52 protein-coding genes (2 of these 52 cut by a window edge) are annotated in these 57,671 nt (G+C 41.3%); 38 read left to right on the top strand and 14 right to left on the bottom strand.

What is annotated here, in order from left to right:
• The 4 genes in view from WA352_RS15150 to WA352_RS15165 are tightly spaced (at most 60 nt apart) and all read right to left on the bottom strand, a layout consistent with a single transcriptional unit that may run on beyond the window.
• Positions 1-1,387: the 5' portion of an aminotransferase-like domain-containing protein gene (locus WA352_RS15150; RefSeq protein WP_033134072.1), read on the bottom strand. Its footprint begins 44 nt before the window's first position; only the first 1,387 of its 1,431 coding nucleotides appear in the window; the start codon lies at positions 1,385-1,387; its stop codon lies off the left edge, out of view.
• A gap of 60 nt (positions 1,388-1,447) precedes the next feature.
• The gene (locus WA352_RS15155; RefSeq protein WP_004654187.1) at positions 1,448-1,570 is read right to left on the bottom strand and encodes a hypothetical protein; all 123 of its coding nucleotides are present in this window, start codon (positions 1,568-1,570) and stop codon (positions 1,448-1,450) included.
• 13 nt (positions 1,571-1,583) lie between these two features.
• Entirely contained in the window at positions 1,584-2,588 is a 1,005-nt protein-coding gene (gene cydB / locus WA352_RS15160) for a cytochrome d ubiquinol oxidase subunit II (RefSeq protein WP_004806263.1), read from the bottom strand.
• Complete coding sequence (locus tag WA352_RS15165; RefSeq protein ID WP_033134057.1) at positions 2,581-4,029, bottom strand: cytochrome ubiquinol oxidase subunit I; 1,449 nt, start codon at positions 4,027-4,029, stop codon at positions 2,581-2,583. Before WA352_RS15165 ends, cydB begins: the two co-directional genes overlap by 8 nt.
• Before the next feature lie 363 nt (positions 4,030-4,392).
• On the opposite strand from WA352_RS15165, the gene WA352_RS15170 reads away from it, so the two are divergent.
• The 5 genes from WA352_RS15170 (at position 4,393) to WA352_RS15190 (ending at position 9,927) form a co-directional block, all read left to right on the top strand.
• Complete coding sequence (locus WA352_RS15170; protein ID WP_201772400.1) at positions 4,393-5,211, top strand: hypothetical protein; 819 nt, start codon at positions 4,393-4,395, stop codon at positions 5,209-5,211.
• 43 nt (positions 5,212-5,254) lie between these two features.
• Positions 5,255-5,428: a cbb3-type cytochrome oxidase assembly protein gene (locus WA352_RS15175; protein WP_016164067.1), complete on the top strand. Its 174-nt coding sequence runs from the start codon at positions 5,255-5,257 to the stop codon at positions 5,426-5,428.
• Between the two features lie 228 nt (positions 5,429-5,656).
• On the top strand, positions 5,657-8,065 hold the full coding sequence (locus tag WA352_RS15180) for an FdhF/YdeP family oxidoreductase (protein ID WP_162180592.1): 2,409 nt from the start codon (positions 5,657-5,659) through the stop codon (positions 8,063-8,065).
• A 48-nt stretch (positions 8,066-8,113) separates the two neighbouring features.
• Positions 8,114-8,902, top strand: coding sequence for a formate dehydrogenase accessory sulfurtransferase FdhD (gene fdhD, locus WA352_RS15185; RefSeq protein ID WP_033134055.1), 789 nt, complete (start codon positions 8,114-8,116; stop codon positions 8,900-8,902).
• 83 nt (positions 8,903-8,985) lie between these two features.
• Positions 8,986-9,927 carry a Dyp-type peroxidase gene (locus WA352_RS15190; RefSeq protein WP_033134054.1) on the top strand — a complete coding sequence of 314 codons (942 nt, stop codon included), beginning with the start codon at positions 8,986-8,988 and terminating at the stop codon, positions 9,925-9,927.
• A gap of 45 nt (positions 9,928-9,972) precedes the next feature.
• Here WA352_RS15190 and WA352_RS15195 read toward each other — a convergent pair whose 3' ends face one another.
• The 4 genes from WA352_RS15195 to WA352_RS15210 all read right to left on the bottom strand — a co-directional run bounded on the left by WA352_RS15195 (position 9,973) and on the right by WA352_RS15210 (position 16,188).
• On the bottom strand, positions 9,973-10,368 hold the full coding sequence (locus WA352_RS15195; protein WP_033134053.1) for an acyl-CoA thioesterase: 396 nt from the start codon (positions 10,366-10,368) through the stop codon (positions 9,973-9,975).
• A gap of 84 nt (positions 10,369-10,452) precedes the next feature.
• A complete protein-coding gene (gene adeC / locus WA352_RS15200) occupies positions 10,453-11,853 on the bottom strand; it encodes an AdeC/AdeK/OprM family multidrug efflux complex outer membrane factor (RefSeq protein WP_033134052.1) in 1,401 nt (466 codons plus the stop codon).
• Between the two features lie 79 nt (positions 11,854-11,932).
• Entirely contained in the window at positions 11,933-15,043 is a 3,111-nt protein-coding gene (locus WA352_RS15205; protein WP_033134051.1) for an efflux RND transporter permease subunit, read from the bottom strand.
• Complete coding sequence (locus WA352_RS15210; protein WP_033134070.1) at positions 15,043-16,188, bottom strand: efflux RND transporter periplasmic adaptor subunit; 1,146 nt, start codon at positions 16,186-16,188, stop codon at positions 15,043-15,045. Before WA352_RS15210 ends, WA352_RS15205 begins: the two co-directional genes overlap by 1 nt.
• 143 nt (positions 16,189-16,331) lie before the next feature.
• Here WA352_RS15210 and adeR point away from each other — a divergent pair, with 143 nt between their 5' ends.
• On the top strand, positions 16,332-17,060 hold the full coding sequence (adeR, locus tag WA352_RS15215) for an efflux system response regulator transcription factor AdeR (RefSeq protein ID WP_033134050.1): 729 nt from the start codon (positions 16,332-16,334) through the stop codon (positions 17,058-17,060).
• A 29-nt stretch (positions 17,061-17,089) separates the two neighbouring features.
• Here the strand turns inward: adeR and WA352_RS15220 are convergent, their stop codons facing one another.
• The gene (locus WA352_RS15220) at positions 17,090-17,356 is read right to left on the bottom strand and encodes a transporter suffix domain-containing protein (RefSeq protein ID WP_033134049.1); all 267 of its coding nucleotides are present in this window, start codon (positions 17,354-17,356) and stop codon (positions 17,090-17,092) included.
• A 146-nt stretch (positions 17,357-17,502) separates the two neighbouring features.
• On the opposite strand from WA352_RS15220, the gene adeS reads away from it, so the two are divergent.
• The 16 genes from adeS to WA352_RS15300 all read left to right on the top strand — a co-directional run bounded on the left by adeS (position 17,503) and on the right by WA352_RS15300 (position 34,871).
• The gene (adeS, locus tag WA352_RS15225; protein WP_033134048.1) at positions 17,503-18,573 is read left to right on the top strand and encodes a two-component sensor histidine kinase AdeS; all 1,071 of its coding nucleotides are present in this window, start codon (positions 17,503-17,505) and stop codon (positions 18,571-18,573) included.
• Between the two features lie 236 nt (positions 18,574-18,809).
• Complete coding sequence (locus WA352_RS15230) at positions 18,810-20,165, top strand: LLM class flavin-dependent oxidoreductase (RefSeq protein ID WP_033134047.1); 1,356 nt, start codon at positions 18,810-18,812, stop codon at positions 20,163-20,165.
• A gap of 89 nt (positions 20,166-20,254) precedes the next feature.
• A complete protein-coding gene (locus WA352_RS15235; protein ID WP_033134046.1) occupies positions 20,255-21,304 on the top strand; it encodes an NADP(H)-dependent aldo-keto reductase in 1,050 nt (349 codons plus the stop codon).
• 432 nt (positions 21,305-21,736) lie between these two features.
• Complete coding sequence (locus WA352_RS15240) at positions 21,737-23,260, top strand: hypothetical protein (protein WP_050511477.1); 1,524 nt, start codon at positions 21,737-21,739, stop codon at positions 23,258-23,260.
• Between the two features lie 24 nt (positions 23,261-23,284).
• On the top strand, positions 23,285-24,352 hold the full coding sequence (locus WA352_RS15245; protein WP_033134045.1) for an ABC transporter substrate-binding protein: 1,068 nt from the start codon (positions 23,285-23,287) through the stop codon (positions 24,350-24,352).
• A gap of 77 nt (positions 24,353-24,429) precedes the next feature.
• Positions 24,430-25,683, top strand: a complete 1,254-nt coding sequence (locus WA352_RS15250) for an MFS transporter (protein WP_033134044.1) — start codon at positions 24,430-24,432, stop codon at positions 25,681-25,683.
• A gap of 1 nt (position 25,684) precedes the next feature.
• Entirely contained in the window at positions 25,685-26,524 is an 840-nt protein-coding gene (locus tag WA352_RS15255; protein ID WP_033134043.1) for an ABC transporter permease, read from the top strand.
• Positions 26,525-26,537: 13 nt separating this feature from the next.
• Entirely contained in the window at positions 26,538-27,326 is a 789-nt protein-coding gene (locus tag WA352_RS15260; protein ID WP_336143091.1) for an ABC transporter permease, read from the top strand.
• Between the two features lie 12 nt (positions 27,327-27,338).
• A complete protein-coding gene (locus WA352_RS15265) occupies positions 27,339-28,424 on the top strand; it encodes an ABC transporter substrate-binding protein (protein ID WP_033134041.1) in 1,086 nt (361 codons plus the stop codon).
• Positions 28,421-29,251 (top strand): ABC transporter ATP-binding protein, encoded by an 831-nt coding sequence (locus WA352_RS15270; RefSeq protein ID WP_033134040.1) that lies wholly within the window; start codon positions 28,421-28,423, stop codon positions 29,249-29,251. Before WA352_RS15265 ends, WA352_RS15270 begins: the two co-directional genes overlap by 4 nt.
• Positions 29,252-29,292: 41 nt before the next feature.
• Positions 29,293-30,150, top strand: a complete 858-nt coding sequence (locus WA352_RS15275) for an ABC transporter permease (protein WP_005204470.1) — start codon at positions 29,293-29,295, stop codon at positions 30,148-30,150.
• A 16-nt stretch (positions 30,151-30,166) separates the two neighbouring features.
• Positions 30,167-31,189, top strand: coding sequence for an ABC transporter substrate-binding protein (locus WA352_RS15280; protein WP_033134039.1), 1,023 nt, complete (start codon positions 30,167-30,169; stop codon positions 31,187-31,189).
• Between the two features lie 138 nt (positions 31,190-31,327).
• Positions 31,328-32,455 carry a sigma-54 interaction domain-containing protein gene (locus WA352_RS15285; protein WP_005187522.1) on the top strand — a complete coding sequence of 376 codons (1,128 nt, stop codon included), beginning with the start codon at positions 31,328-31,330 and terminating at the stop codon, positions 32,453-32,455.
• A 197-nt stretch (positions 32,456-32,652) separates the two neighbouring features.
• The gene (locus tag WA352_RS15290; RefSeq protein WP_004654121.1) at positions 32,653-32,868 is read left to right on the top strand and encodes a TOBE domain-containing protein; all 216 of its coding nucleotides are present in this window, start codon (positions 32,653-32,655) and stop codon (positions 32,866-32,868) included.
• Between the two features lie 70 nt (positions 32,869-32,938).
• A complete protein-coding gene (locus tag WA352_RS15295) occupies positions 32,939-33,763 on the top strand; it encodes an ABC transporter ATP-binding protein (protein WP_033134038.1) in 825 nt (274 codons plus the stop codon).
• A gap of 175 nt (positions 33,764-33,938) precedes the next feature.
• Positions 33,939-34,871 (top strand): TauD/TfdA dioxygenase family protein, encoded by a 933-nt coding sequence (locus WA352_RS15300; protein WP_336143096.1) that lies wholly within the window; start codon positions 33,939-33,941, stop codon positions 34,869-34,871.
• A gap of 29 nt (positions 34,872-34,900) precedes the next feature.
• Here WA352_RS15300 and WA352_RS15305 read toward each other — a convergent pair whose 3' ends face one another.
• Positions 34,901-35,518, bottom strand: coding sequence for a TetR/AcrR family transcriptional regulator (locus WA352_RS15305; protein ID WP_004806319.1), 618 nt, complete (start codon positions 35,516-35,518; stop codon positions 34,901-34,903).
• Between the two features lie 487 nt (positions 35,519-36,005).
• Between WA352_RS15305 and WA352_RS15310 the strand changes: the two genes are divergently transcribed.
• The 5 genes from WA352_RS15310 to WA352_RS15330 all read left to right on the top strand — a co-directional run bounded on the left by WA352_RS15310 (position 36,006) and on the right by WA352_RS15330 (position 41,589).
• Complete coding sequence (locus WA352_RS15310) at positions 36,006-36,965, top strand: metal-dependent hydrolase (protein WP_005187540.1); 960 nt, start codon at positions 36,006-36,008, stop codon at positions 36,963-36,965.
• A gap of 204 nt (positions 36,966-37,169) precedes the next feature.
• Positions 37,170-38,144: a metal-dependent hydrolase gene (locus WA352_RS15315; protein ID WP_004806323.1), complete on the top strand. Its 975-nt coding sequence runs from the start codon at positions 37,170-37,172 to the stop codon at positions 38,142-38,144.
• A gap of 38 nt (positions 38,145-38,182) precedes the next feature.
• Positions 38,183-39,007, top strand: a complete 825-nt coding sequence (locus tag WA352_RS15320) for an SDR family NAD(P)-dependent oxidoreductase (RefSeq protein WP_004806324.1) — start codon at positions 38,183-38,185, stop codon at positions 39,005-39,007.
• A 93-nt stretch (positions 39,008-39,100) separates the two neighbouring features.
• On the top strand, positions 39,101-40,621 hold the full coding sequence (locus WA352_RS15325; protein ID WP_033134036.1) for a flavin-containing monooxygenase: 1,521 nt from the start codon (positions 39,101-39,103) through the stop codon (positions 40,619-40,621).
• A gap of 95 nt (positions 40,622-40,716) precedes the next feature.
• Positions 40,717-41,589 (top strand): class I SAM-dependent methyltransferase, encoded by an 873-nt coding sequence (locus tag WA352_RS15330; protein WP_033134035.1) that lies wholly within the window; start codon positions 40,717-40,719, stop codon positions 41,587-41,589.
• 74 nt (positions 41,590-41,663) lie between these two features.
• On the opposite strand, the gene WA352_RS15335 is transcribed toward WA352_RS15330, so the two are convergent.
• Positions 41,664-42,440 (bottom strand): M48 family metallopeptidase, encoded by a 777-nt coding sequence (locus tag WA352_RS15335; RefSeq protein WP_004806331.1) that lies wholly within the window; start codon positions 42,438-42,440, stop codon positions 41,664-41,666.
• A 200-nt stretch (positions 42,441-42,640) separates the two neighbouring features.
• Positions 42,641-43,348, bottom strand: coding sequence for a cAMP-activated global transcriptional regulator CRP (crp, locus tag WA352_RS15340; protein WP_033134034.1), 708 nt, complete (start codon positions 43,346-43,348; stop codon positions 42,641-42,643).
• Between the two features lie 148 nt (positions 43,349-43,496).
• Between crp and WA352_RS15345 the strand changes: the two genes are divergently transcribed.
• Positions 43,497-43,919 (top strand): OsmC family protein, encoded by a 423-nt coding sequence (locus WA352_RS15345; RefSeq protein WP_005313099.1) that lies wholly within the window; start codon positions 43,497-43,499, stop codon positions 43,917-43,919.
• Positions 43,920-43,991: 72 nt separating this feature from the next.
• On the opposite strand, the gene WA352_RS15350 is transcribed toward WA352_RS15345, so the two are convergent.
• On the bottom strand, positions 43,992-44,792 hold the full coding sequence (locus WA352_RS15350) for a M23 family metallopeptidase (RefSeq protein WP_033134068.1): 801 nt from the start codon (positions 44,790-44,792) through the stop codon (positions 43,992-43,994).
• Positions 44,793-45,055: 263 nt separating this feature from the next.
• On the opposite strand from WA352_RS15350, the gene clpB reads away from it, so the two are divergent.
• From clpB to WA352_RS15365, 3 genes are read left to right on the top strand one after another with little or no spacing between them, the layout of a single operon-like run.
• A complete protein-coding gene (clpB, locus tag WA352_RS15355; protein WP_004806339.1) occupies positions 45,056-47,635 on the top strand; it encodes an ATP-dependent chaperone ClpB in 2,580 nt (859 codons plus the stop codon).
• A complete protein-coding gene (locus WA352_RS15360) occupies positions 47,636-47,842 on the top strand; it encodes a hypothetical protein (protein WP_033134033.1) in 207 nt (68 codons plus the stop codon).
• Positions 47,803-48,243, top strand: a complete 441-nt coding sequence (locus tag WA352_RS15365) for a hypothetical protein (RefSeq protein WP_004806342.1) — start codon at positions 47,803-47,805, stop codon at positions 48,241-48,243. The genes WA352_RS15360 and WA352_RS15365 overlap by 40 nt, the downstream gene beginning before the upstream one ends.
• Here WA352_RS15365 and rlmKL read toward each other — a convergent pair.
• On the bottom strand, positions 48,236-50,440 hold the full coding sequence (rlmKL, locus tag WA352_RS15370; protein ID WP_005204447.1) for a bifunctional 23S rRNA (guanine(2069)-N(7))-methyltransferase RlmK/23S rRNA (guanine(2445)-N(2))-methyltransferase RlmL: 2,205 nt from the start codon (positions 50,438-50,440) through the stop codon (positions 48,236-48,238). The genes WA352_RS15365 and rlmKL overlap by 8 nt on opposite strands.
• Before the next feature lie 252 nt (positions 50,441-50,692).
• Here rlmKL and WA352_RS15375 point away from each other — a divergent pair, with 252 nt between their 5' ends.
• The 7 genes from WA352_RS15375 to WA352_RS15405 form a co-directional block, all read left to right on the top strand.
• Complete coding sequence (locus WA352_RS15375; protein ID WP_004806346.1) at positions 50,693-51,064, top strand: hypothetical protein; 372 nt, start codon at positions 50,693-50,695, stop codon at positions 51,062-51,064.
• A 236-nt stretch (positions 51,065-51,300) separates the two neighbouring features.
• Complete coding sequence (locus tag WA352_RS15380) at positions 51,301-52,317, top strand: aspartate carbamoyltransferase catalytic subunit (protein WP_033134032.1); 1,017 nt, start codon at positions 51,301-51,303, stop codon at positions 52,315-52,317.
• Between the two features lie 12 nt (positions 52,318-52,329).
• Entirely contained in the window at positions 52,330-53,562 is a 1,233-nt protein-coding gene (locus tag WA352_RS15385; RefSeq protein WP_033134031.1) for a dihydroorotase, read from the top strand.
• A gap of 197 nt (positions 53,563-53,759) precedes the next feature.
• Positions 53,760-54,332, top strand: a complete 573-nt coding sequence (locus WA352_RS15390) for a hypothetical protein (RefSeq protein ID WP_004806349.1) — start codon at positions 53,760-53,762, stop codon at positions 54,330-54,332.
• A 247-nt stretch (positions 54,333-54,579) separates the two neighbouring features.
• Positions 54,580-56,004, top strand: a complete 1,425-nt coding sequence (locus WA352_RS15395; protein ID WP_033134030.1) for an OmpA family protein — start codon at positions 54,580-54,582, stop codon at positions 56,002-56,004.
• A gap of 182 nt (positions 56,005-56,186) precedes the next feature.
• A complete protein-coding gene (locus WA352_RS15400; protein ID WP_033134029.1) occupies positions 56,187-57,233 on the top strand; it encodes a hypothetical protein in 1,047 nt (348 codons plus the stop codon).
• Positions 57,234-57,316: 83 nt separating this feature from the next.
• A protein-coding gene (locus tag WA352_RS15405) for a Rossmann-like and DUF2520 domain-containing protein (RefSeq protein ID WP_033134028.1) crosses the window boundary here: on the top strand, positions 57,317-57,671 show its beginning. 419 nt of this gene lie beyond the right edge of the window; only the first 355 of its 774 coding nucleotides appear in the window; the start codon lies at positions 57,317-57,319; its stop codon lies off the right edge, out of view.

Genomic DNA, 57,671 nt, shown 5'->3' on the forward strand with positions numbered 1-57,671 from the left:
TTACAATAAAAAGTTCTAGCGAATGCTGAATCTGTTCTGTCCATTCAAAGGAACAATTCATACGAATAAAATGTTGATGTGAGGGCAACACATTAAATAAAGGGCTTGGCGCAACTCCGATCTGATGTTGAATCAGCTGCTCATAGATTTGCATACTGCTGACTTTGTCTGGTAACTGAATCCAGAGAAAATAGCCACTTGGATAGTTATAGACCTTACAGTCTTTCGGTAGATGTTGTTTGAGATATTGAAAGAATTGTTTTTTATTCTTTTCCAGAGCCCGTCTAAGCGTTCTTAGATGCTTTTCATAATGATGATGGGAGAGAAACTCCACCAGCGCATTCTGGATCAGCGCATTGGCTGAAATGGTGCTCATCAATTGCAAATGCTGAATATGTTCGGAAAATTTGCCAGCATAGACCCATCCCATACGGAACCCCGAACCCAAGGTTTTGGAAAAAGAAGAGCAGTGCAACACCAGATTTTGCTGATCGAAATACTTCATGGGTAACGGCTTTTGATTGCCGTAAAACAGTTCTTCATAAACATCATCTTCGATCAAATGAATTTGATGTTCATGCAACAGCTTGGCAATTTTATATTTGATCTCATCGCTGACGGTAAAGCCAATCGGGTTATGTGCGTTCAACATGAACCAGCAGACTTTGATCGGATAGTTTTTAATGACTTGTTCAAAAGCTTCAATATCAAAGCCATGTTGTGGATGTTCTGGGAGGGTAATCACCTTGAGTCCCAAACGTTCAGCTGCCTGCCATGCGCCATAGAAGATGGTTTGCTGCAATAAAATATAATCGCCTGGTTGAGTAATCGCTTGCAGGGAGAGATTTAAAGCTTCTAAACCACCAGATGTAATGACAATGTCATCTGCATCGGTTGGAATCCCTTGCATACAATAGCGTTGCGCGATGAGTTTTCTGAGGGCTAAATTTCCAGGCGGCAGGTTGGTGGTCTGATCATAACTATGGCGATTGCGGGAAAGTTGCCCCATGATCTGAATCAGTTTGGGTGGATAGAGTAACTGACTATCTGGAAATGCAGAACCTAGTGGGCTGACCTGTTTGGATTGAATCGACTTCAGGTATTTAAACACCAAGGAGTTAATTTCAATTTTGGGGTTTAAAGAGACCACCGAATAAGCTTGTGGAATTTGGATATTATTTTGCTCAGCGACAAAATAACCTGACTTTTCTTTTGAATAAATCAATCCTTGCGCTTCCAGTTCTTGGTAAGCGTTCATTACGGTAATTAAGCTAAACCCTGATCGTTGCACTTGCTCACGTAAAGAAGGAAGTTTGCTGTGCGGTTGCCATGATCCATTTTCAATGAGAAGTTTCAGGTTGTGCGCTAATTGTTCTGATTTATACATAAAGTAAAGTGAATCCATCTTGATGGAACAGCTTGGTATGCAAGCTGCTCCATCTCTTTTTTAATAAGCAAACATCAATAACAGTCTAAATAGGCCTGCAATGATGGCGAGTGCAAAAAATCCAAGTAACCACAGTATTATAAACCATTGAGTTTGGCTTAAATGCAGAGATTTAATTTTCATGCAAAGCTGCTCCTTAGTGATAACCCGTATCTCCAACCCGTACTTTATCTCTAAACACCCAGTACGACAGGATGGTATAGGCGATAATGATTGGGATGAGAATTACTGCACCAACCAGTGCAAATTTCTGGCTAGAATGCGGTGCGGCCGCTTCCCAAATCGTGACCGATGGTGGAATGATATTCGGCCAAAGGCTGATCACAAATCCAGTAAAGGCCAAGAACACGAGTGCCAAGGTATAGATAAAAGGTTTAAAGTCCTGACGCTCTTTACAAGCTTTTAAAATCAAGAATGTAAACAGTAGTACTAAGATGGGCACAGGACTAAAATACAGCAGATTCGGCAAGGCAAACCAACGCGCTGCAATTTCAGGATGGGTCAGTGGGGTATAGAGACTGACACCTGCAAAAACCACAAATAGCAGCATGATCAGTTTAGGCATCAGTGCATACATCTGATCTCGTAGCTCATGGTCGGTTTTCATAATCAACCAGCCACAACCGAGCGCTGCATACATGGCAACTACACCCAACCCGGTAAATAAGGCGAAAGGAGTGAACCAATCTAAACCTGAACCAGAGAAAATACCATTGGTGGTTTGGATGCCTTGAATATAAGCGCCTAAAATCACGCCTTGCAGAAAGCTGGATAGAATTGAACCCCAAATAAAGGCCTGATCCCATAAATGCTTGGTGCGATTGGCCTTAAAACGAAACTCAAAGGCAACACCACGAAAAATCAGTGCAATTACCATCAGGGTAATCGGCATATATAAGGCTGAAAGAACGGTTGAATAGACCAATGGGAAGGCCGCAAACAAACCTGCACCACCAAGCACCATCCATGTTTCATTACCATCCCAGACCGGTGCGACAGTATTCATCATCACATCACGTTCTTCACGGCTTTTGATGAAAGGGAACAGAATGCCAATACCGAGATCAAAACCATCCAAAATGACATAGATCAATACACCAAGACCGATAATGCCGACCCAAATCAGAGATAAATCAATCATGGCGGTTCTCCTCTTTGGTCTGGTCTTGTTGGTCAATGCTTTCATCGACCGCACTTAATGGACGCATTGGGGTCTTGAAGTGACCATGGCCAGCTGGCTCAAGATCAATCGCTTCAATAAATTCAGGACCTTTTTTCAATAGTTTCAGCATGTAGTAAATACCGCTACCAAACACGATGGCATAGACCACCACGAAAATGATCAAACTGATACCGACTTGATCGGCAGTCACGGTATGCGACAAACCATCTTTGGTACGCATCACCCCATAAATTACCCAAGGTTGACGGCCAACTTCGGTCGTCACCCATCCCGCCAGTAAGGCGACATAGCCTGTAGGCCCCATGACAAAAGCGAATTTATGAAACCAAGATGATCCATAAAGCTTGCCTTTTTTACGCAGCCATAAGGCAACGAAAGAGAGCAGTACCATTAACATGCCAAGTCCGACCATGACACGGAAACTCCAAAACACAATGGTTGAGTTTGGTCGGTCTTCTGGGGCGAAGTCTTTTAAGCCTTTGACTGTACCATCCATAGAATGAGTCAAAATCAGACTGCCTAGATTTGGAATCGCAATTGCGTATTTGGTACGTTCTTCTTGCATATCTGGAATGCCAAATAAGTACAGTGGCATTCCTTCATCATAATTGGTCTCCCAATGACCTTCCATTGCGGCCAATTTTGCCGGCTGATGCTTCAAGGTATTTAAGCCATGATTATCACCAATCACCACTTGCAAGCAGGAAGTGACCAGCACCATCCAAAGCCCCATTGAAAATGATTTTTTGATCAGTTCATCACGACGCCCTTTGATCAGATGCCATGCAGCAGTACCCACCACCAGTAAGGAAGACACTAAAAATGCTGCAGCGGCCATATGCGCAAAGCGATAAGGGAAGGAGGGATTAAATACGATCGCCCACCAATCGGTTGGCACAATAATACCATTCTCGATTGCAAAACCTTGCGGCGTCTGCATCCAACTGTTGGAGGATAGAATCCAGAACATGGAAATACAGGTGCCGATGGCAACCATCAAGGTGGCAAAGAAATGGGCTTTGGGGCTGACTCGTCCCCAACCGAACAGCATGATGCCCAAGAAGCCCGCTTCTAAGAAGAAAGCACTCAATACTTCATAAGTGAGCAAAGGGCCAGTTACGCTTCCCGCAATACGGGAAAATTCACTCCAGTTGGTACCAAACTGGTAGCTCATCACCACGCCAGATACCACACCCATCCCAAAGGCCACCGCAAAGATTTTGATCCAGAATTTGAATAAATCTTTATAAATGGGGTTTTGAGTACGTAGCCATTTCCATTCCAGCATGGCAAGAAAACAGGCGAGACCAATCGAGGTGGCGGGAAAGATAATGTGAAATGAAACAGTAAATGCAAACTGTATTCGGGCTAATTCTAAAGCAGTGAGACCGAGATCCATATATCCTCTCCTATAACAGACCAGCAAAAGCAGTCGCTAGGAAAATGTGAAAGAATGGACTTAAATGTTTGAAAATAAGCAGAACCTGAAAAAGCTGCGGTTTGGATATTTAAAAGCGATTTAAGTTTTATTCATCATCTAATCTTCTGTTGTATATGAGTAGGTACAATTTCTTTTTGTTTTTTTATAACAGATGGGGTGTCCATAAATGATCTGTTATATTTTTTTAGCGAAACTCTGTAGCTATTCAGTTGTTTGTACCTGATTCAAAATAGCATCAAGCAACGATGCAGTGTGTTAAATATTGATCAAGCATTGTAAGTCGTTTGAATGACACTAATTCGGACTGAATGGCGTATGACTATGTTTATCACGAAAGAACTTAATGCGTTGACTCAGCTTTTTCAAAGTAAAGTGCCTTCGCAAGCAGTACAACAACAGCTAAGTCTTGAATATGTAAATCTTGAAGCAACCTTATTAAGAGGCAAGGTATTGAGAGATTTTTCTAAGGAGAAGGTCGCTTATATTGCTCAAGCTGAAATAGTGGAAAATGACAATAATCTCGCCTATTTATTTGCAACATTTATGATTGCCAATTTAAATCAGCCAGTGATTTATACCACGCCAGTCTCGTCCTCTGTACTTAAGATATTGAATCAATACTATCAAGCCGATAAAAGCGTCAATCTTAAAATCGAAGATGTGATTCATAGCCTCAAGCTATATATCGAGCTGGTCGATGATGCAAAAGCAGAGCAAGATTTTCTGTTCCGTTGTTTAGTCAAGGCACTGTGTCGTACAGATGTTTTTCATATTTTTTTGGTCACGCATTTATCCTTAGATCAGCAACAGATTCAGATCCTAGAAGAGTATTTTGATGTAAAAATTGATGTGATTGATGCTGATCGTAGGCCAAGCATGCTCAATGATGAATTGATTAATACGCGCAAGCTGCTATTTAAAAACAAAGATGAAGCACACAAAAGCTTATGTACTTTGTTTTCCAGTCTTAATGCAAATCTAGTCGCGAAGATTGGTCAGTTTAGCCCAGCCCAAGCGGCTCATTTAATCGAGGATATGTTCTATTCGGAACATATTTTTGAAAAGTTATCGGTCTATGCCGAATACATGCAAACCCGTATTCAAAATGGCGCTAGTTTTAAGGCTTTATCCACCATGTAATTGTTATGAATTAAGTTTTAGTCTTTCAATAGGAGCAGAGCTCATGTCTCAACAGCAATCAAAATTCCCATACCTTGCGGTTGGAATCAGTATTTTATTGGGGTGTTTATTCTTAGTCTTTTTCTTTCTGGCTGTGAGTAATCAACCCGATTATATGCCATCGCAACAGAAGCAGAATGCTGCCCATGTACAATCAACAGTTCAAGCGAATAAATAACTGATATTTTTCTTATCCGAAGCTTGTTTTTTTCTCTCTTACTGGTGATTTTGAGCACTTGCCAGTAAGTTTTTTTTATTTTGGGCTTGGTTGTAATTGTTAAAATCAAGAGAGATTTTAACGCTCTAATTGATCGAATGAGACAAATCAAGAATAGAAAAGAAGCACAATTCATGTTAATCCTATCTGTAGTAAATGTTAAAAAATAGCTCAGATGAGGGCAACATGATGGATAACTCAGAACAAACCATTCATAAGCAAGAAAATACCAGTTTTGCCAGAATTGAACCCTATACCCAACCCGCAGGTGGATGGGGCGCATTACTGAGTGTCGCCCGAAACCTAAAAAGGCAAGATATTTTAAAAAAAGGTTCAATCACCTTACTCAATATTAATCAGCCGACTGGTTTTGACTGTCCGGGCTGTGCATGGCCTGAGAAGAAAGATGCGCATGCCTTTAACTTCTGTGAAAACGGTGCCAAGGCTGTGGCTTTCGAAGCAACCAGTAAAACGGTAACACCTGAATTTTTTGCACAGCATACCGTGAGCTGGCTCGCTGAACAGAATGATTTCTATCTGGAAGATTTAGGTCGTTTAACTGACCCGATGCGTTATGACCCAGTCTCGGATAAATATGTACCGATTTCTTGGGATGAAGCTTTTCAGTTAATTGCCAAACATCTACAGGCGCTTGATCATCCTGATCAAGCGGCATTTTATACCTCTGGTCGTGCCAGCAATGAAGCGGCTTTTTTGTACCAATTATTTGTCCGCAGCTTCGGGACCAATAATTTTCCAGACTGTTCCAATATGTGCCACGAAACCACCAGTGTTGGCTTAAAAGATGCGATTGGTTTGGGTAAGGGCACGGTCATTTTGGATGATTTCGATCAAGCAGATGCTATTTTTAGCTTTGGGCATAATCCAGGCACCAATCATCCACGGATGTTGGCAACCTTAAGAGAGGTTTCGCGTCGTGGGGGTAATATTGTTGCCATTAATCCTATTAAAGAGCGTGGTTTAGAGCGTTTTCAAGACCCACAAGCGCCGCTAGAAATGATGACCAATGGCAGTACTCCAATCAGCCGTTATTATTTCCAGCCCAAAATTGGAGGGGATTATGCCCTGATGTTTGGGGTGATGAAGCATTTACTGGAATGGGATAAAAAGGCACTTGCGAAAGGGAAAGCAAGCGTTTTTGATCGTAGCTTCATTGAAATGAATACCATTGGTTTTGATGAGATGCTGGCGGAGATAAATCGTACTGAATGGTCTGAAATTCATAAACATACTGGACTTTCACCTGAGCATTTAGAATCGATTGCCAAGATGTATCTGGATGCAAAAACGGCTATTTTTTGTTGGGGGATGGGTATTACCCAACACCGTCATGGTACAGCCAATATTCATATGTTGGCGAACTTGATGCTGGCACGAGGACATATTGGTCGTCCAGGGGCTGGTCTTTGTCCAGTGCGTGGGCACAGTAATGTGCAAGGCGACCGAACCATGGGAATTAATGAAAACCCAAGTGATGCCTTGCTAGATAGTATTGATCGGGTATTTGGCATCAAGTCACCGCGTAAACATGGTTTTGGTGTGGTGGATACCATTAAGGCGATGTATGAAGGTGATGTAAAAGTCTTTATTGGTTTGGGCGGAAACTTTGCGGTCGCAACGCCTGATACACCTTATACCCAAGAAGCGTTACGCCGTTGTAACTTAACCGTTAACATTACCACCAAGTTGAATCGTAGCCATCTGGTCTGTGGCAAAGATGCGTTGATGCTACCTTGCTTAGGGCGTACCGAAGTAGATATGCAAGTGCATGGCGCACAAGCAATTTCGGTGGAAGATTCGATGTCGAATGTGCATCTTTCAGCAGGACGTAATCCACCGATCTCTGAAAATATCTTGTCTGAACCTGATATTGTGGCGCGTATGGCAGAAGCAGCATTGCCTGAAAGTAAGGTGAAATGGCGTTGGTATATCGAAAGTTATGACCGTATCCGTGATTCGATTGCCGATGTTTTTGATGAATTTCATGATTTCAATCAACGGGTCTATCAACCAAGTGGTTTCCATTTGGAGCATCCTGCCAATCAGCATGTCTGGAATACACCAAGTGGTAAAGCCCAGTTCTTGATTACACCACTGGCCGAAGTTTACGAAGATAAAGAAAATCAATATGCGGCTGCTTATAGTGAACAGCAGGTGTATACCTTGATGACCACTCGTTCGCATGACCAGTACAACACCACGTTATATGGTTTGGATGACCGTTATCGCGGTGTATTCGGGCAACGCCGTGTGTTGTTTATGAATCAAACCGATATTGATGCAGCAGGCTTTGAAGCAGACCAATGGGTTGATATTGAGAGTGTATTCTCGGATGGTGTGAAACGGATTGTACATAGTTTCCGTATCGTACCGTATAACATTCCACAAGGTAGTCTGGCGGCTTATTATCCAGAAACCAATCCCTTAGTGGCTTTGGGTAGCCATGACAAATACGCCAAAATTCCGGCGTCTAAAAGCATCCCTGTGATTTTGCATGCAGGTAATGCACCAGCACATTTTAATTTGAATGTTGAAGTTGACCCTGAGCATGCCAATGAACGCGTCAGTAGTGCATAACGGATAGGAATCTATTTTTTTCGAATCAGTGATGCAAATGAGGTAAGTGTGGACACAAAAACACGAGGTTATGAAACGATGCAAGTGCATCGTTTCCATCGCGAGATTTCTGAAAATGAACTGGATTATATTGTTCAGGAGTATCCTGTTGCCTTAATTTATAATGGTATTTCGCATGCCGTCATGATGGCAACACCATCGGATCTAGAGGTCTTTGCCAAAGGCTTTAGTCTCTCGGAAGGAATATTACAAAATTTAAGCGAGCTGTATTCACTCGATATTCGTCAAAATGAACTGGGGGTTGAAGTGGATATGACTATTTCATCCCGTGCTTTCATGGCTCTAAAAGCACATCGACGTATGATGGTTGGGCGTACAGGTTGTGGCTTATGTGGTATTGAAAGTCTAAAGCAACTCTATGCAAATCTACCAGCGGTCAGTACCCATATTTCTTCAACATGGTTAAGCCAAATTCCAAATGCAATTGCCCAATTAAAAGTCAGACAAAAAATCAGTGAGCTCACTGGTGGAGCACACGCTGCAGCATGGGTGGTGAAAGGGCAGATCGTAGCATTATTTGAAGATGTTGGTCGGCATAATGCCTTGGATAAATTATTGGGCTACTTGGCTGAACAGAAAATGGATGTGGCGGAGGGTTTTGTGGTGATGACCAGCCGTGCCAGTTATGAGTTGATCCGTAAATGTGTGCAATCCAATATTGCTCTATTGGCGACCATTTCTGCACCCACCAGTATGGCCATTGAGATGGCAAAACAATTAAATCTCACCTTAGCCAGTTTTTGTCGCGGTGAGAGCTTTGTTTTATATACCGAATAATGGTAAAAATTTGTGATTAGGTCGATATCTAATGCATTGATTTGTGTAGGATATGAGCATTAAGTTTTTTATTCTAAAATATTATGAATACACCTTTAAGACCTCAGCCTGTAATCAATAATCTTTCAGGTGAGAATGCATTATTTATTGTGCTTGGAATCAATAGCAATCCTGATCATTCAGGGGTAATTGATTTTCTTGCGAATTTTTCCGCATTGGTACGCAGTCTGACCAATCGTTTTCCGAATAGTAATTTTAGTGCCTCTGTAGGGATTGGTTCGAATGCCTGGGACTTACTGTTTCCTGAGTTAAATAAACCGAAAGAGCTTGCGCCATTTCAGGAAATCAAAGGGCCAAAATATACCGCCGTTGCAACAGCTGGGGATTTGTTTTTTCATATTCGCGCCAATCAAATGGCGATCTGCTATGAACTTGCCTCGATTTTGCATGAGCAACTCAAAGAGGATACCTATCCAATTAGCGAGACCAAAGGCTTTCGTTACTTTGATGGTCGTGCCATTCTTGGTTTTGTGGATGGTACAGAGAATCCTGAGCATGAAATTGCCAAAGAAATTGCCTATGTCGGTTCAGAAGATGCTGAGTTCTTAGGTGGCAGTTATGTATTTATTCAAAAGTATTTACATAATATGGAAATGTGGAAGGGCTTAACTACAGAAGAACAGGAAAAAGTGATTGGTCGAAAGAAATATGATGATGTCGAGCTGGGCGATGACGTTAAACCGCAAAGTGCACATAATGTCGCAAGTAAGGCACATGATGCGGACGGGAACGAACTTAAAATTTTAAGAGCCAATATGCCATTTTCCAATCCAACAGAAGGGGAGTATGGCACCTTCTTTATTGGCTATTCACGTTCTTTTAATATCACCAAAACTATGCTTGAGAATATGTTCTTGGGTAAAGAAACTGGACATGTCGATCGTTTACTTGATTTTAGTACCGCAGTTTCGGGCAGCTTATTTTTTGTACCAACCTTTGATTTTCTCGAAGATTTAGGCGAGTAAGGATGATCCGCTGAAATGAATGCGTTTATTTCAGCGGGAAATTGTTTATGGGGAAATCAGATATTGCTGTAATAGGACACGGAACTGATCTGGGATACGACCTGATTTTTGCGTGCTGAAATCGAAATACACTTGAACCGCTTTGCCACGTGCAACACAGTGCTCATTTTGCCAAGCTTCATGCGCCACAATAAAAGAAGAATTGCCGATATGCTCAATCCATGTTTTGACCTCGATATCAGCGCCGTAATAGATTTGTGCAACAAAATCGACTTCCACCCGAGCGAGAATCAAAGGCAGATTTTTGATTTCCATACTTGGGTTGAATAAGCGAAAAACAGGTTCACGTGCAGTTTCAAACCAGCCTGTAATGACAGTATTGTTGATATGTCCAAAAGCATCAGTTTCATAGAATCTGGGTGTAATCGAAAGTGTAAACATAGATCAACTGTTATTTTTCATTTAAAGCTCAATACTATAAGGGCTGAATATGTAAAAATCAGCCCCAATAACAGACTTAAGCGTTTATGAATGCTGAGATAGCCCACCACCTAAAGCTTTATACAATTCAATCTGATTATTCAACTTGCTTTGTTCAAGCATCAGTAAGCCTTGTTGTGCTGCATAAGCAGAACGTTGTGCATCCAACACGGTCAGATAACTATCAATCCCCGCTCTAAATCGAGCCGTAGATAATTTATAAGTGGTCTCAGTGGCAGAGACCAAACGACGTTGTGCTGCTAAACGCTCGTCAATATGGGCATGTGCAGCCAACGCATCATTGACCTCACGAAAAGCGGATTGAATGGCTTTTTCATAATCTGCCAGTGCAATTTGTTGTTCAGTTTCTGAAATTTTAATATTGGCTTTACGCGTCCCCCAATCGAAAATAGGCAGGTCGATACTTGGCCCAATTGACCAAGAAAAACCACCTGATTTAAATAAATCTTTAAGATCTGTCGATGCATAGCCAACTGGACCTGTCAGGCTAATCGTAGGGAACATACGTGCTTTGGCTGCACCAATATTGGCTCCAGCAGCACGTAATTGATATTCAGCAGCTTTCAGATCTGGGCGGTTATTCAGTAAATCACTACTTAAGCCCGTTGCCAAGCTGCGTTCAACACTAATCGTTTTTACGGCTTGATTCGGCAGGAGATTTTGAGGAACCGATTGACCAGCCAATAGATCCAGTAAGTTTTGTGCTTGTGCCACTTGAGTCTTATAGGCGGCAACATCATTTCTTGCAGTTTCAACCGATATCTGTGCTTGACGCAGCGGAACCTCGCTATCAATTCCGACATCAAAACGTTTTTTATTCAGATGATAGGAATCGAGCTGTGCTTTTAAGGTCTGCTCAGCCAGATTTAAATTGGCTTTTGCATAGGCATAATCTAACCAAGCTTGTGAGACTTGGCCGACTAAACTGATCTGTGAGGCTTCTCTTGCACTCTGGGTTGCAAAGTAATTATTTAAGGCCACATCTTTTAAGCTTTTGACTCGGCCCCAAAAATCCAGTTCATAAGCCGTCATTCCTAGTCCAACTTGAAAAGTTGAATAAGGATTGTTTGGGTTCGCAGATGGATTCACCTGTCGAACAGCACTGCCATTTGCTCCAATAGTAGGTAACTGGTCATTTTTACTGATCTGATATTGCTGTTGTGCACGCTGAATATTGAGTGTTGCAGTACGTAAATCACGGTTGTTATTTAAGCTGATTTCAATCACTTGTAATAGGCGTGTGTCGGCAAAGAACTGTTTATAGCCCTGAGTTGCAATTGAGTTGCCTGTGTTTGCGAGGGCAAAATTTTGTGGAATATCCGATTTGATCGCAGGTTTTGGTGCCTGCAGATTCATACATGCGGTTAAGGCAATCGAAAGTGTAGAGACAAGCAGGCCACGAGATAAGACAGTCGCTTTAGACATGGTCTTCTCCAAATAAGATGAGGATAAATACTGAGGAGGAGTCAGAGGAAACCCATTGATTCCCTCTGCTCTATGTCATTTAAGATGGATTTTTTTGTTTCGATGAAAACAGCTTTTCAACTGCACCCAGAATGAAAATAAAGAACACTGGGACAAAGAAAATTGCCAGAATCGTCGCTGAAATCATGCCGCCAAATACACCTGTACCTAAGGCATGCTGTGTTTCTGAACTTGCCCCTGAGGCGATGACCAATGGAATGACACCACAAGTAAAGGCTAAGGAGGTCATCAGAATCGGGCGTAAACGAAGTTTGGCTGCGGCAACGGTGGCCTCGACTAAACTCATGCCTTCTTCTTTCAGCATCTTGGCAAATTCAACAATCAAAATCGCGTTCTTTGCAGATAAACCAATAATGGTAATCAGACCAATTTTAAAGAACACATCATTCATTAAGCCACGAGACATAATCGCAACCACAGCGCCAAAAATACCCAATGGGACCACCAGCATCACTGAAAGCGGAATTGCCCAACTTTCATAAAGTGCAGCGAGTACGAGGAATACCACTAGCATAGAAAGGGCCAGCAGGAATGCCATCTGAGATTCAGATTGTTTTTCCTGCAAGGAAATACCTGTCCATTCATAACCAATGCCTTTTGGCAATTTGGCAATCAGGTGCTCCATTTCACGCATAGCATCGCCTGATGAGGTATCAAAATTCGGGATACCTGCAATACTTAACGATGGGCGACCGTTATAGCGGTTATATTGCTGGGGTGCTTTATTCCATTGCGGTGTCACCACTTCAGACAGAGAAACCAACTGCCCATTTGAACCCATCACTTTCAGATTCAAAATATCTTTGAGTTGCATACGTGATTTGGCATCGACCTGAACGATCACTTGTTGCATACGTCCCTGATTTGGGAAATCGTTGATATACATCGAACCCATTGAAGTTGAAATAATGTCGGAAACATCAGAGAACTTCACACCCAGAACATTCAATTTTGCACGGTCAATTTTTAAAGAAATATTGTCGCCTTGCGGTAAGCCTTCATTCCAGACCATATAGAACTTTTTGTTCTTGGCAGCCATTTCCATGAGCTGGTCTTGTGCAGCTAAAAGTACAGGCATGCCCAAGTTGGCACGGTCTTGCAAGCGTAAGCTAAAGCCTGAAAAAGTCCCAAGTTCATCAATGGCAGGAGGTAGTACCGCCATTGTTGCACCTTCTTTACTATGTGCCATCGTGGCATTAACCGCATTGGTCATTTCAGTTGCTGTCGAAGTACGGTCTTTAAAGTCGGTTAATGTGGTAAAAGCCACAGCCACGTTTTGACCTGCACCACTAAAGCCCCAACCCATGATGGTCGTGTTACTTTTAACATTTGGATTGTCTTTTAGACTGCTTTCAAATTCATTGACCACACCTCGCGTTCTTTCAGCAGTGGCGTCCGATGGCAATTGGAACGACGTCAGGAACCAGCCTTGGTCTTCTTCTGGCATAAATGCTGTAGGCCAATACTTCATACCTGCAAAGGTAAGGCCTGTAATCACTACAAAGATCACCATCATTGGAATAGTATGTTTAATCACTTTAAGCAGGATCAATTCATACTTTTTAGTGACTTTGTCGAAGCTGCGATCAAACCATGCAAAAAAGCCTTTCTTCTGATGATGGCCATCAATTGGTTTAAGAATCGTGGCACACAATGCAGGCGTTAAGATTAATGCCAATAATGCTGAGAACAGAATTGAGACTGACATGGTTAAGGTAAATTGTTGATAAATAATACCGACCGAACCACTGGCAAAGGCCATCGGTAGGAACACCGCTGCCAAGACTAAGGTAATCCCAATAATCGGACTGGTAATTTCCTTCATAGCCTTGGAAGTTGCTTCTTTTGGAGGAAGCCCTTCAGTCGCCATAATTCGTTCAACGTTTTCGACCACCACAATCGCATCATCGACGATGATACCAATCGCAAGTACCATACCAAACATGGTCAGTACGTTAATCGAGAAACCTGCTAGTAGCATCACCGCAAATGTACCGAGTAGCGCAATCGGTGCAACAATCGCTGGAATTAAGGTATAACGAACATTATGCAAGAATAAATACATGACAATGAAAACCAGTACCATGGCTTCAAGTAAGGTATGAATCACTTTTTCAATCGAAATTTTGACAAAAGGTGCGGTGTCATAAGGAATACTGAAGTGCATGCCTTCAGGTAAGTTGAGTTTTAATTCCTCAATTTTTGCTCTTACACCTTCCGCTGTTTTGACAGCATTTGCACCAGGACTGAGCTGAATCGCAGCAGCCGTTGCAGGTTTGCCATCTTCTAAAATCGCAAAGTTATAGGCCTGTGAACCCATTTCAACTTCAGCCACATCAGAAAGTTTAATCACGCTGCCGCTGGTTTTACTTTTTAGGCTGATATTTTTAAATTGTTCAACATCGCCTAATTGACCTTGTGCCGATAGTGGGACAGTAATCAATTGACCCTTTGCTGCAGGGAGATCACCTAATCGTCCTGGTGCGATCTCGACGTTATTTTCACGGATAGCATTATTAACGTCACTAATTGATAAACCATAAGACACCAGTTTATTGGGATCAACCCAAATACGCATGGCTTTTTCAGCACCGAAGGATTGAACTTTACCAACACCTTCAACACGTTTCAGTTCTTCGACCACGTTACGGACCAAATAATCACTCAGATCAACTTCGGAATACTGTCCATTGGGTGAGTTGATTCCGACCAACATCAAGAATCCCGATGACGATGCCTCAACCTGCAAGCCTTGTTGACGAACTACTTGCGGTAAACGTGCTTCAATGGCTTTGATTTTGTTTTGTACATCAACCTGTGCCATATCCACATCTGTACCCGGTTTAAAGGTCGCAGAAATCTCTGCAGTACCTGAGGTATCAGTAGTTGAGCTATAGTACAGTAGATTTTTCACCCCTGACATTTCACGCTCAATCAAGGTAACTACACTGTCATTAATGGTCTTGGGTGTAGCACCTGGATAAGTCGCACTAATATTGACTTGTGGTGGTGCAACACTTGGAAAGCGGGCAATCGGCAATTTCGGAATACTGAGTACCCCAAATAAAATAATGAAAATCGCAATCACCCATGCGAAGACAGGGCGGCGAATGAAGAATTGTGACATCATCATTGAGCTCCTTGTGTTGCAGGTACTTTCCACATGCTTATTTCAAGTTTTTGATTCGGCTGAATACGATCAACACCTTCTACAACGATTTTATCGCCTGTTTTAAGGCCTTTATTGGCGATGTAGAACTGATCATATTGTTGTCCCAGTTCAATCGGGCGAATATCTGCGGAACCTTTGGCATTGATCACATAGACTTGCGGGTCGCCATTGATATTGCGTTGAATTGCTTGAGCTGGGACAAGCAAAGCTTGAGGCACTGAAGCGCGGTCGATATTGACGCGGACATACATGCCTGGGAGGAGTTTTCGTTCAGGATTCTGAACTTCGATACGGATGGTGACATCACCTGTTTCAGGGTCAACATTAATGTCCTCAAATAGCATTTTGGCAGTGACGTTATACGCTTGACCATGGCTATTAGAAATACGTACAGTTTTTTCATTATTGGCAGACAACTCACCACTTTGTAGCGCAGCTTGCAAACGTTCGTATTCACTAATCGACTGTTTTACATCAACATAGACTTTATCGATCTGCTGTACCGTTGCCATAGTATTGGCATCACCTTGGCTGACCAATGCACCTTCAGTGACAAAAGACTGTCCGATCCGACCTGAAATTGGTGCGCGTACCGTGGCGTATTGCAAATTCAAGTTTTGACGCGTAAGCAGGGCCTTCATTTGCGCAACATCAGCCAAAGCTTGACGATATTCGGCTTGCGCATTACTGACTTCTTGTTTACTGATGGCATTGCTTGGCAGTAATTGTTCATAGCGTTCTAATTGAACTTTTAAACGGACCACTTCAGCTTCGGCCTTATTGAGAGAGGCTTGGTTACTATTCACATCAGCCTGAAAAGTTTCCGCGTTAATTTTATAAAGTGCTTGACCTGCTTTAACTTCACTGCCTTGTTTAAATAGCACTTTTTCAATAATGCCACCGACTTGTGGGCGAATTTCAGCAGTTCGGAAAGCCTGTACCCGTGCTGGCAAGTTTTCGCTAAAGTTCACCGATTGCGGCTGAATATTTAAAACGCTCACTTTGGCAGGGGGTGTTTCTGCTGGCTTTGCCTCCTCAGAACCACAGCCTTGTAGAACAAGTCCGATAGATAAAAATAATGGAAGTAATAGATGCTTTTGCATTCTGTCCAAACCTTGGGAGTTTTTGATGCTGGCATTATTTTCGAACTTTGTGTAACGATCATCGCTGAAGTGTGGAAAAAGTGTGGAGATCAACAGATAAATCATCGTATGATGAATCGATTGTTTTATTGATCTAAATCCTTATGTTTGAGCACTCTTTTTCTTTCGATTGCCATGACAAACTTATTCTTGTCGTAGAGGATGAGTATGATATTGGGGACATTATTGAGCACTATCTTAAGCGTGAAGGGATGCGCGTGATTCGGGCAATGAATGGTAAACAGGCGATTGAAATCCATGCCGCACAAACAATCGATCTGATTGTCTTGGATATTAAATTACCTGAACTGAATGGCTGGGAAGTATTAAGCAAAATTCGTCAAAAGGCGCAAACCCCTGTGATTATGCTCACCGCATTGGATCAGGAAATTGATAAAGTCATGGCATTACGGATCGGTGCCGATGATTTTGTCGTCAAACCATTCAATCCGAATGAGGTGGTGGCGCGTGTTCAAGCGGTGCTGCGACGCGCTCAGCAAAGCCAGCAGGTACCCAATAAAAATCCAAGTTATAAAAATATTGAAATTAATACCGATATTCATAGTGTCTATATTCATCAGCAGCATAAGAAGGTGATGCTGAATTTAACCCTGACTGAATATAAAATCTTGCTACAAATGATTGATCATCCTCATAAAGTATTTACCCGAAGTGAACTGCTGAATCATTGCCTACCAGATAGTGACGCTTTAGAGCGCACCGTTGATAGTCATGTCAGTAAGCTCAGGAAAAAACTGGAAGAACACGGTTTGCAACAGATGTTGATTAACGTGCGTGGGGTCGGTTATCGCCTCGATCATCCTGTGGAATGAGCGTGTTTTGAATGTTGATGGCTTTAATTCTAGTGATCAGATTTTCTCTTCTGTGACTTAAAGGATGTAAACAAGCGTTTAAATCCATTTTTGATTTTTGCCCAATATTCTTTACCCAATAAGGCAATCACGATTAACAGTAGAATTTCACCCCCAATCGCCATTGCTGTCATGATCAATGCTTTATGCGGGATGTCTAAGAATGGAACGATAGGAAAGGCAAGCCAGTAAGCGATGACTATGGCCAAAAGCACGAAGCCTATTTTCTTGCGTAGATTGAGTTTTGGTTTTTGCATTTTGGTCACATCAATAAAATTTTGATGCTGCTATTTTTGGAAAGGTTCGAGGAGCAATGATCTTGAATGTGTGGAAAAGTGTGTAAATCACTAAAAAAATCAGCGTATCATGTGAAAAATTTAGGTTAATTGATTGGACAAATCCAATGAAGAATAAGTCAGGTATTAGTAAACAGTTGTTTATCGCATTAAGTATCGTGAACTTAAGCGTGACGCTGTTTTCTATTTTGCTTGGCTATTTTATTTATAACTATGCCATTGATGTGGGCTGGATCACTTTAAGTTCCTTGCAGGAAGATTGGACCGAATTTCATTTTGTAGACTGGATTTGGCTATCTACAGTGATTTTTTGTGGGGGTGTCATTTCGATCATTATCGGGATGCATTTGGCCCAGCGGTTTATTAAGCCGATTAATTTCTTGGCAGATGCAGCAAAGAAAATCAGTCAGGGTGATCTTTCCGCACGGGCAGATGATAGTCAAATTCATTCCACTGAAATAGCTGAGTTGATGCAGAATTTTAATCATATGGCGCAGCAACTAGAAAGCTCGGTTGAAAATGCACAGGTCTGGAATGCCGCAATTGCACATGAATTGAGAACACCAATCACGATTTTGCAAGGCCGCTTACAAGGCGTTTTAGATGGGGTGTTTCAACCTGATGAAGCATTGTTTAAAAGCTTGCTCAATCAGGTGGAGGGATTATCACATTTGGTTGAAGACCTGCGGACACTCAGTTTGGTGGAAAATCAGCAGCTGAGATTAAATTATGAAAAGATTGATTTTAAATTGCATGCGGAGAAAGTTTTAAAACTGTTCGAAGATCGCTTGGCAAAAGCGCAACTTATTCCTGTATTGGAGGTCAGCGCCACATTTATAAATTGTGATCGTCGGCGTATCGAGCAGGTTCTGATTGCCTTGATTGAAAATGCAATTCGCTATGCCAATGCAGGCACATTAAAAATTTCCTCAAAGCAAGTCTCGGATGAATGGATCTTACAAATCGAGGATGAAGGACCAGGTATTGCGCAGGATTATCAACAGGATTTATTCAATCCTTTCTTTAGATTGGAACAGTCTAGAAATAAAGAATTTGGTGGGACTGGCTTAGGTTTAGCTGTTGTACATGCGATTGTCATTGCACATAAAGGTGCAATCGAATATAGCAACCCGAATCACAATAGTGTATTTACGATCCATCTGCCTGTTCACGTTTAATCTAAGTGATTTAGGTGATTGTTAGCGTTCGACTATGCTCATAAAGATCTGCTATGAATAAAAGAAGAGGTGTTGATTTAGCACCACCTCCTCAACAGAATCGTGCTGTTGCTGAAACATTGATAAAATTAATAATTTTTAATTGATTGATATTTATAAATAAAAAACATGGCATTCAATTTGTATTAACCACAGTGAAAGATAAATTGTGTTTAACAACAAATTTGGAGCAAAACATGAGTAGAAAAATTCGATTAGGTGCATTTATTCCAGCTACTGGACAACATGTCGCTGCATGGCGACATCCTGAATCGCAACCGACCAAAGCAGTGGATTTTGATTTTATTAAAGAGCAGGTACAACTTGCTGAAAAAGGCTTATTTGATGCCTATTTCTTGGCAGATGGTCTCGCCGTTAATTTCGGACAAGCTGAGAAAACAGGCTATAGCGATAAGGTAGCGGGCTTTGAACCTGTCACCTTGTTCGCAGCTTTATCAACGGTGACCAAACATATTGGTTTTATTGCAACTGCATCAACCACCTATGAAGAACCGTATTTATTGGCGCGTAAATTTGCTTCTTTGGACCATCTCAGCCATGGTCGAGCAGGATGGAATGTAGTGACCTCTGCTTCGGAAGCTGCCGCGGCTAACTTCGGTTATGAACAACAAATTCCACATGCAGAGCGTTATGAGCGCGCACAGGAATATGTTGATCTGATTAAAAAACTTTGGGACAGCTGGGAAGATGATGCCTTTATTCATGACAAGGCATCAGGTGTGTTTTATGACCCTGAGAAAGTGCATAACCCGAACCACAAAGGCAAATACTATGCGGTAAAAGGTGCTTTGAATGTGCCGCGTACACCACAAGGTTATCCTGTGATTGTACAAGCGGGGCAGTCAGGGCCGGGACGTGATCTAGCAGCTCGGTATGCCGAAGTTATTTTCACGGCCAATCAAAAGCTGGAAGATGCGCAAGAGTTTTATCGTGATGTAAAAAGTCGTTTGGCCAAATATGGGCGTTCAGCCGATGAGCTTTTAATTTTACCGGGCGTTTCTGCGTTTGTGGGTCGTACTGAAGAAGAAGCGCGTGCCAAATACCAACAGCTTACAGACCTGATTCACCCAGAAGCAGGGCTTGCCTTGTTGAGTGGGTTAAGTGGCGGCTTTGATTTTTCAGGCTATGATTTGGATGGTCCATTCCCAGAATTGGGTGAAGGCCAAGGCATGGTGAGTCGTCCTGCTCTAATTGCAGATATTGCCAAGAAAAACAATTTCAGTATCCGTCAGCTGTATGAATGGGTGGCGGGTGCACGAGGACATTGGCAATTGATTGGTACACCTGAGCAGATCGTCGATCAATTACAACAATGGTTTGAAAATGAAGCCGCGGATGGTTTTAATATTTTGCCACCAAGTACACCTGCTGGGTTAAATGATTTTGTTGAATTGATTGTGCCTGAGCTACAACGCCGTGGACTGTTCCGTACTGAATATGAAGGAACGACCTTACGTGAAAACCTAGGCTTGGCACGTCCAGAAAATCAATATGTCCTTGCCCGACAAGCTGAAAAAAACAAAGCCAGTTAAAATCATGTTAAAACTAAATCATGAATCAAAGTAACAAGAGTGACTTTTAAGCGTCACTCTTGTGTTATCACAATTGAATTGAGTGAAAAATGCAATATAGAAAATTAGGTCAAACTGATATTGATGTTAGTGTCATCGCCCTCGGCACCATGACTTGGGGCGAGCAGAATTCTGAATCCGAAGCGCATGAGCAGTTGGATTATGCAGTGGAGCGCGGCGTAAATCTGATTGATACGGCTGAAATGTATCCCGTACCACCGAAACCCGAGACACAAGGCTTAACTGAACAATATATTGGGACATGGTTAAAGCAGTCACAGAAACGAGACCAAGTATTGATTGCAACCAAAGTGGTAGGCCGTTCAGGGAAATTAACCCAAGCCTCGCATTTTCGTTCGGGTCAAACCAAGTTGGATCGAGCCAATATTGAAACTGCGCTACATGATAGCCTGAAACGTTTACAGACGGATTATGTTGATCTATATCAGCTTCATTGGCCTGATCGCAGTACCAATCATTTTGGTGAATTGGGCTATACGCATGTTGAAAATGAAGAAACGGTTCCAATTGTAGAAACCTTGACAGTTTTGTCCGATTTGATTCGAGCAGGCAAGATCCGACATATTGGCTTATCCAATGAAACACCCTGGGGCGTGAGTCAGTTTTTAAAGTATTCCGAAACATTGGACTTAGCGCGGGTTGTTTCCATCCAAAATCCATATAACTTATTGAACCGTAGTTTTGAAATTGGCAATGCCGAAATCGCCATACGAGAACAGGTCGGATTACTGGCTTACTCACCTTTGGCTTTTGGTGCTTTGACAGGAAAATACTTAGATGGTGCACAACCAGCAGGCGCACGTTTAACCTTATGGGAACGCTTTGCCCGTTATAAAGGGCAAGCCTCTGAAGATGCAATTCGTCGTTATGTAGCATTGGCCAAACAATATGATTTAGATCCTGCCCAATTGGCTTTAGCCTATGTAAATAGTCGCCGTTTTGTCACCAGTAATATTATTGGGGCGACCAATTTAACTCAGCTTAAAACCAATATTGAAAGTATTGACCTACAGTTAACTGATGAGGTCATTCAGGGAATTGAGCAAATCCATCAAGCCCATCCTAATCCCGCACCTTAAGGCATAGATAATCTCCTATAATTTAACTTTGGTTTTGTTCAGGACAGTTGAGTCAATCCAACTGTCTTTTTTTATTTTTAGAACAAAGCGACTGAGTCTCTATATCAAAAAATAAGAAATAGAAACCTTGAAATGTGCTGTTTTGGTATAAGCAGGGTGTTGGAAAATCAACAGTGCTTCAACAGAGAGAAGTGGATGTGTTTTTATAAATATCAATATAAAACAATTGCTTAATAATTGGCATGCTGCTTGCAAAGATCAAAGTATATAAATCAAAGATTGATTTTATGCAGGCTGAGGAGCACAGGATGAAGATGTTGCGTTGTTGTATGGAAAGTTAATTTCTCTCTCATTTTTTAATTCATTTAGTTCGAATCTTTTTCGGTGTGATTGCTTATTCAGTCACACATAGGATTTTTTTACTCAAATTTTATGGTTTTAGTTTTAGGGGTTTTATTGGTGAAAAAACATTATCTCTCTTTATCGATTGCTTTGAGCATTGCAACACTGTTGGGAAGCGGCACAGCTCAAGCAGCAGAAGATATTGATACAACATTAGCGCAATTACAGGCGCAATTGACTGCTCTACAGCAGCAGGTCAATGCATTAAAGCAAAAGAAGCAAGCTTCAACGGAGCTGAGTGAGACAGCGCAACTTACAGCCCAAGATGATGCATCGGCAGAGGCTCAGGAAGAAAATACGGAGCATAGTTTTGCGACTCAAAGTGAGCTGGCAGGTTTCCGAAGTGATTTAGAAAACTATAAATATGATCAATCACGCCAATATGAGCGGACTTCGGTGAAGTCGACACGAGATGCAACTTTATATGGAACTGTGCAAGTTCGGGCACAAACACAAAGTCGAGATACCTCTGCTGGGAACCCTGCACCAGTTACACCTCGTCGTAATACGTTTGATATCCCTACGGCTTTATTCGGGGTTAGAGGAAATTTATATCGAGATTATAAAGAAGGCAAAAACTTAGATTACCAATTGTCTTTTAGCTACGGCAAGCGTACGGGTACAGCAGGCAGTGCCAGCGATTTGAATTTGGCTGATGCTTTTTTACGCTATAACTTTACTTCAACCAATGGTGGTCCTGAAGTCCCACGTTTAAACGTGACGCTGGGGCAACAATTGATTCCCTTTGGCTTAGACCCACAATCTCCAGAGGATTTACGACCGACCATTAATGTTGCAACAGGATTGGCGCAATTGGGGCTATTCAATCGTCAGACAGGTCTGATAGTTCGTGGTGATGTAAAACCATTTGTTGATTATTCATCAAACTATCGTGCACCGTTATTTGAATATGCTTTGGGGGTGGTCAATGGCAATGGCACCAATAAAGTCGATGACAATGACAAGAAAGATTATATCGGACGAGTGGCTTTTACCTTACCCGTTGATTATGCCAGTTGGTTCCGTGAGTTGAAATTTGGTGCTTCCTATCTCAAAGGCAGTAAAAACGTTATCGCAGGCAGTAATGTTCTCGATGGTAACGGTCGCAATGATCGTCTGGGCTTCGATATCTACTATAACCATGCACCGTTTGGCGTGACTTATGAATATGTCAAAGGACTCAGTGATTATGCAACTGCGACAGGTTCAAGCTCAGAAGTAAAGTCTGAAGGGCATACCGCAACCCTGTTTTATACCTTTGGCGATCAATTTTATAACAGCGTGAAATCCGTTGCCAAGTTTGATGACTTCTGGCCGAAATCAATTCAGAGCTTCTATCGCTATGACAGCTATAACCCAAATAAAGGCGCAGATGTGATCGGCATTGCTGGGCATGGACTCGGCAAAGTCGATATTCATACCTTGGGGCTAAATTTCTTCTTCGCACAAACCACCAAATTCCAATTAGGGCTGAATCGCTGGAGCTATGACCACGAGACAGCTGCGCAGAAAAACTTCTCAGAAGTACAAGCGCAATTCCAATACACCTTTTAATTTTCCAATATGAGTAATGACACAATGAAATTTTTGACGAAACATTTATTTATTGGTGCAGCGGCAGGTTTGCTGGTTGCCACCAGTTTCTCAGCTTTTGCTGAAACCAATCCCACAGAAATCCGACTGGGGGTTCCCGGTGCAGGTGTAGGTGGAAAACCTAAAGTCGGAGGAAGTGCTTATGCAAGTGCCAATCTACGCGGCATTTTGGAAAAAGAATTTGCCAAAGATGGCATCAAGGTGAAATGGTCATTTTTTCCAGGTGCAGGACCCGCGCTAAATGAAGCTTTAGCCAATAAAAAGGTCGATTTTGGTATCGGGCATGGCGATCTACCTTCGATTGTCGGACGTTCAACGGGTTTGAAATCCAAACTTTTATTTGTGACGGGACGTTTTGGACCTGTGTATTTTGCAGTGCCATCAGATTCAGGTGCGAAAAGTCTGGCGGATTTAAAAGGCAAAACCATTTCTGTGTTTAAAGGCACCAATCAACAGCTAATCCTCGGTCGTTTATTACGGAAATATGGTTTCACTGAAAAAGATTTCCGTGTGATCAGTCAGGACTTTTATTCAGCTCAAACCTCGCTTTCCACGGGTGATATTGATGGTTTGATTACCAGTCCTTGGACATTAGAAGCACGTGGTGTGGCAAAGCGTATTTTAGAAGTACGTAAAGATCCAAATCTGAATGGCCCATTGGTGGCATGGGTGAGTGAGGATTTTGAGAAGAAATACCCACAAATTGTGCAGCGTGTGGTGACCACATTTATTAAAGATAACGTGTGGAGCTCCGATGAAAAGAATCGTGATACCCAATATAAACTCTGGGCGCAAAGTGGCGTGCCTTATCTAGACTATAAAAAAGACTGGGATGATTACTCGCTGAAAGATCGTAACTCACCATATTTTGATGATTATGCAGTCAATTCTTTAAAGAAATCGGTTCAGCAATCGATTGATTACAAACTGATTCGCCGTCCAGTGGATGTGGATTCTTGGATTGAACCGAAGTATCTGAACAGCGCAATTCAAGAGCTCAAACTAGAAAACTTCTGGCCAAAATTTGATGTAAATGGCAACCGTAAAAAGTAATTGTGATTTGGGTTAGACCAAGGGTGTGTATGCCTTTGGCTAGCCAGTTTATTTGTTCACCATTTTAGGAATGACCTATGCGTCAGGAATCGGTTGCTCAGGTCGAACTGGGTCAGGGGCACTTTGTATTGGGCTTTATTGGCTTAGCATTGTGCGCAGGCTTGGGGATTGGAATTGCGAAAATCGTCACTTCTTTATATGCGGTGCAGTTAGCTGCGAATGAGTTTGAAATGGGGTTGATTGCCGCGGTACAGAGTCTCGGTATTTTGCTGATCGGATTGCCAATTGGTCTCTTAGTACAACGCTATGGGCCTAAGACAATGTTTGTATTAGGAAGTTTTCTCGCAGCGCTGGTGTATGTCACGGTGCCATTTTATCCAGCTATTTGGTATCTGATTTTAGCTACTTTCTTGGTTGGGTTATGCATGCCGATGCGGTTTGTTTCACTCAATACAGTCTATATGCAGCATTTAAAAAGCATAGGTGCTGCTCGGGCGGGATGGTTTAGAGGCACACATATGATGGGGTTCTTTCTGGTTGGCCCTTTACTGGCAGTGAGCTTGGTAAGTGCGGTGGGATTCTCAGGTGCGTTTTGGTGGATTGCTGGACTTTTTCTTTTACCGATATTGTTTACACCCTTGGCCTTTGGCGTAAGCCCAACAGGAATTAGTCAGGCAGAGCGAGATGAGGCATTTAGCCTTGCTGTTATTGCCAAGCAATTGGTTTTATTAAAGCAAGATCAGGCTTTACGCCGCACCAGTTTGATTGAAATGGCGAGCAATGCGGTGATGGCGTACTACGGCTTTTTCATTATTGTTATTGCAATCAAGGATTTTGGCTTGAGTGAAACGATTGCTGCCAGTTTGGTAACGCTACAAGGAGCTGTGTTTGTCGTAGCCTTATTTACGACGGGAGCTTTGCTGACACGATGGGGAATAAAACGCTTTTATCAAACGGGTTTTGCTTTTGTTGCGGTGGCATCTGTGATGCTGGGCATACCTAAAATTTCCGTGCTGCTTTGGGTGGGTGCTGTGATTCTGGGCTTGGGTCTCGCGATGCTGCATATCGTCAATTTCACCATGTTTGCCAATGTGGGTGAACGCTTGGGAATGGCAAAGGTTTCAGGATTAACCGCGATGGCAGGACCCGCAGGTGCGTTATTGGGAAGTATTGTGGGAGGCTGGTTGGGTCACTATTGGGGCTTACAGTCGATGTTTCTTATTTCAGCGGTTTTATTTGGCGGGCTGATCGGTTTTTCTCAGCAACTTACACAAGTTTTTATAGCACCGCCGCTAGAGATTGAAATGTATTCGGAAATAGAGGGTCAATAAAATGAGTAGTATCGAAACTCAATTAGAAAATGAACACACTTGGCAGCGAATCAATTTAGCCCCTTATTTCAAGCAAATTGGCCTATGGGCAGTTCGTATTGTATTGGCTTTGGTTTTACCTGCGATTGCATTGGCGGTTTGGCATTATGCCTTTCAGAAGCAATGGTTACCTGAACAAATTTTGCCTAGCCCAGCCTTAGTTTGGCAAACCACGTTGGAGCTCATAGATACGCATGAGTTACAGGATAATTTATGGATCAGCTTAAAACGGGTTGCTTGGAGTGTCTTGGTCGGGGGGAGCGTCGGGTTGTTCTTAGGTTTCCTGATTGGATTATCACGTATCGCACACAAGTTTATTTATCCCACTTTTAATCTGATTGCGCAATTTCCAGTGATTGGCTGGATTCCATTACTGATGATTTTTTTAGGTATTGATGAAAGTCTAAAAATTGCAGCGATTTCACTGGCGGTATTTGTACCTGTGCTGGTTGCGACTTATCGAAGTGTCTTGAATGTACCTCCGCATTTATTAGAAGTCTCTCAGGTGTATCGCTTTAGTACATGGCAGCGATTTCGCCGTGTCATTTTGCCTTCTGCATTACCGAATATTGTTAGTGGCTTACGTCAGGGGATTATGCAAGCGTGGTTGTCTCTGGTTTTTGTCGAGCTGTTAGCCAGTAGTGAAGGAATTGGCTATCTGATCGTGTGGGGACGGCAACTGATCCAACCTGACATTATTTTTATGGCTGTCATTGTGATCGGGATTGTTGGTTTTGTTTTAGATCATATCTTGGGCTGGGTTGAACGCTGGTTTAGCCATTGGCAACGCAGTGCATTTTAAAGAGGGATTGAATATGTCTATTAGGTCTACATCAAAACCAAGATTTAATTTCAGTTATTTAAACGTTTACGGTTTGGTGCTGCCGATTGCTTTCATTATGTTGTGGGCGATCGCATCCAAGTTGAATTGGGTCAATCCTAAACTCATTCCAGCACCATTTGAGGTGGTGCAGATTGCAATTCATCAATTTCAGCAGCAAGAGTTTTGGACAGGTTTAGGCGCAAGTCTGTTCCGTGATCTGACGGGTTTTGTCTTGGGCAGTATTCTAGCCATTATTTTTGGCATTGTCGTAGGGGTCTCATGCTGGGCCAATTATTTATTTTTACCTAGTTTTAATGTATTACGGCAGATTTCTTTGTTTGCTTGGTTACCGTTAATCACCACCTTTTTAGATTATGGCAATAGCGCAAAAATCTTATTTATTGTGCTTTCCGTCTTTTATCCAGTGGCCTTACATACCATCGATGGGGTAAGACAAATTCCATTGCATCAATACGAAGTTGCCAAAGTCTATCAATTTAATGCTTGGCAGACCTTGAGCAAACTGATTTTACCTGCGGCAGCCAGTCAAATCTTTCTGGGATTACAACTCGGTTTGATTTTCGCTTGGGTGGCGACCATCGGGGCAGAGTTCCTGTTGGCTAACTATGGTGTTGGACTAGGCAATATTGTGATTCGTGGGCGGGCTGCTTTAGATGTCGGTCTGATTGTATTTGGTTTAATTGTGATTGGTTTTATCGGTGTGGCGTGGAATAGCTTAGCCAATATAGCTGAGCGTCGTATTCTGGTTTGGCGACGTTAGGAGAATAATAAAATGAAACAACAGAATTTTCGGCAGTTTTTCAAACGTCGCTTTAAATCGCTTGGGCAGCTCAGTGTATTCAGTTTAATGGCATTCAGTCTCATGGCATGTAGTAAACAATCTGACACTCCAGCCAATCAGGTACATGAACTCCGCTACCAATCTTTAACCAGTGTAGTGTCATTGCCTGAGCTGGCTGAAGACTTGGGTTATTTAGGTGACTTAAAGTTGAAATATGTGGGGAGCGTGCAAGGTGGTCCGCAGGACTTACAAGCATTAACCACGGGCGATGTAGATGTGGCAACTGCTTTTGATGGTGCAATCATTAAGCTTGCTGCGGCAGGGATTAAGATCAAAGCAGTGGTTGCCTCCTATGGCAGTGATGACAAAAGCTGGGTGGGCTATTACGTCCCGAATAATAGTCAGATTCATTCAGCGCGTGATTTGATCGGCAAAAAAGTGGCAGTAAACACTTTGGGTGCACATTATGAATTTGTTTTAAAAGACTATTTAGCTCGCCAAGGTTTAAGTAATGATGAAATCAATCAAGTTGAATTCGTAGTGTTGCCTCCCACCAATACCGAACAAGCTTTACGTGCTGGACAGGTAGATGCTGCAGCACTGGTTTCTATTTTCCAAGACAAGGCCTTGGAACGCGGTGGTCTAAGAAAACTGGTCTCAGATACGGATCTGTATGGCAGTTTTACCGCAGGCAGTTATGTTTTCACTGAAAAATTCATCCAGCAGCATCCAGAAGTGGTCAGGCAATTTGTCACAGGTGTTGCCAAAGCTGTGGAATGGACTAAGCAAACGCCTCGTGAACAAGTCTTAGCCCGCTTTAAAAGCATTATTGAAAAAAGAAAACGCAATGAAAGCGATGTATTGATGCAGTACTGGCGCAGCTATGGCGTAGTGAGCCAAGGTGGATTGTTAAACGCAGCGCAATATCAACGTTGGATTGACCTATTTGAGAAACGTGGTGAGTTTAAACCGAATCAGGTTAAGGCGGATGCTTTATTCACTAATCAGTTTAATCCCTATGCAAGTGAAAATAAAAATCTAGCTGACGGTCAGCACAGTAAGGAGCATAGCCAATGAGCACAAAATTAAAAATTGAAAATGTTTATAAGTCTTTTGCTGCCAAAAAAGTCAAAGGCGCAAAAGTCCAAGCAGAAGATTTTGTAGCGGTTGAAAATCTGTCTTTAGATGTCAAGGCGGGTGAGTTTGTTGCCATTGTTGGTCCGAGTGGATGCGGAAAATCAACATTGCTAGATCTTTTGGCTGGTTTAACCACACCAAGCTCAGGCCAAATCACTATTGATGGGCAAGCGATTAAAAAACCGGGGTTGGAGCGTGGCATTGTCTTTCAGCAATATGCACTGTTTCCGTGGTTAACGGCCCTAGAAAATATTGAGTTTGGCTTGGATGCAAAAGGTGTTGATAAACAACAGCGTTATCAAACGGCAAAGTATTTCCTAAATTTAGTGGGGCTGGCGGAGTTTGAACATCATTATCCCAATGAACTTTCAGGTGGCATGAAACAGCGGGTCGCAATTGCACGGAGTCTGGCCTATGACCCAGACATTCTATTGATGGATGAACCTTTTGCCGCACTCGATGCGCAGACCCGTGAAACCTTACAGGCTGAATTGGTCAAAATCTGGCAACAGACTCAGAAGACCATCATTTTTATCACCCATAGTATTGATGAAGCCATTTATTTAGGGCAGCGCATTGCCATTATGACCTCACGTCCGGGGCGAATCAAACAGGTGATTGAAGTTCCTGCTGAGCTACGAAGCGATCAGGAGGATGTACGTTCCAGCCCAGAATTCAGCCAATTGCGTCATCAGATTTGGAGCTTGTTACGTGAAGAAGTATTGAAGGCTCAAGAGCAGGAAAAACAGAAGCAGTTGGTTGCTTAAGCACAACGTATTTTAAAGATTAATAAGAAGCAGAGGTGATTATGTCGAGTACAAAAGAGACATTAACGTTTCCAAAAACAATTCAGTCCAGTTCCATTTCTTCTCCACCTAAGATCAGTTCTTTGGGGGATGGTTTTAATCTAAGCTGGCTTTCCACAAGTTTTAAACGATCAGCTGCGATTTTACTCTTTTTAGCCATCTGGGAAATCGTACCGCGGATTGGTTTGGTCGATTCCGCTTTCTTGCCAGCATTTTCCACCGTGTTGCTCAGTGGTTGGGGCTTGATCCAAAATGGACAACTCTTGACGCATTTGCAAGCCAGTTTAATCCGTTCTCTCAGTGGTTTTATTTTTGCGATCATTGTCGCGATTCCTTTGGGGCTGGCAATTGGTTGGTACACACGCTTTTCCGAGTTTCTGAGTCCTTTATTGGAAGTGTTCCGCAACACGGCTGCATTAGCTTTATTGCCTGTGTTTATTCTTTTTCTTGGGATTGGTGAAAGTTCGAAAATTGCATTGGTGACCTATGCCTGCACATGGCCAATTTTGCTGAACACGATTAGTGGTGTTCGAAATGTTGATCCATTGTTGATCAAGTCTGCACGAACCATGGGGCTGAGTTCGATTCAGTTATTCCGTAAAGTGATTTTACCCGCAGCGATTCCAACGATTTTTGTGGGGGTGCGTTTGGCAGGGTCTTTTTCAGTATTGATGCTGATTGCGGCTGAAATGGTTGGGGCAAAAGCAGGTCTGGGTTATCTGATTAATTATGCGCAATATAACTTCCAGATTCCTGAAATGTTCTTTGGCATCATAAGTATTACTACCATTGGCTTGCTGTTTAATTACAGTCTGCTTGCGATCGAAAAGCGTTTGACCGCTTGGAAAATCGAACGCTAGTCAGGAGTAGATTAACATGTTTAAGCAAGGCTGGGGAAAGCATCTATTTGATCTGAGTTGTATGGTGACAATGTCACTCATCTTGTTGGGATGTGCGAAACAAGAATCGAAACTGGACACATTGGATGGACCTGAATCTTTAGAATTTAAATATCTCGGTTCGCCAGGCATCGTTACTCCCTTAGAGCTGGCTGAAGATTTGGGTTATCTTGCGCCAATCAAATTAAGCTATCAGGGTGTTTCCACAGGCGGGCCACAAGGTATTCAATCTGCTTTGTCAGGTGATAGTGATATTAGTAGTCCAAGTTTTGCAGGTTCAGCGGTTAAAATGGTCGCCAGTGGCGTACCCGGCACTGTTGTGATTGCTGCCTATGGGACTTTCGATGATCCTTTTGCTGGCTATTATGTTCTTGAAAATAGTCCAATTCATTCAGCCAGAGATTTAATTGGTAAAAAGGTCGGCACCAATATTCTGGGTGCACAAGTGGAATATATGCTCAAGACTTACTTAAAAAAAGGAGGACTCAGCCCTGAGGAAATCAATCAGGTCACGCTTGTGGTCTTGCCACCTGGTTCTTCAGAGCAAGCACTAAGAAATGGTCATGTGGATTTAGCACCATTGACAGGCCCATCAATCGAACGGGGTGGTGTACGTCGTCTTTATCGTGATTATGACCTTGTTGGCGATCTGACAACTGGAACTTATGTCATGGCAAATCGCTATATAGCTGAACATCCGAATACCACACGTAAAGTGGTCACTGGCATTGCCAAAGCGATTGAGTGGTCTAGGCAACAACCGAGGGATCAGGTGATCGCACGCTTCGAGCAGATTTTGGAGAGGCGTAAACGCCCTGAAAATAATGCCATGTTAAAATATTGGACACAGTGGGGAATTCCAAGTACTGCTGGAAAATTTAAAAATAATGATTTTAAAATATGGGTGGATAATTTAATTGAAGAAGGTCAGTTAAAACAAAATCAGATTGATTATAAAAAGATATATAGCAATCAATATAATGAATATAGTCAAAATTAAATCATCTTTGTAGTTTAATTAACTGACGTTTATTTCTATTTTAATAAATGGAAATAACAAAGGTGAATTACTGATTTCTATTTAAGCAAATAGTCATGCAAGATAACTTCTCTTTTAGAACAATAGGGAAGTAAATGCATGTCATTCATTACTTATCCACAAAATCAGACTTTAACGCGTACTGAGCGTGCCACAGCAATGGTTTTTGAAGATCAAAAATCAAGAGATTTGCTGGATCGTATCGAACAGATTGCACCAAGCGAGGCCAGCGTCCTGATTATTGGCAATACTGGGACGGGGAAAGAACTGGTTGCCCGTCAGGTGCATATGATGAGCCAGCGTAGTCGTGGTCCTTTTGTGGCAGTAAATTGTGGTGCATTTACAGAATCATTGGCGGAAAGTGAACTTTTCGGACATGAAAAAGGTGCATTTACTGGTGCGATCAATAGCAAGGCGGGTTGGTTTGAAGCGGCGAATCATGGCACATTGTTTTTGGATGAAGTCGGTGATTTATCTCCTGCGATGCAGGTGAAATTGTTACGGGTCTTGCAAGAGCGTGAAATTGTTCGCGTCGGTTCACTCAAGCCAATTAAGCTGAATGTACGTGTCATTGCCGCAACCAATGTCCATCTCGATGAGGCAGTTCAAGCTGGTAAGTTTCGTGAAGATTTATTCTATCGTCTGAATGTGGCATTGCTGAAAGTGTCACCCTTGGCAGAACGTCCAGGGGACATTCTGCCGTTGGCTAATTTTTTTATTGCCCAATATTGCAAGCGTTTGGGTTATCCCATTGCGACACTGAGTCCAAGCGCAGTTCAGAAACTATTGACCTATGGCTATCCGGGTAATATTCGAGAACTGGAAAATGCCATTCATCATGCCTTACTGGTCTGCAAGAACCATCAAATTCAACCTACGGATTTTTGCTTTGCATCCTTATCCAGTAGCCTAAATTTACGACAAATTTCTGACTTGGAAAAAAGTACGCAAACCATTCCACGAACAGATTTATTGCCTAAACAAATGTTGCAGCATGCGCTTCTTAATTTATTTGAGTCCTCCCATGCCTTGAAAAATGAAAATCTTGATCGCTTGATTGAGGAAGCCACGATTCGTATTGCTTATGAATATTGCCATCGTAATCAGGTGCAAACAGCAAAGCTTTTAGGGATTAGTCGCAATATCGTGCGTGCACGATTGGTCAAATACGGCTTAGTGGGAAACGATAAAGTAGTCAATATTATGTTGGAAGAGTTATTAGGCTAGTTGTATTAAATAATCAGGTGACAGAAGTTCACCTTTTTATTGGTTGGAAATTACTTTGCTAAAAAAATAATAATCAATGATTGAAAATAAATATATTTTTTTAATCAAAAAGTATTCAAAAATAATAGTTCTAAATATTTATGATTTGCCTAATATGTGAGTACATAATTTAATAAACAGATGCAAAGTGGTGAAAGATGAGTATTCCTCAAATTAATGTGCGTAATCAATTTCGTGGTGTGGTTAAAGAAATTATTGAAGGAAGTGTAGTTTCTGAGGTGGATGTAGAAACACCTGCGGGAGTTTTTACTTCAGTGATTACGACACGATCAGTTAAAAATCTAAATTTAGAATTAGGTAGTGAAGTCATTGTTTTAATTAAGTCTACAGAAGTTGCTTTGGCAAAACTATAGAAAGTCATATCGAAAATATAGTAAGGATTGATCTTATTATATTTTTGATTTCTATTTTAGGGGGGCTAAAATGACATCATTAAATGTTGGTTCAGTAAAAATTAATCATCTCAATAAATCGTATGGACAGTATCAAGAGCATGCCTTAACTGTATTGGATGATATTTCTTTGGAGATTAAATCGGGGGAATTTGTCAGCATCGTTGGCAGTAGTGGCTGTGGAAAATCAACTTTATTACGGTTACTCGTCGGCTTGGATGATCAATTTGAAGGTAAGATTCTAGTCGATGGACAACCGATTCAAGGTACCAGTCTAGAGCGAGGTATTGTCTTTCAAGATCATCGATTATTTCCTTGGCTGAATGTACAAGATAACATTCGGGTTGCATTGTTAAATCGTAAATTAACGGTTGCGGAACAGAATCAGTTGATTGATGAGCATATTGAGTTGGTTGGTTTGACTAAGTTTAAAGATGCTTATCCAGCACAGCTTTCAGGGGGCATGAGTCAACGTGTTGCGATTGCGAGAAGCCTGATTAATCGACCTAAAATATTGTTGCTAGACGAACCCTTTGGCGCACTAGATGCACTAACACGCGCCAATCTACAAAAGGAATTACAACGGATTTGGCAAGCCGAAAAAATTACCATGATTATCGTAACGCATGATGTGGAAGAGGCAGTTTTCCTCGGTGATCGTGTTGTGGTGATGCAACCGAATCCAGGTCGAATCAAGCGGATTGTTCCTGTTCATTTGCCACACCCACGTGTTCGTGAAGATGTCCGACTTGCTGCAATTAGAAATGATATTTTGACTGATTTTAGTCATGCAGTCGAAGATTATTTAATTATCCCTGTTGTTAACGATTTTAATCAGTTTCAGTTTGCTTGGTAATCCCAGGTAAGCTGAATTTTATAATCATAAAAATAAATAAATTAATATAAAAATATTGGTTCTTATATTTCACGGTTTGCATATATTTAACTGAATCACTATTTTTTGTGATTGGGGAATCATGAATAAAGCTCGATGCTTTGAAAAATATAATGAATGATCTATAGGAAAGAAAATGACCGTACTCACACAGCTTTCAGCCGCGATCGAAAATGCACCGCGTTGGCATGAATACAAGAAACATAGTTTAGATACCGTACAAATCACACCAATCGAAGGCGCATTGGGAGCGATTGTAACTGGTTTAGATGCCAGCAAACCACAAAGCGGGGAAGTGATTCTCAAGCTGAAAAAGGCATTACATGAACATTTAATTCTGGTTATCAAGGCGCAAGACTTGCAAGACAATGACTTACTTGCTTTTGCCAGTTACTTTGGCGGAATTTTCCGTCCACCAACAGATGTACCTGTATTGGCAACGCGCAACGATACCAATGCACCACCTGATATCGTGCCGGTATCCAATGCGGTTGGAGAAGGCGATTATACCGGTCATGGCGAACTCACCCCGCATAGTGACCATCACTGGACACCGCAGCCTTCTAGTGGATCCTTGCTTTACGCAATTGAACTTCCAAAAGATGGAGGCGCGACCAGTTGGGATAATACTGTTCAGGCCTATGAAGACCTAGATCAGGAAACCAAAGATGAGATCGAAGGGCTGCAACTGATTACGTATAATCCATTTTTACGCTTAAAGGATAAAAGCCCAATTCCAAAATATCGCTTTTCTGATCAACCGATATTAGGCGCTGCATTCCCGCATCCATTAGTTCGTACCCATTCTGAAAGTGGTCGTCGTGGTATCTATCTGGATGCGCAAACCGAAGTGGAAGTCGTAGGCTATGACGATCAAAAGGGTGCTGCATTGATCGACCGCTTAAGAGCCCATATTGTGCAACCTCAATATCGTTATGAACATCAGTGGGAAATTGGGGATATTGTCTATTGGGATAACCAACTGACCTTACATTCGCGCACAGCCTTTCCAGCCGAGCAACGTCGTTTATTGAAACGTGTTAGTTTGGCGGGTGCAAGACCATTCTAAAGTTAAACTGAGCCAGCGAAAGCTGGCTTTTAATTTCCTGCTTTTGCCAATTCTGCTTCGATATAACTAATAATCATGGTACTTAAACCTTTGACCATTTCATCAAAGCTAATTTGTGGATTGGGTAAGATCAAATGACGAGCGACATTGAAAATACTACTATTAATACTGATATAAGCTGTCACGCTAAGATTATTGACCTTTAGGTAACGAGGGTGGCGAATCATATACTTCATCAAGACTTCCATCAGTGCCATCTCAATTTGACCGATATATTTTTCATATTTGAGTTCTGTCGCATAGCGTAGGCAGATCAGATAGCGGTCATCATCGCGTGTCAGCAGATCACGGAAGGTATAGAAGATCATTTCAAATAAAGGTTCGAGTTCCTGCTCAATCATGATCGGTGTGAGTTCTTTCACCATATCCAAGACTTCTTTGACAAAAGTTCTGGCCATCGCATCATAAATTTCTTCTTTGTTCTTAAAATATTCGTACAACGAGCCAACGCTGACACCTGCAATATCAGCAATATGCCGCGTGGTGGTGCCGCTGGTACCATTGGTTGCTACTGCAATAAAGCCTGCTTCAATAATGGTATCTACTGTGACTTTAGAACGTGACTGACGTGGTTTACGAGTTGCCATAAAATCTTATTATTAAAATCCGAACATAACTTCAGATTAACATGCGGTTGAAAGCAGGGGAAGTCAGAGTAAATTAATCCGAACAAATAAAATTACATACATTTTAATATTTATATTTTATCTGTAATAAAATCTGTCTTCTTAAAGACAGATACGGATTTACATCAATAATCTTTGTTTTTAATTTTAATTATCTATTTGATATTCAATATAAAAGTTAAAATTAAGTTTTACTTATTTCTATTTTAAAAAATGAACAACGAACAACTTTTATGAAAAATCTACCTGTTAAAACGTCGAAAATTACCCGAATTGAATCCGAACATAAGATCGGTTTAAAGTAATTTCATATTAGGATCAGGTTCAAAAAAATCTCCCGAATATTTTTTCAGACTTCTCAAATGAGGAGAAGGATGAAAAGAGATGAACCCGATGCAACGCATGTCAAAGGGCAAATGACGCTCAAGTGAAGTAGGTAGGTGTAGCCATGATTAGCAGCACATTAAAGAAAGGTTTAAGTTTATTTAAATCTAACCCAATAACTGAGCAAATTGATTTTGCGAGTAAAAAAAGTATTCCAATTCGTCACTTGGCCATCGGATTTGAAGGGAAACAAGTTGATCTCTCATTCTATATGAATAATCAATTCGCTACGATTTTCTTCGCGACCCTGTCAGTATTTTTAACTTATGGCGAAGACTTGGTGATTGAAACAGCACGTCACCACCGTGATCAATTGAAAGACCCGATCTTAAGACAGCGTGTGACTTCATTAATTGGTCAGGAAGCAATTCACTCCAAACTACATAATGAGTTTAATGATGCAATTGTTGAACTGGATTATCCAGTAAGACTCTATCGTTTCTTGGGTGAACAATTTTTTGATCACATTTTCTTGAAATTCCCTCAACCTTTGAAGCTGTCATTAATGGCTGGGATTGAGCATTTTACTGCTGTACTGGCAGAGTACATGATGGCGCATGAGCAGAATTTCTATTTCTCTGATGATGCGAAAACACGTGCATTATGGATGTGGCATATGCTTGAAGAATCAGAGCATAAAGATGTTGCCTATGATGTCTATCAAACACTGAATGGAAACTATGCCTTACGTATTTCAGGCTTCTTCTTGGCTTATTTCACTATTCTTGGATTGATCCCGTTTTCGGCAACCATGGTACCTATTTTACGTAAGCCACAAGAAATGTTGACTTCGAAATTCTGGAAAGATGCACGACGTGGTGTCAAGCTCATCTTTAGTCCGAAAGATGGTGTTTTTGGAAGTACGCAAGGCCGTATTTTTGATTATTTACGGACTGACTTCCATCCAAATGATCATGATGCAACAGCTTATTTTGAATATTACGAAAAGAAACTTTTATCCGAGGGTGGTGCATTGCATCCATTCTTTGTGAAGGAATTTACACCAAAGGTACAAGCTGCTTAATGCTGAATTAAGTATGCACAGTATGCATGCCATTGCGCGCTGAATTGGCAAAAAAGCTCAGCGTGCGATGAGCAGTTTGGTTCTTGTTGCCTATATTGTCGTCATGCACTATGCAACCAAGCAATCTTATCCAGTCGCTGTATGTAGAGATATACAAATTGGCTAAGCCTTTTAAGTTGTAATGCAGTTTTAGGGGATCAAGATATGGTCGCTCAAGTTCTTCGAAATGTCTTCTCAGACAAACTCAGTACCAAATATCAGGGCATTATTCAAAATCTTGCGAATAAGTCACCGATTCCAATTCGCCATTTTGATTTCAAATTCAACCCAGCAGAATTGGATGAAAGATTCTTTTTAAATAAAGAGCTTGCAACCTCTTATTTTCATGCTTTATCCATCTTTCTCACTTTTGGTGAAGATGTAGTAATTGATACTGCACGTCATCATCGTGACTTTATTGAAGATCCGATTTTAAAACAACGACTCACATCTCTGATTGGACAAGAAGCGATTCATTCAAAAATCCACAATCAGTTTAATGATGAAGTCTTGAAAGAAAATGGTTATCCAGTTGAGTTGCTGCGTGCTATTGCAGGGAAAGTTTTCGAATATGGCATCTATAAACTTCCACAATCGTTACAGCTTTCATTGATGGCAGGCATTGAACATTATACCGCTGTACTTGCCGAATTCATGATGCAGCACGAAGAATACCTGTTGGGTTCTCAAGATGAAAGACAGCGTGCCATGTGGATGTGGCACATGTTGGAAGAGTCTGAGCATAAAGATATTGCGTACGATGTCTTTCTTGAGCTATCCGGTAATTATTGGCTCAGAATTACAGGTTTCTTGTTGGCAAGCTTAACCATCCTAGGTGGTGTGTCATTGGGTGGTTATCTAATGCCGTTTGTCCGTAAGCCAAGTAACCTGATTAATCCTCGTTATATGAAAGATATTGTGGAAAGCACAGCTTTACTGTTCGGTAGCGAGCGTGGCGTATTTGGAAGTAGCTTTATGCACATTCTTGAATATTTACGTCCAAGTTTTCATCCCAATGACCATGATACCACCGCGTATATGGCGTATTACAAAGAACGTTTATTAAACCCTGAAACTGGTTTATTAAGCCCTTATTTCCTTAAAGAGTTTGTACCACCTGTACGTGCAGCGACTGCATAACTTGGTCCATATCCATACGAAAAGATTGGAAAACAAAGATGAAATTATTCGGGAAGAAAACTAAGCCAAGCCAAAAAGCATTTGCTGTGGTGACTGGTGCAGGAAGTGGGATTGGTCGTAGTTTTGCACTTGAACTGGCAAAACGTGGCGGCACAGTGGTGTGTTCGGACATTAACCTTGATGCAGCAAAAGAAACAGTCAGTTTAGTTGAGGCCCTTGGAGCCAAAGCCTTTGCTGTGCAATGTGATGTGGCCAAAGAAGAGCAAGTCAATCAGTTGGCTGAGCAGGCCCAACAATTGATGCAGAATCCAGTCACATTAGTGATTAATAATGCAGGGATTGGTCTAGGAGGCAAGTTTGATGAAATGTCTTCTGAAGATTGGCATTGGTGCATGAATATTAATTTATGGGGTGTGATCCACGGCTGCCGTGCTTTTGTACCGAAGTTTAAACAACTTGGACATGGTGCAATTATTAATGTGGCTTCCGCTGCATCTTATACTGCCGCACCAGAAATGACCGTCTATAACGTCTCTAAAGCAGGTGTTCGTGCCTTGTCAGAAACACTTTCGGCTGAACTGCGAAAATCGAATATCAAGGTCAATGTGCTTTGTCCAACCTTAGTACCGACCAATATCATTAAAAATGGCAAAGTCCCGCATAAAGGGCTTTTAGATTATGCCTTAACTAATTTGGCTTTTACCACCAGTGACAAGGTGGCCAAACTGACCTTGGATCGTTTGGATAAAGGTGAGCTTTATACCATTCCACAAATCGATGCCAAGTTGTTTTGGTTAATGAAACGTACTGCACCGAATTTGTATGCAAAATTCTTAGGCACATCGTACCGATTTATGAAGTAATTGCCTCGGATAAAAGATTTTAAATACTGAGATAAGACGAAACTCGGTTAGCGACAGGCTTATTTCAGTTGTATGAATAAAGGATATTTTTAAATGACAGCTCAAGCAAAAAAATTAAACTCAGCTGAAGGAAAGGCTTTACCACAACACATCTATGATAGTTTTATCGTAGGCGCGGGGATTTCGGGTATCGCAACTGCAATTCGTCTTGATCAAGTAGGTTATAGCAACTACAAGATCATTGAGAAAGCGGCACGCGTAGGGGGAACTTGGCGCGAAAATACCTACCCAGGTTGTGGCTGTGATGTACCATCGGCGTTGTATTCATATTCATTTGCGCCAAGCGCAAAATGGAGTCATTTGTTTGCTCGTCAGCCAGAGATTCTGAGCTATTTAGAAGAAGTGAGCGAAAACTTTAATGTCAGCTCAAAAATTGAATTTGGTACAGAGCTATTGAATGCAGCATGGGATAAAGAGCGTAATCTATGGGTGATTGATACCAATAAAGGTCAAAACTTATCCAGAACTGTGGTTTTTGCAACGGGTCCAATTACCGAGGCGCAAATTCCAAAACTTGAAGGGTTGGAAACCTTTAAAGGTGAAATGTTCCATTCTGCGAAATGGAACCATGATTACGATCTAACTGGCAAGCGTATTGCTGTGATTGGAACAGGAGCTTCTGCGATTCAGTTTGTTCCTCAGATTCAGCCTTTGGCGAAAGAATTGTATGTCTATCAACGTACAGCTCCTTGGGTGGTACCAAAGCCCGACACTGATTTAGGTGATGTTAGTAAAGCCTTGATTGAAAAATTCCCATTGATTCAAAAGACATGGCGTCAAACGGTTGCTCAGTCTTTAAATGCGATCAATTTTGGTTTACGTAACCCAGCAGTACTCAAGCCTGTTGGAGAGTTGGCGAAATTGATTTTACGTTTCCAAATTGAAGATCCTGAATTACGTAAAAACGTAACTCCGAACTTTACTATTGGTTGTAAACGTCTTTTATTCGCTAACAACTACTATCCAGCCTTACAGCAGCCGAATACCAAACTGATTCCACATGGATTGGTGAAAGTAGAAGGTAATACTGTGGTGTCTGCGAATGGTGAACGTCATGAAGTCGATGTGATTATTTGGGGAACAGGCTTCGAAGTATCGCATCCACCGATTGGTAAACGTGTCTCAAATGAGAAAGGTGAATGTCTGAATGATCTTTGGAAAAGTAGTTCACCAGAAGCTTATTTGGGTACCAGCATTGAAAATGTCCCGAATGCTTTCTTGGTTTTAGGACCAAATGTCTTGGTGTATGACTCCTTCATTGGTTTGGCTGAAGCACAGCTCGATTATATTGTGGATGGTCTACTCAAAATTAGAGACAAAGGCATCGCCAAGCTGAACATCAAGCCTGAAGTGATCAAGCATCATAATGAGCTCGTGCAAAAACATCTTAAAACTACCGTGTTTAATGCCGGTGGATGTAAGAGTTACTACTTAGATGCCAATGGCCGTAACTTTGCTGCATGGCCGTGGTCATTGAAAAAGTTAAAGCAACGTTTGAAACGTATGGACTTAAATGATTATCAAGTGACGTATCAAACTGAAAAAACTAAATAATTTTTAATTTGGTCATTAATAAGCAGTAAATTTTGTCTAGCGATGGAATTTGCTGCTTATTTTTTGCAAGATAGTAATAAAAATGGGGAATCAAAATGAAAGAAGGACAATCGAGTCGTACGGCTGAAGCAGCTGCAGCATTACGTGCCAATCATTTTCAAAATGCTGAAAATCCAGTCTTTTCCGACCCTTTTGCTTTTGAGTTAACCAGTACGGGCTGGAAGAAACTGTTAACCACTTCGTTAACTGTGAAAGTGATGAATTCATCGGTGTTTAACCGTACTTTTGGCTTATTGACTGGACAGGTGGTTGGGCGTTCACGCTACGCCGAAGATCAGCTCCAGGCAGCGATTGAGCGGGGCGTAGTACAATATGTATTGGTCGGGGCGGGATTAGATTCATTTACCCTGCGACAATCACAGCAGTATCCACAGCTGAAGATTTATGAAGTGGATCATCCAGATACCCAAGCAGCAAAACAACGTAAACTACGCCAATATGGCCCGCTTCCAGCGAATGTTGAATTTGTTGCGATTGATTTTGAAAAAGAATCGATCGCAGATGCTCTAGCTCGAAGTTCTTTTCAGCAAGATCAGGTGGCTTTTTTTTCATGGTTGGGGACAACCCATTATCTAGAACCAGCAACGACCTTAAATACTTTGGCAAGTATTGCACAGATTGCCACACAGGGGAGCGAGGTGGTCTTGGACTACTCGGTTGACTATCGTGAGTTGGAGGGCATAGAGCGTTTAGGCACCTTGTTTGTGTCGCAATTTACTCGGTTTTTAAAAGAACCCTTAAAAGGGCAATTTAGACCAAAGACACTGCATCAGGCAGTAGAACAAATGGGGTATATCGTTACTGAGGATTTATCAGGTGATGGTTTAAGTGAGCGTTATTTTCATGCTCGACCTGATCATATCCGTCATACCATCGCAACGCATATGTTGCACTTGCGATTAATGTGAGCTTGATTCAGTAATAAATGAGTTGATACGAAAAACCCCTTAAATCCGAACTTAAGAATTTAAGGGGCTGTTGATTAACGGCGTTGGTTATAAACAGCCAAAGCAGCTGGTAAGTTTTTACGCATATCACCAATACGTTGAGTATTTGATGGGTGAGTTGATAAGAATGAACCACCACCAGCGCCATCTAAACGATTCATTTTTTCCCATAGACTGATTGCTGCATTCGGGTTATAGCCTGCTTTCGCCATGAGCATTAAACCACCATAATCGGCACGGCTCTCTAAATTACGTGAGTATGGTAAGCCGATCCCCACTTGACTGCCTAAATCGATTGCTGCGCTGCCTAGATCACCTATGCTGCTACCTGCATACGATTTACCAATGCCAATCGCAAGATTTGTTAAAGCTTGAGCACCAATTTTACTTTTGGCATGTTCTTCGAGCGCATGGGTCATTTCATGGCCCATTACCGCAGCAATTTCATCATTGGTTAAATTAAGCTTGTTCACAATCCCTGTATAGAAAACAACTTTACCACCTGGTGCTACATAGGCATTAACAGTATCCGATTTGAGTACTGCAAGTTGCCATTGAAAACGTTGACCAGTCTGGTTCATTTGATCAGCATACGGTTTTAAGCGATTAAATACAGTATTGATACGCTGATAAGTACTTGAACTACTATCCAGTTGGTTCTTAGCACGTGCTTCTTGCGTCATTTTTGCGAAGCTCTGTGCAGATTGAGCATTTAAAGTTGCGCTATCTGCGCCAGCCATGTCCGCGAAAGATGCGCAGCCAGAAATTGTCATTACGGTCATGGCACAAAGGCTTAAAGCTAATTTCTTCATACTTATTCTCTCCAAATCAGTATCTTATGAATATAGTCTTGATTAGGGTGGATTATAGAAAATGTTGGCAGCAGTTAATATTCTGAATATCTCTATAATCATTGTAATTATGTAATCAGTAAGGCTTATTCTTTGTTAAAAAATGAAAGCCAGTGACGAGCACTGGCTTTGTTTAAGAGTTAATTCGATCTTAGATCAAATTAGTCTTCGTCATCGTATTCTTCTTCTGTAAAATTATTTTCTTCTAAAGAAGCATTAAAAATTAAGATTGCTTTACCATCAGTTTGAATCATACCTTGATCTTCAAGTGTCTTGAGGACACGTCCAACCATTTCGCGAGAGCAACCCACGATACGACCAATCTCTTGGCGAGTGATACGAATCTGACGACCATTTGGCAAAATCATTGCTTCAGGTAGAGCCGATAAGTCAATTAAACAACGCGCAATACGACCTGACACATCAATGAAGGCTAGATCAGTGACTTTACGTGTAGTATTTTTAAGACGACGGACCAGTTGAGCAAACACAGCGTAACTTAGATCTGGGTATTGTTTACTTAACTCGTGGAAATTGTCGTAAGAGATTTCTGCAATTTCACAGACATCTCGTGTACGTACTTCTGCAGTACGTTGAGGGTTCTTTTCAAAAAGCCCCATTTCACCAAAAAAATCGCCTGGGTTTAGGTAGGCAACTACAATTTCACGTTCGTCATCTTCACGTAAGATAATTGACACTGAACCTTTTAATATTAAATACAGTGATTTTGATTCCGTTCCAGCGTCAACAATCGTGGTGCGTTTAGGGTATCTATTAATATGAGCACGTTTTAGCAAAGCTTTAACTGATTCAGGTAGTTGACCTGGAGATAAAGCATCAGTGCTAAGTTGTGAAAAATTTGAAGTCATGCTTAAAATTTCCGAATTTGGATAAAACCGATCGCACAGGCCCTTGGTAGAGCCTTTTCTACACAGAAGAGATGAAATTCCTTATCAACTCATTTTATGTTAGTGTACAAGAACAGAGTAAATTTATAACGTTTTTCGGGTAGTTGCAATGCAAACAAGTGTACATTGGTTAGAGAATGTTGCTTTTGAGGCAAAATCAGAAAGTGGCCACACTTTGGTGATGGATGGTTCTGCTGAATATGGGGGTGAAAACCGTGGTCCACGTCCTATGGAATTGATTTTAATGGGACTTGGTGGGTGTGCTTCGTTTGATATTGTGACCATTTTAAAGAAATCTCGCCAAGATGTGACGGATGTTGTATGTCACCTCAAAGCAGAAAGAGCAGACTCCATTCCTGCGGTGTTCACTAAAATCCATTTGCATTTCGTAGTGACAGGTAAAGCCGTGAAAAGTAAGCAAGTTGAAAAAGCTGTTGAACTCTCTGCAGAAAAATATTGTTCAGCCAGTAAAATGCTTTCAGATGGCGGTGTTGAAATTACTCATGATTTTGAAATTGTTGAAGCTGCTTAAACAATAAATTATTAAGTTTTTCTAAAAAGTGATCTATTTTTATAGATCACTTTTCTTTATAAGCTTTTCTTTTTATTTTATAAATAATTGTGGGTCTACTCGCGCATTATTCAGGCTCATTCCCCAGTGTAAATGTGGTCCAGTGACTCGACCGGTTTTACCAACCAATCCCAGTGTTTCACCCTGATGAATCTGCTGTCCCTTTACGACATTAATTTTACTCAAATGACAGAACATACTGATTAAGCCTTGGCCATGATCAATCAGTACAGTATTGCCATTAAAGAAATAGTTTCCTGTTTGTACGACGACCCCATCAGCAGGCGCTACTACTTTTTGTCCAACAGGCGCAGGAATGTCTAAACCGGAGTGAGGAGCTCGTTCTTCGCCATTGAAAAAGCGTTTTCTGCCAAATGAATTACTAAATTTACCTGCCGTAGGTCGAATAAAGTTAGGAAACTGGGTCCAGTGGCTTTGGGAAAAAGAGCTATAAATATCATTTTGCTCTTTTGCTTCTTGAGCATAACGGTCGAGTTGATCTTGAGTGGGATTGACATAGTCTTGGTTTTTAACCGTTAAACGTTGTTCGGCATATTGATAAGGCTTTACTTCGATTTGAATTGGTGTGGTATTGCTTGTTAAGGTCAAGCCACCTAAGGGAGCGGAAAGTGGAATGCCAAACACGGCATAGCGTTGTGTCCCTTGTTGTGTAATCAAGACGGGTTTTTGTTCATAAAAAACTTGTGTGGTGTTTGCTGGAAGCGGGATCACAGCAACACCACCAGCACGTCTTGAGTCCTGTGGTAGTTGTGCAAAAGTAGCATGAAGTGGAAGCAGGGAAGCAACACTGAGCAAAATTGTTTTTAGAGACATGATGGGCATTTTTAATTGAAGCAAAGGGTTAAACTAAAAGGTTCACCTTAAAATCACAATAAGGATTTTGTGCAAAACCGAATAGACAGAAAAATTATACAAAATATACTTGAAATGGATCGTTTATACACCCATATTAATACTGAGTTTTATTTCTTTAAATTTTTATAAAATATTGAAAAATATATAAATTTTATTTGAAATTTTAAAAAGCGTTCCCATCTAAGTGATAAGTTAAGAATTTGTTGTGAGGAATAACAAGAATGCGATTTGAAAAATTTACAAACCGTTTACAGCAAGCACTCTCAGACGCGCAATCATTGGCAATGGGTCAGGATCATACTGCGATTGCAGGGATTCATATTTTGTCGACTCTTTTGAAAGAACCTGCCAATCTGAGTTTATTGCAACAAGCGGGCGCACGTTTACCAGAGTTAAAGCAAAAACTTGAACAAGCGTTAGAGAATGCACCAACGTTGGCGAATCCTACTGGTGATATCAATTTGAATCCTGAAGCGGTAAAGGCACTGAATTTAGCTGACCGCTATGCACAAAAAGCAGGTGATGAATTTTTATCAACCGATTGGGTGTTGTTGGGGCTGACAGAAACAGGTGAAACCAAAAGCATTTTAAATAGTGTTGGTGTAACACCAGAAAGCTTACGCAAAGTAATTGAAAATATTCGAGGAAATGACAAAGTTATGAGCAATAATCACGAAGATCAACGTGACTCACTCAATAAATATACCATTGACTTAACTGAGCGTGCTTTAGCGGGCAAGCTCGATCCTGTGATTGGTCGTGATGATGAAATTCGTCGTACCATTCAGGTTTTATCACGTCGTACCAAAAACAATCCTGTCCTGATTGGTGAACCAGGGGTAGGTAAAACAGCAATTGTGGAAGGTTTAGCACAACGTATCGTCAATGGTGAAGTGCCTGAAGGCTTGAAGAATAAGCGTGTACTGTCATTAGACTTGGGCTCATTGCTTGCAGGTGCAAAATATCGTGGTGAGTTTGAAGAGCGTTTAAAAGCGGTTCTCAAAGACCTTGCTAAACATGAAGGTGAGATCATCCTGTTTATTGATGAGTTACATACTCTCGTCGGTGCTGGTAAGGGTGATGGCGCGATGGATGCAGGTAATATGTTGAAACCTGCTTTAGCGCGTGGTGAATTGCGTTGTGTAGGTGCAACGACATTGGATGAATATCGTCAATACATCGAGAAAGATGCTGCACTTGAACGCCGTTTCCAAAAAGTGCTCGTTGATGAGCCGAGTGTAGAAGATACTATTGCGATTTTACGTGGTCTAAAAGAAAAATATGCAACCCATCATGGGGTGCAAATTTTAGACTCAGCCATTATTGCTGCGGCGAAAATGTCACATCGTTATATCACGGATCGTCAATTACCTGACAAGGCTATTGATCTGATTGATGAAGCGGCATCGCGGATCAAAATGGAAATCGACTCGAAGCCTGAAGCTTTGGATAAACTTGATCGTCGATTAATCCAATTGAAAATGCAATTGGAAGCGGTGAAAAAAGATGAAGATGCTGGCAGTAAAGCCGAGGTCAATCATCTTGAACATCAAATTGCTGAAAAGCAAAAAGAGTACAACGATCTAGAAGAGATCTGGAAAGCTGAAAAAACGCTGGTTGAAGGTGATAAAAAAGCACAAGTTGAACTGGATCAAGCACGTGTTGCTTTAGAAAAAGCAAAACGAGAAGGTGATTTGGCGGAAGCTGCACGTTTGCAATATGGCGTGATTCCAGAGTTACAGAAACGCTTGGAACAAGCCGAGGTTGCTGAGGAAAATGAAGAGCCGAAACTGATTCGTACCAAAGTGACTGAGAATGAAATTGCTGAAGTGGTCAGTGCGGCAACAGGTATCCCAGTGGCGAAAATGTTGCAGGGTGAACGTGAAAAACTGCTGAACATGGAAGAGTTCTTGCATAACCGTGTGGTTGGACAAGATGAAGCAGTGGTTGCTGTTTCCAATGCGGTCCGTCGTTCACGTGCGGGCTTGTCTGACCCGAATCGTCCAAGTGGCTCATTCTTATTCCTTGGACCAACAGGTGTGGGTAAAACCGAGTTGACCAAAGCATTGGCGAACTTCTTGTTTGACAGTGATGATGCCATGATCCGTATTGATATGTCTGAGTTCATGGAAAAACACTCAGTCAGTCGTTTGGTCGGTGCGCCTCCGGGCTATGTTGGTTATGAAGAAGGTGGTGTGCTCACTGAAGCTGTACGCCGTAAACCTTACAGTGTGGTGTTATTTGATGAGGTGGAAAAAGCGCATCCAGATGTATTTAACATCCTGCTACAGGTGTTAGATGATGGGCGCTTAACCGACTCGCAAGGTCGTGTGATCGACTTTAAAAATACGGTGATTGTGATGACCTCGAACCTTGGTTCACAAGATGTGCGTGAACTAGGTGAAGGCGCAACCGATGACGAGGTTCGTGCTGTGGTCATGAATGCGGTTACACAGCATTTCCGTCCAGAGTTTATTAACCGTATTGATGAGTTGGTGGTATTCCATTCACTGCAAAAGGCACAGATTCGTGGTATTGCGGATATTCAGTTAGATCGTTTACGTTCACGCTTGAGCGATCGTGATATGGGCTTAACTGTGGATGATAGCGCTTTTGATCTATTGATCGATGCTGGTTTTGACCCTGTATACGGTGCACGTCCATTAAAACGTGCGATTCAGCAACAAGTGGAGAATAACTTGGCTCAGAAAATCTTGTCTGGGGAATTCCAGCCAGGGGATAACATTTTAATCAAAGGTGAAAGTGGTCATCTGGTCTTTGATAAAATGAAACTGAGTTAAGTGAAATTTGAACGTTTGGCTAAAAAGATGGTGATGAAAATCACCATCTTTTTTTGTATCAGTGCAACTGGTCAGATTTTTGCAGGAATATTACCAATAACATTGCGACTTTGTGAAAAACTTGATAGTTTCGGATCAAATAAGAAAAAAATTCAGGATGAATTGCAATGGAAAAGAACAGACATCATTGCACAAATGCTTGTGTAATTTTGTTGATGACTGCCTTATCTTCAATGGTGCATGCCGCACAACCATTGAGTGAAGGGACACTCGCCTTACAAACTGCTATGCTGAATAATGCACTTCCCAGTATTCTCATTAAAGCGCAACAAGATGCCTTAAAGCCTGAAGAAGAACGTTGGCGTTCACAACGGATCTTGAGTGATAAATACTTGGGTGATATTCGTGTCAGTACGATCTTAGGAGGCGTTTTATCACCTCATGAAGAGCAGAAGAAAGTGTTGGCTGTTGATAATCGAGATAAGCGGGCTGCGACCATCAAACCACATGAACAGCCACCTGATCGCTACATGATTTATGAGTTCGAGTCAGGCAATGTTCATGTGACTTATAACGATGACGTAAAAGCCGAGCTAGTGATTAAATAGCAGGGTGTTGAATTTTCCAAGCACGATGAATTTTTTGATTCCGTTTAAAATCTGGACCAATCGTTTCAGAGGTGATCTCTTCAACCTGATACATCGCCTCAATTTCTTCATCTAACTCAAAACCACGATAGTTATTTGAGAAGTACAGGGTTCCATCACTGGTTAAGCGATTCATAGCTCGTTTAAGAAGTGAAACGTGGTCACGCTGTACGTCAAAAGTTCCATAGAACTTCTTTGAGTTCGAGAAGGTTGGTGGGTCAATGAAAATCAAGTCATATTGCTCATGACCTTCTTTTAGCCATTCAAAGCAATCACTTGCAAAGAACATGTGCTGTTCATCTGCATGATCGACAGTCAAACCATTGAGTACAAAATTCTCTTTAGACCAATTTAAGTAAGTATTGGATAAATCGACACTGGTCGTACTTGCTGCACCACCTAAAGCGGCATGTAGACTTGCTGTAGAAGTGTAGCTATAAAGATTTAAGAAGTGTTTACCTCGCGCTTCTTTGGCAATTCTTAAACGCATCTGACGATGGTCCAAGAATAACCCTGTATCCAAATAATCAGTCAAATTCACCAAGATACGTGCTTTGCCTTCCTGAACGATAAAACGTTTAGAGGCAGTACTCTGTTTCGTGTATTGGTTTGCACCCGCTTGTTTTGCACGTGTTTTAATAAAGATGGCATCACGACCTAAACCGGTCACAGCACGGATGGCAGCAAGAGCAAGGTTAAAACGTTTTTTTGCTTTTTCTGGATCAATGGTTTTTGGTGGCGCGTATTCTTGAACATGCAAACGATCGCCATATAAGTCGACTGCGACGTTAAAATCAGGCAAATCGGCATCATATAAACGTAAACAGAAAACATTTTCTTTGACTGCCCATTTTTTCAATGTTTGCATATTTTTTTGCAAGCGATTGGTAAAGTCTTCGGCACCTTCAATTTTTTCAAACTGTTGTGGCTGCCAAGTGGCAAGGAAAGGTTGTGTCACTGTTGCAGGTTTAACGGTACCAAAACGGATATAAATTGGTAATTTACCATTCATTAAACGTAAGGTTTGGGGATCGTTAATAGCAAGTACATCTGCTTGTTCAATTTGTGCCGCAATGACAGCCACAGACTGATTTGGGAAATTCTTTTGTAACAGTCCAGATAAACCTAGATAAAATGCACGACTAGAGGCTTTATCACCTAAACGTTCGCCATAAGGAGGATTTGTAACGATAAATGCTTTTTTACCTTCGGCATGGAAGTTATCCCAATCGGCCAAGGTACGTTCTTCAATCTGAATTTGATCGAGTAATTTTTCGAAACCAGCCGCAATGATGTTTTGACGCGTTGCTTTTACGGCTTCCCAATCAGCATCATAAGCATAGAATTTAGGTAGTGGCTGTTCTAAAGCCTTTTCATGACGTTCAGCAGCTTCAGCTTTTAATCTTAACCAAAGTTCATGGTCATGACCATGCCAACCATTAAAGCCAAAACGACGCACTAAGCCTGGTGCACGGTCTGTTAAAATGAGTAGAGATTCGATAATAAATGTGCCTGAACCACACATTGGGTCAAGAATAATATCGGGTTGGTATTTTGATAATTGGGCTTTTTGTAGAATCGCTGCTGCCAAGTTTTCTTTAATGGGTGCATCGGTCATATAGCGTCGGTAGCCGCGCTTATGTAAAGAATCACCAGATAAGTCTAAGCAATAAGTATGTTCAGTTTTACCTGCTAGAGCGTATAGGGTAATTTCAGGCTGCTTGATATCAATGCTCGGACGCTTACCAACGGCTTCCATAAAGGAATCCACTACACCATCTTTAACTCGTAGGGTCGCGAACTGTGTATTGACCTTGATTTCACGTTCAACATGTAAGCGGACTGCAAAGGTACTTTGTGGTGCAAAAATCAGTGACCAGTCAAAGCTAATCGCGCCTTCATAGAGTTCTTCAGCTACATCACGTGCATCATGGGTATGTTCAAGTTCATGGGTATGAATCGGTAAAAGCACGCGAGAGGCAAGGCGTGACCACATACAAACCCGATATGCATTTTCAAGTGTGCCTTTAAACACTAAACGCCCAGCAAAACGTTGGATATTTTGAATGCCTAAATCTTCAAGCTCTTGTTGTAATAAGGTTTCAAGCCCGTCTGCACAGGTCACCCAATAGTCTGTTAGACGTTGTTTAGCATTCATTCAAATTTCCAAAAACATTTTTAGCAATCGCATATTTTAACTGATTTTTGCTTGCTCTGTCGGTGCATATTTGTGTGATTGTCAGCTTTATTCTGCATTAATCGATATTTTTTGAATAATTTTATCTGTGTTTGGGTGATTCAAAAATGTGATCAAGTGCATTTTTATTTTTTATTTTAATAGTTGGTACAGCTTTTGCTTTTCTCTTGATGAATTATCAGTAAATATTTCTCCCAATGATGTGAGGACTTTATGAAAGAAAGCATGAATAACGAAGTATTGGTCAATGCTGAAGCTTTTACGATTGCAACTCAAATGTATGTCCGTTTAAGACGTGTCTGTGGTCGTGTGATCGATGTAATGTATCTCGTTAACAATAAAGATTATGCCAAGCATGTGCTGGATATCGCCTTAACAACTCAGGACCCAGAGTTGGAACGTTTTGTACATCGTTTAAGCCCATTGATTGATTTATATCCTGAGCCAAATCCATTGGTGGTGGAGACAAAAACTGCGACGGAGAAACAACCAGCTGAGATTTTGGAAACTTATTCCATGGAAGTTACCGATGAAGAAATTTATCAAGCACAGGTACATCATCACTATATTGGTGCATTAAGGTAAATTATAAGTCATTAAAAAATAGAATATTAAAAGGATGTAGAGATGATGCTTACATCCTTATCTTTATTTTGGAGTATTTGTATTGGATCAATATTCAGAATCTATGTTCTGATATTGAATAAAAATAAGATCATGGAAAAGATCTAAAATATTTTTACTTAAGTGCTGAAAAGTTCAACTGCGAATGAAATCCAAAGTCTGTATAATGCGTTAACTTAACGTGTTAGGAATCTCTTATGCACTTGGCGGCATTGCATACTTTGAGTCAGATCCAGCTCAATCAACAAGGAAATCTCAAGCACTTTTTAACAATTGAAGGTCTTTCTAAAGAAACCTTAACCAAGATTCTAGATACAGCGCAAAGCTTTTTAGATGAAAATAATAACTTGATCAATCGTCCGTTGCTTGAAGGACTGACGGTGATGAATCTTTTCTTTGAAAACTCCACTCGTACCCGTACTACGTTTGAGGCTGCAGCAAAGCGTTTGTCTGCCAATGTCTTAAATATTGATATTGCACGTTCAAGTACCTCTAAAGGTGAAACGCTACGTGACACGCTTTGGAATTTGGAAGCGATGGCAGCGGATATCTTCGTGGTGCGTCATTCATCTTCTGGTGCAGCACATTTTATTGCCAAAGATGTGTGCCCTAAGGTTGCGATTATCAATGCAGGTGATGGTCGTCATGCGCATCCTACCCAAGCCATGCTGGATATGTTGACCATTCGCCGCGAAACCCAAAAGCCATTTGAAGACTTAACCGTGGCGATTATTGGTGATATCAAGCATTCACGCGTCGCACGCTCAAATGTAGCGGCATTGCAAACATTGGGTTGTAAAGACATTCGTGTGATTGCACCAAATACCTTATTGCCAGTGGCCTTTGATAAATATGGCGAACATGTACGTCTGTTTAACAAAATGGATGAAGGCGTAAAAGACTGCGATGTGATTATTGCCTTACGTATTCAAAATGAACGTATTGATTCACCTGCATTATCTTCACAAGCTGAATTCTATAAAATGTACGGCTTAAACAAAGAGCGTTTGGCATTGGCTAAGCCTGATTGCATCGTGATGCATCCGGGGCCAATGAACCGTGGAGTTGAAATTGATTCAAGCGTTGCCGATGGTGATCAATCTGTTATTTTGAAGCAAGTCACCAATGGGATTGCAGTTCGTATGGCAGTGTTGGCACTTGCGATGCAAGGGCAGTTACAAGAACAAGGTTTAATTGAAGCGATTGCGCTGTAAAGGATAGATCACATGAGTATAGTAAAAATTGAAAATGTCCGTGTGCTCGATCCAATTCAAAAAACTGATCAAGTCAAAACGGTATATATCGAAAACGGTAAGTTGGTTGATGCAGTAGATCAAGTCGATGAAACGATTGATGGCCAAGGCAAATGGTTAATGCCAACCATGGTTGATCTTTGTGCACGTCTACGTGAACCAGGGCAACAACAGCATGGAACCTTAAAGTCAGAAGGTAAAGCGGCGCGTGCCAATGGTATTTTGCATGTGATAACACCACCTGATTCAAAACCAATTGTTCAAGATAATGGCGCTTTAATTCATGGCTTGATTGAAAAAGCACAATTGGATGGCGGCATTTATCTACAAATTATTGGTGCACAAACCCAAGGTCTGAATGGCAAACAACCTGCCAATATGGCGGGATTGAAGAAGGGTGGATGTACTGCGGTTTCAAATGCGAATGCAAGCTTTGAAAATGATGATGTGGTCATTCGTACTCTGGAATATGCAGCAGGTTTGGGCTTGACGGTCGTGTTCTATGCCGAAGAACCACAGATTGCCAAAGATGGCTGTGCACACGAAGGCTTTATTGCTTCTCGTCAAGGTTTACCCATGATTCCTGCGATTGCTGAAACTGTTGCGATTGCTAAATACTTGATCATGATTGAAGCAACTGGCGTGAAAGCACACTTTGGTCTGTTGTCTTGTGGTGCTTCGGTTGATTTGATCCGTGCAGCAAAAGCCAAAGGTTTACCTGTCACTGCCGATGTTGCTATGCATCAGTTACATCTGACTGAGCAACTGACCGATGGTTTTAACTCACTTGCCCATGTACGCCCACCGTTACGTTCTGAGCAAGATAAGGCATTATTGCGTCAAGGAGTGAAAGAAGGCGTGATTGATGCAATCTGTACCCATCATGAACCCCTTAGTAGCTCAGCGAAAATGGCTCCATTTGCTGAAACACAGCCAGGGATTGCTGCTTTTGATACCTATGTCGGTTTAGGTGTGCAGTTGATTCAAGAAGGTGTGTTTGAACCTTTGGAATGGGTGGAGAAAGTCACCTCTATTCCAGCACAAGTGGCCAATATGACGGATCGTTGGTTGCAAGAAGCCGGTTGGGTTTTGATTGATCCAGAACTACAGTGGACGGTGTCTAAAGACAGCATCCTGTCTCAAGGTAAAAATACGCCATTACTTGGTCAACAGCTGACAGGTAAGGTGATGACGACCTTCGCATAAATGATATGCAAACAGCAGAATAAGGCGATCAAGTCTTATTCTGCTTTGTAAAGTGTGATGTAGATATTGTATTTAAATTTTACAAAACTGATAAAAATAAAAAAATTAGATTAAAGTAAGAAAATAAATGAGATGTGCTTTACATAAAATTATAAAAAATGAGAATTAAACAATTGAAATAATTGGAGCTAAATCATATGGCTATTCACCCAATGGAGCTGCTTAAGCAAAAAGTATCCTCTATTATTGTCAATGATCAAACATGTCTAGTAAATGAAAAAAATGATGTTTTATCAAGATTTTATCCTATTTTTTTGCATCGTTTTTTACAGAAACCAGAACTTGTTGATCAGTTAAAAGAGAAGCTGACACCTTCTGTTTTTGACCTAATGGAAGAAAATGAAAAAGTAAAAAATGCATTACTGTTAAGGTTGGCAGCAGGTAAAGTTTCGGTTGCAGAGGTAGAAATCACATTAAATCGAGCGATCCCGAAGAGTCTAGCAGTACTTTCAAATGAAATCGGAAATGATGCAATCAGCATTATTCATTACCTTCGTGAACATCAAGAATCGATAAATGGACTGTTGCCAAATTGGTCGGAGGAGGTGCTTGCCCTATTAGATGAAGTTCCAAGCGTAGCAGTGTCATTAGAAGAAATTACTGAGCCGGTTGAGATAGCGCCTGAAAAGAAATCTTATCGTTTATTTCCGTTTCTTACACTCATTTTTGCGAGTTTTTCCTTACTGTTTCTATATCAATTAAGCAAGTAAAATGCCTTATTATGAAGATGAAATTATTCCTTATCGCACAATTTATAACTCAACTGAATGATGATCTAAAGCGATTTGGCTTTTTCTCGGTTTTGTAAAGTGTGATGTAAGTATTGTATTTAAATGATATAAAAACGAATAAAAAACACACAAATGATTAGAATGAAAAAGCTTCAGTTTGCTTGTACTTCGCATTTTTCTTAAGCGATCTGAATATTATAAATTTAATGTGTTGGAGAGAATAACAATGTCAATAAACCCAATAGAACTGTTAAAGCAGAAATTGACCTCTGTGCTTGTGAGTGGTCAAGATGGATTGGCGAACGAAAAAAGTGCGCTGTTATCTAAATTTTACCCGATTTTTCTTTCGATTTTAGCTGCAAAACCTGAATTGATTCAGAAACTAAAAGAGTCGATTTCACCTTCCTTATTCGATTTATTTGGTCATAATGATCAAGTTAAAAATGCATTATTATCCAACCTCGCAGGTGGTCAGCTTCCCATAGCTGAAGCAGAGCAAACATTAAATCAAGCGCTTCCAGCCAGCCTTGCTGCTTTAACCAGTGAAGCGGGTAATGATACCCAAAGCATTGTTAATTATTTAAAACAGCATGCTGATTCAATTCGTGCGCTGTTACCTGCATGGGCGGTAGGTTTGCTTGCACCTTTAGGTCTCGTTTCGAGTGCTACAGCCTCCACAACGAGCTTAGCCAGTGCGACCGCGACGACAGGAAGTAAGTCTCGTGCTTGGCTACCGATTGTAGCGCTGATTATTTTGGCATTGTTGGTCGCATGGTTGTGGAAGTCATGTCAACATAAACAAATGGAAGTACCTGTAAGTAATGAGGATTCACCGGCATCACAAGTCGGTACGATGATTGCGCCCGCGAGCTTGGCATTAACCACCGATGCTAATGGTCATGTTGCACAGTGTCAGGTCATGGTTGGTGATCAAGGGCTCCTTGCCAGTATTCAGGCCAAGGTCAAAGAAGTTTTTTCTTCTAATCAGGACTGTACGGTAGATACAGCAGGTACGGCTGCAACACATGCAGGCTCGTTTACTGATCAAGCAGGACTGGCAGGTGTTTTGGGATTGCTTAAAGGGGTTCCAAATGTTTCCTTGGAATGGGTGGGTGATAAGATCACCTTAAAAGGTGCAGATGCAGCTAAACTCAATGAGTTGCTTGGCAAGATTAAAGGATTAGTACCAAATACCGAGGTGGTTGTCGAAGCGCCTGTTAGTGCTGCTGATTCGGTAAGTAATAGTCTAAATGCAGCACAGGATGCATTGGCAAGCATTGATGCCAATCAGGTTGATATTAATGCCGTAATTAAAGCACTTAATCTACAGATTATTAATTTCTCAACGGGATCCAACCAGATTCCAGATGAAAACAAAGCAATCTTGGATAAAGCCGCTGGCTTAATGAAAAATACCAAAGATGCAAAACTGACCGTTGCGGGTTATACCGATTCAACAGGTAATGCCAATAGCAATAAAACGCTATCACAAAAACGTGCACAGGCGGTGGTTGATTATTTAGTCAGTCAAGGCGTGGATGCGGCTCAACTCACAGCGGTGGGGCATGGTGCAGATAATCCTGTTGCAGATAATGCAACTGAAGAAGGACGTTTTAAAAATCGCCGTATTGAGTTTTCAATTAGCCCTTAATTGAGGGTTTGTTGACGTTTAAAAGGAGTTATTGGAAAAATAACTCCTTTTATTTTAATTATTTATTTGAGTGAATATAATTTTAAATGAAGTTGTTTAAATAAAATCAGAGAAAAGACTCGAAAGTATCGTTTTAAATTGAGTAGAATACGCCCGAAAAAAACAAGATTACGAGTATTAATATGAATAAGTTTTTTATATTCACAACATTAACAGCAGCAGTGTTATTAACAGGTTGTGACAAGTTCAAGCCGAAAGATAAAGTTGAAAATACGGATGCGGCTGTCGCTGAGTGGAGTTGTACCAATCAAGACAACTTGAATAATATTCAAGCGGCATTGAAAAAAGACTATTTAAAACAAATCGAGCGTAGCCTAAGAGAAAGTGGGTATCAGGCAGATTATGATGTTTTGGATAAAATCAATAAAGGTCTGAAATTCGAAATTAAAAATGTGCGTACCTTAGATGCAGCAGAAGGCGAGCAAGCATCAAAAACACAATTGAGCTGTGAAAGTCAGTTAATTGTTCAATTCCCGAAAGGCTTACAAAAGCGTGCGGAGAATGCTTATGCTGAGCAGCAAAAAAATTGTGAAGAGTGTGAAGGCGATTATAGTGCCAGTACTTTAGCTGATTATTTTGCAGATAATGAATATTCACTGACCTTAGAAGATGACAAGCTCAAAGGTAGCTTTTTATATGACATTACCAAGACGGATAAAGATGGTTTAGTGTTTAATATTCCTGATCAAAATGCAGTGATTGATGGTGTGGTCTTTATGGCGACCAAAGCCGTGCAATATGTGGCTTATTTAAAAGAAAACCGCCTGATTGAACAAAGCAATGAGCAAGCTCAGCAGCAATATGATGCAGAAGAGTCGGCTCAAATGGGCTTGGCTCAAAAAGCAATGGATATTCGTAAGAAAGAGTTAGATGCTGAAAAAGCACAGCAGGTTGAACGCTTAAATCAAACTTGGGACAAATTTAGTGCAGAGCAAAAAGCACAGTTGCAACAAGACCAGTCTGATTGGTTTGAAAAACGTGATGTTGATTGTAAGGTACTTGCTCAGAAGCATGTATCTGATATTCCTGAAAAAGATTTAGAAACCTATCAAAAGCAATCACGCTATTGGAATGATGCGATGCGTCAACAAGATCAAGATATGCAGTACACCAAGTGCTTCACCCAACGTACCATAGAGCGCATTGTCTATCTCAATAATGTCAATTAAGTAAGCAACAACAAGAAGGACGAATTGATTCGTCCTTTTTTTATTGGCATGCTTAGCACAGCGATGGTTTTAAGATAAATATTATGCGAATTACATTGATTGGAGCAGGTCGTGTTGCAACCCATTTGGCCAAAGTATTGCAATTGCAGCATCAGATTGTGCAAATCTTTAGTCGGAATCTACAACATGCTCAGACCCTTGCAGACCAAGTCAGTGCCCAAGCAATTGACGATGTGCAACAGTTGGATGCGCAAACCGATTTAGTGATTATTGCAGTCAGCGATCAGGCGATTCGTAGCGTGATTGATTCGATTGCGCCATATCTCACTGAAAATCTGATTGTACATACTTCGGGAAGTACTGCTTTATCGGTACTGCAACAGAGACATCCACGCGCGGGTGTGTTCTATCCTCTGCAAACCTTTAGTATGGAAAGGG

Source organism: Acinetobacter sp. 102 (genome assembly GCF_037028485.1).
In the GTDB taxonomy this organism is placed as follows: domain Bacteria; phylum Pseudomonadota; class Gammaproteobacteria; order Pseudomonadales; family Moraxellaceae; genus Acinetobacter; species Acinetobacter higginsii.

Coding starts and splice junctions, on each gene's coding strand:
- WA352_RS15155 (WP_004654187.1), bottom strand. CDS start 1,570: ATGAAAATTAAATCTCTGCATTTAAGCCAAACTCAATGGTTTATAATA.
- cydB (WP_004806263.1), bottom strand. CDS start 2,588: ATGATTGATTTATCTCTGATTTGGGTCGGCATTATCGGTCTTGGTGTA.
- WA352_RS15165 (WP_033134057.1), bottom strand. CDS start 4,029: ATGGATCTCGGTCTCACTGCTTTAGAATTAGCCCGAATACAGTTTGCA.
- WA352_RS15170 (WP_201772400.1), top strand. CDS start 4,393: ATGTTTATCACGAAAGAACTTAATGCGTTGACTCAGCTTTTTCAAAGT.
- WA352_RS15175 (WP_016164067.1), top strand. CDS start 5,255: ATGTCTCAACAGCAATCAAAATTCCCATACCTTGCGGTTGGAATCAGT.
- WA352_RS15180 (WP_162180592.1), top strand. CDS start 5,657: ATGGATAACTCAGAACAAACCATTCATAAGCAAGAAAATACCAGTTTT.
- WA352_RS15190 (WP_033134054.1), top strand. CDS start 8,986: ATGAATACACCTTTAAGACCTCAGCCTGTAATCAATAATCTTTCAGGT.
- WA352_RS15195 (WP_033134053.1), bottom strand. CDS start 10,368: ATGTTTACACTTTCGATTACACCCAGATTCTATGAAACTGATGCTTTT.
- adeC (WP_033134052.1), bottom strand. CDS start 11,853: ATGTCTAAAGCGACTGTCTTATCTCGTGGCCTGCTTGTCTCTACACTT.
- WA352_RS15205 (WP_033134051.1), bottom strand. CDS start 15,043: ATGATGTCACAATTCTTCATTCGCCGCCCTGTCTTCGCATGGGTGATT.
- WA352_RS15210 (WP_033134070.1), bottom strand. CDS start 16,188: ATGCAAAAGCATCTATTACTTCCATTATTTTTATCTATCGGACTTGTT.
- adeR (WP_033134050.1), top strand. CDS start 16,332: ATGTTTGAGCACTCTTTTTCTTTCGATTGCCATGACAAACTTATTCTT.
- WA352_RS15220 (WP_033134049.1), bottom strand. CDS start 17,356: ATGCAAAAACCAAAACTCAATCTACGCAAGAAAATAGGCTTCGTGCTT.
- adeS (WP_033134048.1), top strand. CDS start 17,503: ATGAAGAATAAGTCAGGTATTAGTAAACAGTTGTTTATCGCATTAAGT.
- WA352_RS15230 (WP_033134047.1), top strand. CDS start 18,810: ATGAGTAGAAAAATTCGATTAGGTGCATTTATTCCAGCTACTGGACAA.
- WA352_RS15235 (WP_033134046.1), top strand. CDS start 20,255: ATGCAATATAGAAAATTAGGTCAAACTGATATTGATGTTAGTGTCATC.
- WA352_RS15240 (WP_050511477.1), top strand. CDS start 21,737: ATGGTTTTAGTTTTAGGGGTTTTATTGGTGAAAAAACATTATCTCTCT.
- WA352_RS15245 (WP_033134045.1), top strand. CDS start 23,285: ATGAAATTTTTGACGAAACATTTATTTATTGGTGCAGCGGCAGGTTTG.
- WA352_RS15250 (WP_033134044.1), top strand. CDS start 24,430: ATGCGTCAGGAATCGGTTGCTCAGGTCGAACTGGGTCAGGGGCACTTT.
- WA352_RS15255 (WP_033134043.1), top strand. CDS start 25,685: ATGAGTAGTATCGAAACTCAATTAGAAAATGAACACACTTGGCAGCGA.
- WA352_RS15260 (WP_336143091.1), top strand. CDS start 26,538: ATGTCTATTAGGTCTACATCAAAACCAAGATTTAATTTCAGTTATTTA.
- WA352_RS15265 (WP_033134041.1), top strand. CDS start 27,339: ATGAAACAACAGAATTTTCGGCAGTTTTTCAAACGTCGCTTTAAATCG.
- WA352_RS15270 (WP_033134040.1), top strand. CDS start 28,421: ATGAGCACAAAATTAAAAATTGAAAATGTTTATAAGTCTTTTGCTGCC.
- WA352_RS15275 (WP_005204470.1), top strand. CDS start 29,293: ATGTCGAGTACAAAAGAGACATTAACGTTTCCAAAAACAATTCAGTCC.
- WA352_RS15280 (WP_033134039.1), top strand. CDS start 30,167: ATGTTTAAGCAAGGCTGGGGAAAGCATCTATTTGATCTGAGTTGTATG.
- WA352_RS15285 (WP_005187522.1), top strand. CDS start 31,328: ATGTCATTCATTACTTATCCACAAAATCAGACTTTAACGCGTACTGAG.
- WA352_RS15290 (WP_004654121.1), top strand. CDS start 32,653: ATGAGTATTCCTCAAATTAATGTGCGTAATCAATTTCGTGGTGTGGTT.
- WA352_RS15295 (WP_033134038.1), top strand. CDS start 32,939: ATGACATCATTAAATGTTGGTTCAGTAAAAATTAATCATCTCAATAAA.
- WA352_RS15300 (WP_336143096.1), top strand. CDS start 33,939: ATGACCGTACTCACACAGCTTTCAGCCGCGATCGAAAATGCACCGCGT.
- WA352_RS15305 (WP_004806319.1), bottom strand. CDS start 35,518: ATGGCAACTCGTAAACCACGTCAGTCACGTTCTAAAGTCACAGTAGAT.
- WA352_RS15310 (WP_005187540.1), top strand. CDS start 36,006: ATGATTAGCAGCACATTAAAGAAAGGTTTAAGTTTATTTAAATCTAAC.
- WA352_RS15315 (WP_004806323.1), top strand. CDS start 37,170: ATGGTCGCTCAAGTTCTTCGAAATGTCTTCTCAGACAAACTCAGTACC.
- WA352_RS15320 (WP_004806324.1), top strand. CDS start 38,183: ATGAAATTATTCGGGAAGAAAACTAAGCCAAGCCAAAAAGCATTTGCT.
- WA352_RS15325 (WP_033134036.1), top strand. CDS start 39,101: ATGACAGCTCAAGCAAAAAAATTAAACTCAGCTGAAGGAAAGGCTTTA.
- WA352_RS15330 (WP_033134035.1), top strand. CDS start 40,717: ATGAAAGAAGGACAATCGAGTCGTACGGCTGAAGCAGCTGCAGCATTA.
- WA352_RS15335 (WP_004806331.1), bottom strand. CDS start 42,440: ATGAAGAAATTAGCTTTAAGCCTTTGTGCCATGACCGTAATGACAATT.
- crp (WP_033134034.1), bottom strand. CDS start 43,348: ATGACTTCAAATTTTTCACAACTTAGCACTGATGCTTTATCTCCAGGT.
- WA352_RS15345 (WP_005313099.1), top strand. CDS start 43,497: ATGCAAACAAGTGTACATTGGTTAGAGAATGTTGCTTTTGAGGCAAAA.
- WA352_RS15350 (WP_033134068.1), bottom strand. CDS start 44,792: ATGTCTCTAAAAACAATTTTGCTCAGTGTTGCTTCCCTGCTTCCACTT.
- clpB (WP_004806339.1), top strand. CDS start 45,056: ATGCGATTTGAAAAATTTACAAACCGTTTACAGCAAGCACTCTCAGAC.
- WA352_RS15365 (WP_004806342.1), top strand. CDS start 47,803: ATGGAAAAGAACAGACATCATTGCACAAATGCTTGTGTAATTTTGTTG.
- rlmKL (WP_005204447.1), bottom strand. CDS start 50,440: ATGAATGCTAAACAACGTCTAACAGACTATTGGGTGACCTGTGCAGAC.
- WA352_RS15375 (WP_004806346.1), top strand. CDS start 50,693: ATGAAAGAAAGCATGAATAACGAAGTATTGGTCAATGCTGAAGCTTTT.
- WA352_RS15380 (WP_033134032.1), top strand. CDS start 51,301: ATGCACTTGGCGGCATTGCATACTTTGAGTCAGATCCAGCTCAATCAA.
- WA352_RS15385 (WP_033134031.1), top strand. CDS start 52,330: ATGAGTATAGTAAAAATTGAAAATGTCCGTGTGCTCGATCCAATTCAA.
- WA352_RS15390 (WP_004806349.1), top strand. CDS start 53,760: ATGGCTATTCACCCAATGGAGCTGCTTAAGCAAAAAGTATCCTCTATT.
- WA352_RS15395 (WP_033134030.1), top strand. CDS start 54,580: ATGTCAATAAACCCAATAGAACTGTTAAAGCAGAAATTGACCTCTGTG.
- WA352_RS15400 (WP_033134029.1), top strand. CDS start 56,187: ATGAATAAGTTTTTTATATTCACAACATTAACAGCAGCAGTGTTATTA.